A 53,285-nucleotide genomic window follows, 5' to 3' on the forward strand; every position below is an offset into this window, starting at 1 on the left:
GCAGCGTTTTTATCGTTCGGAAGAGGGGATCATCCTCGTTACCCAGGAAATGCTGAACCGACTTGAACTATGAAGCCGTTGGCGGAAATAAAAGCTGCCGCAGCTGTGATTGCCGTCATTGGCATCGCGTCGCCTTCATGCCTGAATAATTAAGGAGCATCCATGCGAGTTTTACATGTAGGAGCGGAGATGTTCCCTCTGTTGAAAACGGGGGGGCTGGCTGATGTGACCGGTGCTCTCCCGGCGGCGCAAATAGCCGAGGGCGTGGATACCCGCGTGCTGCTGCCGGGGTTTCCCGCGATCCGCGACGGAGTCGGGGAACCGCAGGTGGTGGCCAGCAGGGAGACCTTCGCCGGGCCGATGACACTGTTGTTTGGCGACTTTAACGGCGTGGGCATCTATCTGATTGATGCCCCGCATCTCTATGACCGGCCGGGTAATCCTTATCATGACCCGCAGATGCAGGATTATCCCGATAACGTCCTGCGTTTCGCGCTGTTGAGTTGGGTCGCGGCCGAGCTTGCTGGCGGTCTGGATCCGTTCTGGCGGCCTGAAATCGTCCACGCCCATGACTGGCATGCGGGCCTCACGCCGGCTTATCTGGCCGCCCGCGGCAACCCCGCCAGGTCAGTGTTTACGGTGCACAACATTGCCTATCAGGGCTTGTTCCTCGCCCGGCATATGGCGGAGATCGCTTTACCGTGGTCATTCTTCCAGATGCATGGGGTGGAGTTTAAAGGACAGATCTCCTTCCTTAAGGCGGGCCTCTATTTCGCTGACCATATCACCACCGTCAGCCCGACGTATGCCCGTGAAATTACCGAACCGCAGTACGCGTTCGGTCTGGAAGAGTTGCTGCGGCAACGTCAGCGGGAAGGGCGACTGTCGGGGATCCTTAACGGCGTCGACGAAAGCATCTGGGATCCGCGCCGCGATCCGCTGCTGGCTGCGCCTTACGACCGGAACTCGCTGGCTGAGAAAGCGAAGAACAAGCAGCAGCTGCAGACGACGCTGGGGCTGAAGGAGGACGGCCGGGCGCTGTTGTTCACCGTCGTGAGCCGGCTCACCAGCCAGAAGGGGCTGGATCTGCTCCTTGGCGCACTGCCGGGAATCATTGCGCAGGGAGGGCAGCTGGCGCTACTGGGATCCGGCGACCCGGATTTGCAGGCCCGTTTTCTTGCCGCTGCGGCGCAATACTCCGGGCAGGTGAGTATCCGGATCGGTTACGACGAGGCGCTGTCGCATCAGATGATTGGCGGCGCCGACGTCATCCTGGTGCCCAGCCGTTTTGAACCCTGCGGTCTGACCCAGCTCTATGGCCTTCGCTACGGCACATTGCCGCTGGTTCGTCGCACCGGCGGACTGGCGGATACCGTCGCCGACTGTTCGCTCGAAAACCTTGCTGACGGGATCGCGAGCGGATTTGTGTTTACCGACAGCGAGACTGAATCACTATTACATGCCATCCACCGGGCCTTTGTCCTGTGGTCCCGTCCATCGCTGTGGCGGTACGTGCAACGTCAGGCAATGAGCATGGATTTTAGCTGGCAAATTGCCGCTAAGTCTTTCCACCAGTTGTATCAGCGTATTATTTAATTGCTACGGATAAGAAAAATGGAACCACGCTTAAGTTATATTTCACCCAGTCTGAATGAAGAAGCGCTACAGCATGCTATCGCTTATAAGCTCATGTTTATTCTTGGTAAAGATCTCTCACTTGCCAATAAGCATGAATGGCTCAACGCCACGCTGTTCGCCGTTCGCGATCGGCTGGTAGAACGTTGGCTGCGGGCGCATCGGGCGCGGATCTCGCAGCAGGCCCGGCAGGTTTATTATCTGTCGATGGAGTTTCTCATCGGCCGAACCCTCTCTAATGCCTTACTGTCGCTGGGCATCTATGAGGATGTGAAAACGGCTCTGGCAGGGATGGGGCTGGATCTGGAAGAGCTGATTGATGAGGAGAACGATCCGGGGCTGGGCAACGGCGGTCTCGGTCGTCTGGCGGCCTGTTTTCTCGATTCCCTGGCCACACTGGGGCTGCCAGGCCGCGGCTATGGTATCCGCTACGACTACGGTATGTTCAAGCAAAACATCATCGACGGCCGGCAGATGGAGTCACCGGACTACTGGCTGGAGTACGGTAACCCGTGGGAATTCGAGCGCCATAAAACCCGCTATACCGTGCGCTTTGGCGGACGTGTTCAACATGAGGGCAAAAACTCACGCTGGCTGGAAACCGAAGAAATTATTGCCGTGGCCTACGATCAGATTATCCCGGGTTATGACACCGATGCCACCAACACCCTGCGTTTGTGGAGTGCCCAGGCCAGCAGTGAAATTAATCTCGGTAAATTTAACCAGGGGGACTATTTCGCCGCCGTGGAGGATAAGAACCACTCTGAGAACGTTTCCCGCGTGCTTTACCCGGACGACTCGACCTATTCCGGGCGTGAACTGCGCCTGCGTCAGGAGTATTTCCTTGTTTCGGCGACGGTACAGGACATCCTCACCCGTCATTACCAGCTGTATCAAACCTATGACAACCTGGCGGATAAAATTGCTATCCACCTCAATGACACCCATCCGGTGCTGTCGATCCCGGAGCTGATGCGTCTGCTGATTGACGAACACCGCTTCAGCTGGGATGACGCGTTTGAGGTGACCTGTCGGGTCTTCTCCTACACCAACCATACCCTGATGAGCGAAGCGCTGGAGACCTGGCCGGTCGATATGCTGGGGAAAATCCTGCCGCGCCATTTGCAGATTATCTTCGAGATTAATGACTATTTTCTGAAAACGATGCAGGAGCACTATCCCGATGATATGGCGTTGCTGAGCCGGACCTCGATTATTGATGAGTCCAATGGTCGCCGCGTGCGGATGGCCTGGCTGGCGGTAGTGGTCAGTCACAAGGTTAACGGCGTGTCGGAACTGCACTCCCGGCTGATGGTGGAGTCGCTGTTTGCCGATTTCGCCAAAATCTTTCCGCGACGCTTCACCAACGTCACCAACGGTGTCACGCCGCGCCGCTGGCTGGCGGCCGCTAATCCGTCCCTTTCCGGGGTTCTGGACCGTTATATTGGCCAGACCTGGCGCACAGATTTAAGTCAGCTGAGTGAACTGGGGGAATATCAGGATTATCCGCTGGTTAACCAGGCCGTCAGCGAAGCCAAACTGGCGAATAAACAGCGGCTGGCCGATTATATTGCCCGCCAGCTGGGGGTGGTGGTTAATCCGAAGGCGCTGTTTGATGTGCAAATTAAGCGCATTCACGAATACAAACGCCAGCTGATGAATGTGCTGCACGTGATCACCCGCTATAACCGTATCAAGGCTGACCCGCAGGCCGACTGGGTGCCGCGAGTGGTGATTTTCGCCGGCAAAGCCGCATCCGCTTACCACACGGCAAAACAGATAATCCATCTGATTAACGATGTAGCCAAAGTCATCAACAGCGATCCGCAGATCGGCGACAAGTTAAAGGTGGTGTTCATTCCCAACTACAGCGTCAGTCTGGCGCAGACCATCATTCCGGCCGCGGATCTTTCTGAGCAGATTTCGCTGGCAGGGACCGAAGCCTCCGGGACCAGTAACATGAAATTCGCCCTCAACGGCGCGCTGACCATTGGCACGCTGGACGGCGCCAACGTTGAAATGCTGGAGCACGTGGGGGAGGAGAATATCTTTATCTTCGGTAATACCGCCGAACAGGTTGAGGCGCTGCGCAGCAACGGCTACCAGCCGCATGATTACTACGACCATGATGAAGAGTTGCGCCAGGCGCTGACCCAGATGGGGACCGGGGTGTTCAGCCCACAGGAGCCGGACCGCTATCGCGGTCTGCTGGATTCGCTGATTAACTTTGGCGACCACTATCAGGTTCTGGCCGATTACCGCAGCTATGTTGACTGTCAGGACAGGGTGGATGCGCTCTACCGAACCCCGGAAGAGTGGACCGCCAAAACAATGCACAACATTACCAACATGGGCTATTTCTCATCGGACCGTACGGTGCGGGAGTATGCGCAAAAGATCTGGTATATCGACAAAACGCAGCTCTAGGCCACATTCACGCCCCCGGGAGCGCCGGGGGAAAGGGGGCACCATCGGTGAGCGACCCAGCAGGAACACATTAATAAGCCTGACGGATATGACAGGAGAGAAAAATGACGGACAGTAAACGCGCAGGGGAGCCTGCGCAACAAAGTGATTTGATTAACGTCGCTCAGCTGACCGCGCAGTACTACGTACTGAAGCCGGAAGCGGGCAACGCGGAGCATGCGGTGAAGTTTGGCACCTCTGGCCATCGTGGCAGCGCAGGGCGCCATAACTTCAATGAGCAGCATATTCTGGCGATCGCTCAGGCGATTGCGGAAGACCGCGCGAAGAACGGGATTACCGGTCCCTGCTACGTAGGTAAAGATACCCACGCGCTCTCCGAACCGGCCTTTATTTCGGTTCTGGAAGTGCTGGCAGCCAACGGCGTTGATGTTATCGTGCAGGAAAACAACGGTTTTACCCCGACGCCGGCCATTTCCAATGCCATCCTGGTGCACAACAAAAAAGGCGGTCCGCTGGCGGACGGCATCGTGATTACGCCGTCGCATAACCCGCCGGAAGATGGCGGTATCAAGTACAACCCGCCGAACGGCGGCCCGGCGGATACCAACGTCACCAAAGTGGTCGAGAATCGCGCTAACGAACTGCTGGCCTCGGGTCTGCAGGGCGTCAGGCGCCTCTCCCTCGACGCGGCACTGGCATCCGGTCATGTCAAAGAGCAGGATCTGGTGCAGCCGTTTATTGAAGGACTGGCGGATATCGTCGATATGGCGGCGATTCAGAAAGCCGGCCTCAGGCTCGGGGTCGATCCGCTGGGCGGGTCCGGTATCGAATACTGGAAGCGTATCGCCGGGCACTACAAGCTCGATCTGACCATCGTCAACGATCACGTCGATCAAACCTTCCGCTTTATGCACCTTGATAAAGACGGCGCCATTCGCATGGACTGCTCTTCGGAGTGCGCGATGGCAGGGCTGCTGGCGCTGCGCGATAAGTTCGATCTGGCTTTCGCTAACGATCCGGATTATGACCGTCACGGCATCGTCACGCCGGCAGGTCTGATGAACCCGAACCACTATCTGGCGGTGGCGATTAACTACCTGTTCCGGCATCGTCCGCAGTGGGGCCAGGATGTCGCCGTCGGTAAGACGCTGGTCTCCTCGGCGATGATCGATCGCGTGGTGAACGACCTCGGCCGTAAGCTGGTGGAAGTGCCGGTGGGCTTTAAATGGTTTGTTGACGGTCTGTTCGACGGCAGCTTCGGCTTCGGCGGCGAAGAGAGCGCGGGCGCCTCGTTCCTGCGTTTTGACGGAACCCCGTGGTCGACCGACAAAGACGGGATCATCATGTGCCTGCTGGCGGCAGAAATCACCGCCGTCACCGGTAAAAACCCGCAGGAGCACTACGACGAGCTGGCCGCCCGCTTCGGCGCGCCAAGCTATAACCGTCTGCAGGCTTCGGCCACTTCCGCACAGAAAGCGGCGCTGTCGAAGCTGTCGCCGGAAATGGTCAGCGCCAGCCAGCTGGCCGGCGACCCGATCACCGCACGTCTGACCGCCGCGCCGGGCAACGGCGCATCGATTGGTGGTCTGAAAGTGATGACCGACAACGGCTGGTTCGCCGCACGTCCGTCAGGTACGGAAGACGCTTACAAGATCTACTGCGAGAGCTTCCTCGGTGAAGCACATCGTAAGCAGATCGAGAAAGAAGCGGTGGAAATCGTAAATAGCGTGCTAGCAGCGCACCATTAGAGCAACTGACGTACTCCGGGGAGCCGGGGTACGTCACAGTTAACCGGCGATGAAATTCACTTCTACGCCGACACCAGTCCAGGCGTCACTTTGTCAGAACGTAAGGAACGGTACGATTCGCAAAAGGTTATTGCTGCGGGGACTCTATGAATATCTATGTTGTTACCAATAATAATTTCATGCTTGAAGGTCTGAAATGTATGTTTAGCGACAACAGCCTCTCCGTCAACAGGGTTTTATTTTCCCGGATCACCGAAATTGCTTTCAGCAACAGCGATGTGGTGATTGTGGAGTCAGAGCTGAAAACCTGCGATGCCGGGCGTCTCAAACACCTGCACATTTCACCAGTCAATATCATCTTTTTATTAAAACCGCGGTCAGGAATGAGGGGGGCAGATCGCGAAGCGGTATTCATTGATACCGAATTAACAGGTAATGAATATCTCATGATAAGGCAGGTTTTTAAAAAAATGCGGATTCATCTGAAGAGGGAAAAGTTGGCGTTTACCAAAAGAGAAGCGCATATCATCCATCTGATTTTAAATGGCTACTCGCTGGTGGAAATTTCCCGCCGCCTGCTAATCTCCATAAAAACGGTTCAGTCTTATGTCAATATTATTTTGCATAAACTGAATGCCACAAAAATAAGTGAAATATACCGTTGCAAAAGCCTCATCATTGACAGCTTTGTCAGGAAAAATTTGCATCTTCAATGAGATATGGATTTTTCCTGATACACTATCCATCGATAAACGACAAAGAAAAAGGCAATGTCAGCGGCGACATTGCCTCGCTAATATTATAAGGTTTCGTTTTGCACCACACCACTGCGTGGGCCTGTATTACGTCCATTGCTCAGGAAGACCACGCCAAACAGCAGAATCACCGAGACGATGGCGGAGAACAGATAGAATACAAAATGGTAGCCAAACGCATCAAACAACATCCCCACCGGGATCGATAACAACACGATACCCAGCGAGCTGGCGATCTGGAATCCCACGAGGAAGATGGTGGAAGATAAGCGAGAATCAAAGTTGGACACGCTGTATTTGAATACCGAGATCACAAACAGCGGTACTTCAATCGCATGAAATAGCTTAATCAGCGAGATGATGTAAGGGCTTTCTGAGGTTGCTGACACCAGAATGCGACAGATCATGATCATGCCTCCTGCAATCAGCGCTTTTTTCGCTCCCACCTTGTTTACAAAGAAGGGGATGACGGCCATTCCGATGGCTTCCAGCAAGAATAACTACCATAGTGCCTGCTACAGCGGCTAAGAAAAAAGTGGTGAAGAATGCGCATCCGACTACCAGTAACAATCCAATCAGTTCAAATATCATATTCATGATTGCGCTCCAGGTGAGATAACTGCGAACAGACTGATGCTGGCTGTATTATTTAACATATTTCCAAACGCCTGCAGGTATTTTATCATAAAACTTCCCCATTGCCATTTCCGCCAGCCGGTGATCAACCGCGGCATTGAAATGCTCAAGCTCATCATCTGACAGAGAATATTTATTTTTTTCTATTATCCTTTCCAGGGTTTCCTTTGATGTACAGCGCCGTAGTCGAAAAATCCATTCCTGTTTCGTCATTGGTTTTTTATATCCTGAGGTGTCCCGGTAATATCATTCTGGAAGATGCATTTCTTTCAGCCGGTTATGAGTGAACCATTTTGCATATATGATGTAACCCACAAAAGTTAAGAGTGCGGACAGGCTATATATCCGGAGAACAGGTACCACGTGATGAAAACGTATCATCTGACCGGATTCATCTGCCAGACTCATTAATGCATTGCTGTATGGTTCAGTCTGAAAGAACTCGTAGTAAGGTACCATCACAACGTGAAGAAAAAATAAATTAAGCAGATACGTCAGAGAGAACGCGTGCTCCTGCCCGTTATAGGGCGCATACTGCGCGAAGGCGAACATCCATCCTGTGAAAAGCAGAAAACACATCGTGAAATACACCACCACCCATATCGCTGTTTTCATCACTGCCCCTCAGTTATATAATTTTTCTGTAACGCAAATTTCTTCAGGCGTTATGGCCCGTGCCGTTCTGCTTCAGATAATCACTGATGCTCAGGCCGGACAAGCGAATTTTATCCGAAATCTCCCTGAACTGCTCCTCCCAGCCGTCCTGCAGCTCCCTGATTGCCGCGATCTGGAAAGCAACACTGAAAGGCGTTCTGCCCAGTTTCTCGGAAAGCCAGAACAGATGCTTGCCAATCTCTTCGTCCGGTACCGAATCGAGCGCATCACTCAGTAAGGTTTTTTCGTCTTCCTGCCAGGGATGACCGGCTCGCGGAAAACGCGGATCAGGCTGGCGGTCTTTTTTCTCCCTTTTTTCCCGTCTGGCAACGGCCGGCGCTTCGCCTTTTTTCAAGCCGACGCGCGCTTTCATGGCGCCGATGGCAGCGACGGCCAGTACCAGCGTTTCACGCTCCTTGCGCGTGAGCAGGCTGTCCTCGCAAATCAGGGTGTTCAGGTTATCGATCAGCGTATTCAGCCCGGGTTCAGTGACTTTCATTTTATGCTCCTGTTCCTTGTGTGGTGGCGATCAGTCCCGGCTCTCATTCACCTGAACGATGACCGGCAGGCCTGCATCAAAACAGGCCTGATACCAGCTGGCCACCTGCAGGGGATCGCCCTCTTTTATCCGGCGTATGCCGCCGGCATCCGTCAGCTGCAGGCAGGTGGTACCGTCCAGACGGATCACGTAGGCCGCTTCCCTGATGGTGTAATGGCCGTCATCCAGCTGCAGCTCCACCGCGTCACCGGCAGCCGTCTGGCGTAACGGCAGACGCCGGACGTCGGTCAGTCGTTGTCGTGCCGTTTCAGCCTCGCGTTCTGCCTGGAAGAGCGGTTCTGCAATGCCGCGACCGGCCTCCGTCAGCTCGACGGCCAGCTGCAGGTTCGGCGCGCGCAGGGTGCGCAGCCAGCCCGCGGCTTCCATGCGCCGGCAGGAGGCGCGCAGGTTCGGTCCGTACACCGGGGCGTCCCCGCCCTGCTCCAGCACCCGCTCGATATCCCGCGTCGCCACCGGCCCCGGACGTTTCGCATCGAGGGCGGCCAGCACAATCAGTACCCGTCGCTGCAGCGGCGACGGCCTGCGGGAGGTTGTTACTGCTGCCATGAACGTTGTTCTGCTGTGGGAGCGCGCAGGAGCATTCCGGTGAGGCGCAGATGGTCCCTGTCGGCGACGTCTTCCGGGGCACGGCCCGCCATCGCCAGGTGGTACCAGAGTTCGATCGCGCTGCGTGCCCAGGCAATCTCCGCATCGGCATCATTGCAGTCCGCACGGTTTGCCCGTTCAAGACACGCGTTAATAAAATCTTCCGTGTCGCCAAGCATGGTTTCATAACTCAGGTGAAAGAATACTTTCTCATCCATCCTGCACGCTCCGTCTGGTTATGTGATTAAAGAAGATAAATCATATCATATATGATTTATTACTCATCATTTAAACATCATATCAGATATTATTATGCGGTTAATGATAAATATCATATCAAGTATGATTTTGTGAGTGTGACTTAATTATCATATCACTTACCGGTTTCCCGCCGCGCAGATCCGGTTTCTGGCTGTTCCGGATCTCCATGCCCTCTCTGGCGCGCCGCGACCCACTGACACAAGATGTGCCACTCCGTCAGCTGCGTTTTCTTCTATATGTTGTGTTCCTCCCCTGCCCCGTGACCGCCCGATCACCCCCATTAAAGGGCGATGTGGTTATTTCGTGTGCGTGGTACACTTCCGGAAACTGCGGAATAACAGAAAAGTCGGATCAGGTCGGAATGGGCATCCGGTAATTTAACGGCGTGGTTATATGGCTGCTTATTATTTCAGTGTTTGAAATTAACTGTTGTGAAAGTCACTTTCTCAACAGAGTGGCACTCATCTGACGATGATTGAGGTGTGGTAAAATTGCACGGCTAACTATTCAACTGAGGAAAGGACATGTTTACTGCATTCAATGAGAGAAATGATTTCAGTTATGCTTTTGAAAAAATCCGTAACGCGATTTCTTCACCTGGTGAAAGTAATACTTATGCTGCTACAAATCTCGGCCTCGACATTCTGGTCCGCAAGTATGAACTGTTCCGCAAGGAACTGGATGCGGCCGGCGAACTGGGCGACTGGGAATATGATCTCGATACCTACAGCCACTGTATTACGGTGCTGAAGCGCTACTTCACCGGTAATTCATCCGGGCTGACAGAACGTGATGCCCGGATTTACAGTCATTACCTGCAGACTGAGCACAAAGGGTTTGTGAAGCTTGCTGAAGAGCTGGCTGCCGGCCGCTGACTAAGGACAGAGGGCGGGATTTCACATTAAGGAACAATCATGTCAGATGTCATGACAGATTCAGAACAAGTTAAAGCAGTTGTGCAGGGGTTTTCTGCATGGATGCCGGTGATATCAACCCTAGCCGGTGGTGTACTGGCTGGCGGCGTGGCTTTACTGGTGAGCAGGGTGAATCACCGTTACGCCCGGGAACGAGAAGCGACTGCGGCAGCGGAGCGACTGCGCCATGAGCAGCAACTGTCTGAGGATAAACAGCAGAAAGAACTTCTTTACATCACCACGGAGCTGGTCTTCCACCTTGAACGTTTCGCTGAGCACTGTGCAAGAGTTGCCACGGATGCCGGTTATGAAGATCGTGACGGTATTACCCGGTTTTCAGTGGTACCGGAAGACCTCAGTCTTAGTGCTATCTCAGGTGACTGGCGAGTCCTGCCCCGCCATCTTATGTACCGTATCCGCGAGTTGCCCGTATTGCAGAACGGTGCTGACAGGGCTGTCAGTTCAGCAGCTGAACATGATGATCCACCTGACTATTCTGATACGTTTTATGAGCGTCGCTATCAGTATGCCTGGCTTGGACTGAAAACAATTATTCTTTCCCGGCGGCTGAGAAACCTCGCACAACTCCCTGCAACCCGCCTCGATGCAACGCCCTGGTCGGCACAGCCTGCTCTCTGGTCGATCTGGCGGCAGGAGCGTAAACGTCGGGCCAAGATAACTATCCTTAATCAGCGCGCGATAGCAGCGTTTCATATCCGGAAACAGTCCGGTAATAATGATTCAGCCCCTGCAGGAACACCATCATGATAATGTCATCCCTTCCGGCTGTTTCTCACCAGGGACATTCCTTACAGCTGCCAGTGGCCATCGATTATCCCGCGGCCCTCGCCCTGCGCCAGATGGCCCTTGTTCAGGACGAACTGCCGAAATACCTGCTGGCGCCGGAAATCAGCGCCCTGCTCCACTATGTGCCCGATCTGCATCGCAAGATGCTGCTGGCGACGCTCTGGAACACCGGCGCGCGCATTAACGAAGCGCTGGCGCTGACGCGGGGGGATTTTTCACTGGCACCGCCGTATCCGTTTGTGCAGCTGGCCACGCTCAAACAGCGTGCGGAAAAAGCGGCGAGAACGGCCGGGAGAGCGCCCGCCGGCAATCAGGCCCATCGTCTGGTTCCGCTATCCGATCACCAGTACGTCAGCCAGCTGCAGATGATGGTGGCCACGCTGAAAATTCCTCTCGAGCGTCGCAACAAGCGGACCGGCCGAACCGAGAAGGCCCGCATCTGGGAGATTACCGACCGTACCGTACGCACCTGGCTGAATGAAGCCGTTGATGCAGCTGCTGCTGATGGCGTCACATTCTCGATACCGGTGACACCGCACACGTTCCGGCACAGTTACGCCATGCACATGCTGTATGCCGGCATTCCGCTGAAGGTCCTGCAGAGCCTGATGGGCCACAAGTCAGTGAGCTCAACGGAGGTCTACACGAAGGTGTTTGCGCTCGATGTGGCGGCACGTCACCGGGTTCAGTTCCAGATGCCGGGGGCCGAGGCGGTGGCGATGCTGAAAGAACGAATTTAACGGCTACAGGCTGACGCGCAGCAGGCTTGTCCAACCCCTTGTCTGTCCAGAAGCGAGTTCTGAACAGACAAGGGGTTCAGAATGAAATGCCGGGTAGGTATTTTGCCTCATCCGGGCAGTAAACGCGTTCTCAGGAGGGAAGAATCAGTGGCGGATCTGCGCCAGGTCGTCTTCAGTCAGACCGGTCATTTTCATCACGGTACTGCGGTCAATGCCGCTCCTGAGCATGGTACGGGCAACTTCCAGCTTGCCTTCCAGTTTGCCTTCCAGTTTTCCTTCATTGCGGCCTTTTTCAATACCACGTTGTTCACCTAGTTGGATGCCCTGCTCGAGCCCCTGCTCGATTCCCTGCTGGATACCCTTCTCAATACCTTTCTGCTCAAGCTGCTGTGCGATGGTCATAAGTGCGTCCCCGTGTTGCGGCACACGCAGTGCCAGTTCGCGTACAAAGGCTTCGGCGTCGGCTGTTTCGCCTGCCTGCACGATATAGTGTACCAGTGATATGACCTGGGATGAAGACAGGTATCCGGCCAGCAAAATGGGCGCCAGACGGTCAACCAGTTCAGCGAGGTCGCGCTGATGAATATGTTTCTGCAGTAAAGTCAGGGCGGCCATACTGCGGTGGCCGGCGATGTCATCATCCGGAATAACGGTCACATCAACCAGCGGGAAAGCGTTGCTGTAGAGGTTGCCTGCCAGCACGGGGTCGTCAAACTCATCCAGCCAGCGGGTGGAGTACGGATAGGGGCTGCGTTTACCTGTATAGAAAAGGACCGGTATCACCAGGGGCAACTTCTTATGGCCCGCTTCCAGATGGCGCTGCATGGCGGCTACTGCGTAACGTATAAGGCGAAACGCCATGTGCCTGTCCGGCGACGACTGGTGCTCAATAAGCACGTGAACGTAGCCGTCGCCGCCGGCGGTTTTCAGGCTATAGAGAACGTCGCTGAAATACTGGCGGAGGTCATCCTCAACAAACGAGCCGGATTCCAGCTTCAGCGTCGTGAGGTCACAGATGGCACGCAGTTCTGCCGGGAGGTGCAGCTCCATAAAATCCCGGGCTATTTCCGGCTGCGTCAGGAACTGCCTGAATGTCGCATCGTGGGGTGTGGGCGTGGTGGTTTTCTTTTTCATCGGTCCATGCTCTGAAAATAACGTTGTCATAATATCACAGGCAAAAAATGCTAACATTCGCGTGGAGGGGACTTTCTGTTTCTTCCGAGGGGGGCAGTGCCGGGGTGGTTCTGTCCCCCTCTCCTCTTCCCTGGCATACCATTCACTCTACAGTTACAGACGTCTCTGAAGATATTTAAGTGGTCTTGCCGTTTATGGCCTCACATATCTGGTCACATCAGTCCGGAGGCGGAGGAAGCTCCCGGTATCGTTGACGTATACCCTAATGTTACATATTGGCGAGCGATCTAGGATTGGTTAATAAAAAAGCCAGGGAATCCTGGCTCTTGGGTGAGCTGGTTGTTAGAAGAACCAGCGAATTAACTCTAAAAGCACAATGAGCGCTTTCAGAGTCTGGATGACTTTTGTAAGAGTCTCCATTTTCTCTCCTTTTCTGGAGAGTAGAACACCGAATGAACCCTTCCACTCTGTCATTCGGTTTTTAATCTTTAATGTCAGTTAAAGATAGTTCCACTCAGGTAATGGTACTGACTCAGCACCACCTGTTAGTCAGCCAGAGTCTAATCAATGTGTTAGCTGGCTCTTGTAAATCAGATTGATCAGAGTAAAGAGTGGGGGGTATCATTCAACCGTCAGTTAAAGATAGTTCCATTCCAGATCTGAGTACCAGCTTAGTTTTGGATGTAAAAAAGCCCGATCACCAGTCGGGCTTTTTTACATCTAAACCCGCCTGAAGTCTTATCATCCGCTGCCTTGACCCCAATTATGGGTTAATTTATTACTGTAACGCATTCCTAATAATCGCGATTTTATTGATTCAGAACAAAGTAAAAATGTCAGAGTACAAGTGAAGGGCGCTTGCGCTAAATGTAAATTTATACGATTAAAAAAAGATCATTTTTACTACTAACAGTTATTCCTGTTCTTAGTCATTCATCTGAACGAGCTCTTGAAACAGTCATCGTCTGGTCGCATTAAACCGTAAGCGGAGGAAGAACCCATAACCTAATGTTATCGTTCGAAGCGGTAGGCTATGAGATCTCAAACCTCAACATTTAGTTTTATACTCATTTGAGCTTTTGAGCTTTTGAGCTTTTGAGCTTTTGAGTTTATGTGTGTTTTTGCTTTTGCTCATATTAATATAATGGTAGACTCAAAAACTCATAGGAGTAATTGAGTAAAAACACAAGTGGGGTTATGAGTATGAAGGTTGTTTCTTTCCTTAATCCGAAGGGTGGCTCAGGTAAAACCACCGCAGTTATTAACGTTAGTACAGCAATGGCTCGTGCAGGATACAACATCGCCGTTGTGGATACAGATCCACAGATGAGTCTGACTAACTGGAGTAAATCAGGCAAAGCCGCATTTGATGTGTTCACGGCTGCGTCTGAGAAAGATGTTTATGGCATCAGGAAAGATCTTGCTGAATACGACTTCGCCATAGTTGATGGCGCCGGTTCGCTTTCTGTAATTACTTCTGCTGCAGTAATGGTCAGCGATTTAGTTATCATTCCGGTTACTCCCAGCCCACTTGATTTTTCCGCAGCGGGAAGCGTTGTCACAGTCCTTGAAGCTCAGGCATATAGCCGGAAAGTAGAAGCTCGTTTTCTCATAACTCGAAAAATCGAGCAGGCAACCATGCTAAATGTTTTAAAAGAAAGCATTAAAGACACTGGTGTCAAACCATTCCGAACGGCAATTACTCAACGCCAAATTTATGTTAAGTCAATTCTGGATGGTGACAGTGTATTTGAATCTAATGATGGGGCCGCTAAAGGTGAAGTGGAAATCCTTACAAAAGAAATAGTTAAAGTTTTTGAGTAATTACACTTTTACTTATAAACTCAAATGAGTAAATGAAAAGGGGGAGTCTATGGCTCTTGAAAAGGCCCATAGTGGTAGTAAAAAAATGACCTTTGGTGAGAATAGAGATCTTGAAAGAGTGGTCGCTACTCCAGCTTCATCAGGTAAGAGCAAGCGTGTTAACGTCAATTTTGATGAGGTGAAACATACCAGATTTAAAGCTGCTTGCGCGAGAAATGGAACTTCAATAACGGATGTGATTAGCAAGCTTGTAGATGACTGGCTTAAAGAAAATGAATAATTGAGATCTAAGCAGTGATAGAATTTCACTGCTTAAATGAAGTCAATGCCGGGTGATGCCGCTGACGTCTTGTTCGGGCAGTAAAGCGTGTCCAGTGGGTGTCATCAGTTTCTCTGTTGCCAGATTGCCGTAATAAGGCTCGTTGATGGCGAACGGCGACGTTTTAATGAAAGCCGAGATATGCCGGCAGTACTGGTGCTCTCCGCGCAGCTTCTCTGCTGCGCGTTCTGCATGCTGGCAGACGGCCTGACGCATGGCTTCATACGTTGTGACGCGTTCTCCGAAAGAACGACTGCAGACAATCTGCTGTTTGGGCGGGGGCGCTTCTTCCAGCGAGATGCACGGCTCTCCGTTCAGTTCACGAACCGTTCTCTCCAGTACCACATTGAAGTTTTTCCGGATGAAGGTCGGATTCGCGCGCGCCAGCTGCAGCGCGTTGGTGATACCCATTGTCCCCAGCGTCTTCGAAATTCTCCGGCCCACGCCCCAGATTTCTTCCACCGGCTGCAGTGAGAGCAGTTTCTCCGTCCGGCGGGGATTGCCCGGGGTCAGGGCCAGCACGCCACCAAATTGCGGCCATTCTTTTGAAGCCCACTGGGCTGACTTCGCCTGCGTTTTGGTAGGGCCCATACCGACACCGATGGTGAGTCCCGTACCGTTGCCAACATGGACACGCAGCTGCTGGCCGAAGTCTTCAAAGTCAATGCAGCTGTTGATGCCCCGGATATCCAGAAACATTTCATCGATTGAATACTGTTCCACGCGTGGCGCCAGCTCTTCCAGATGAGTCATCACCCTGGCGGACATCGAGGCGTACAGCTCATAGTTACTGGAGAACACGTGCAGCTTCTCAGGGAACTGCGCGTCCTTCAGCCGGAACCACGGCACCCCCATTTGAATACCAAGACGTTTCGCTTCTTTTGAGCGGGCGATAACGCAGCCGTCGTTGTATCTGAATGCCACTAACAGTTAGTAATATTTAAATGATTGTTTTAAATATATATTTAATTACTAACTTTTTCTGCGTGTTAGTTCTTGGAGGGATGCTTTAGTTAGCAAGTTATAAATAGGCGAACGCTCAGTCACCATCCGTTGTGTGCCAGAAGCGGAACTTGCTTACATCGTGCTATGTTAGTTTACTGGGAGCAGGTCAGCGGCTCTTTTCGTCTTGCAGAAGCTTCCTGTATCGCTCGTATTGCGCACTCTGAGTTAAGGACCGTATGACTACAAATCAGTTTTATGAACTCTATCGCCATCTCGGCACATTACGAACCGATGCCAGCAATATTCATCTCGTTATCGAGAAACTGACTCTGTTGTGCCGCGAAACAAAAACATCGTCATCCCCAGAAGAATGCCTGCTTGCCGCAGACAACTGCCTGCATGAAATCAGCAATTCTGCTTCACTTTTTGCAGTCGCTCTCTCCTGCTGGCTTACGGATGATGAGTACCATGGACTCGCGAAGGCCCTTGCAGATAAGGCAAGTGTGAACCACTTACAGGCGGAAAACCCACTGGCGTATGACCTTTCCTCTCTGGATGAATCACGCGCCATCCTGGCGGCATGCAGACTCTGCGCACTGCATGTTTCCCCAGCCATCTCGCTCGGCTGGGCCTTAAGCCTGGCAACCGCACACCCAGCAAGTGCCCCGGCACTAAATGCGGCAAGAGCACTCGTGCTGCATCACATGCAGGAGTATCCATGGACCACGCTGCGACTACTTTCCAGCCTGAAATCTCCGTTTACCTCGCTTGAAATAGCTAAAATGGCGCTGGCTCAACTGGAACAACAGCAAAATCATCTGAATGTACTACCAGTGCTTCGTGAGTTTGCAATGCCTCCCGAGATGCGGCTGATGTATGCTAGTCTCAAGCGCAGTGAGAATCGTGATATTCAACGGCACTCAGAAGAAAAATCCATTTTTGGCCAGCTTTTCACGAAGCAGTATTTCAAGTACGCCAGCAAAACTGCGTTAGAATTTTCTGTCGGTGACGACGTCAAAGAAACCACGTTGGAAATGACACCCTTCCAAGTTGAAGTTGAGTTACCCATCACCTGGCGCACCGATCCTCTTTCCGGTGAACTGACCAGAAAAAGATTGTGGAAAGGAAAGCTGAAATGAGTATTCAATTGGTTCTATCCCATTATCTGGCGGGGCTGCGTGAGCGCAATGAGCTCGATGTACTGCTGCCAGAGTTGCTCAAAGCTATGGGGCACAATGTGCTCAGCCGTCCACAGGTTGGTCCAGGGCAGGCTGGTGTTGACGTGCTATCGACCAAAACGGGGGCAGATGGTATTGATGAGGTTTATGTTTACATCATCAAATTTGGCAACGTCGGACGGGCTGATCTTTACGGTGGGCCTCAGTCTATTGATCCCTCTATCCGTGAGGCCTGCAATGACTTCCTCAGAAATCGTTTACCGGAACCACTCAAACCGCTGCGCAAGCGGATCGTTCTGGTATCCAATGGCGTCCTGCTTCAGGAAGCTCAGGCCGGTTTTGCAGCGCAGACGGCAGACATCGCAACACGCCCGCTTTGCAGTTTAGAATTCTGGGGCTCCGATCAGCTCACACCTTGGATAGAACAGTACCTTTTTGATGAAACATTACTGCTGGCGCGAGGAAAATCTGACCTGCGAGCGGCCCTGGCTGGCCTTGAGGAGTCAGGTTCGGCTACAAGGCGGTTTACCCGCTTTGTCGATGCCTGTTTTGAAATACAGGCCGACGAGTCGGAACAAAGTGCTGCAACGCAAAAGAAAAAGTTTTTAAGACGATGTGCCGCAGCTTCAATGGGCTGGGCGATCCTGCTGGTCTGGGGAAAAAGCGAAGGCAATTTAAAGCCTGGGGTAGTTACCGGCGAATATCTGATACTGCGTATCTGGGCAGAGGCGGTAAAACTGGAATTGCATGCCGACCACGCATTTGCCGACCGGTTTGAAAACTTGGTTACGCTGCATATACAGGCTCTGGTGGACTACTTTGAAAAGGTAATGCCAACCTTGGAGTCACCACGAGCAGTCCTACGCTGGCGCCCTGAGCGAGTCTTCTACCTGGAGCTTATGTTTGAGGAATTGGGGCGCCTGTCCACCCTCCTGCTATTGCTCCAGCAAAAGCCAGGAGAGGAGGCATTTCGAACGACTATCCGCAACGCCATCATTTATCTGGTCAATCAGCATTCGGGGGTACTGCTTCCCCTTTATGACGGGCACACCATCGACCTAACCCTGCTCTTTTGCGCACTGATGGGCGAGTCAGACTGGGACAATACGCGGATGATTGCAGGAGAAGTTGTGGCCCGACTTCACCATGCGCTGAGAACAGATTGTTATCTGCCGGTTGACACCGACTCTCAGGAAGATGCTATTGCCCTCGACAGAAACAAGGCTGAGAGTCGTGATTTCTTCCAGACCTCAACGTTGGTGCCAGCACTCGCTACTGTGACGTCACTGCTCGGTGATGAAGAAGCCTTCCAGTCGCTACGGGATAAGGTCCTGCCACTGATGAAAGGGGTAACACTCGAACGCTGGTTCCCTACAGCACTACTCGAAAAACTCAGCGGATCGACACTGGGAATCCACAGCGTCGGTATTTCCAAGGCATTGTCTGGCCTCAGACCTTCAGCAAAGGAGGAAGCCGAGGCGTCAATTAATACCTTTGACGATGCAGCAGCCCCTTCAGATTTCAGATGGTACTGTAACTGGCAAATCCTGGTTGCGTTGTCGGCACGCCTGTACCGACACCCACTACCTACGTGGTTTATTAGTGAATACAGCCTGACAGAACCCTCTGATGATTAGTGCCCACTGAATCGCCTCAGACCATTAAGAATAAGATGATATGAACAACATAGATTTAACTAACGTTTCTTACCACTCAGATCGTTGTTGCTCAGTACGACAACCGGTTTACCCCGCAGGTCAGGGCGAAACACCTTCTCGCAGCTGGCATAGAACGAATTGACGTCGGCCAGGGCAAACATCAGTCCGCGCCGCGCGTCTTATGGATAAACGCGGTCACCACACCAAAAATCTGCAGCGTCTCCGGGTCAGGGTGAAGGGCAGGGTAGGCCGGGTTCATGGGCTGCAGTACAGGACGGGGCGTCAGCAGAAGCCGTTTGACGGTAAATTCTCCCTCCATTTCGGCGATGACAATGTCCCCGTGCACCGGCTTCTCTGCCTTGTCGACGACCATCAGGTCGCCTGAGTTCAGGCCAATATCGGTCATCGAGTTGCCGATAGCCCGGACAAAATAGGTGGAGGCCCGGTGCCGGATGCAGTACTCGTTCAGGTCCAGCTCCGCTTCCGTGTAATCTGCCGCCGGTGAAGGAAAACCGGCGGCGCAACGCTCGGTAAAAAGGGGGAGGGTCATGACCCCGGGTTCCAGGGAGGCAGCAATAAACTTCATCTTTAGCGTCTCATTAACTGTGTTTATATACAGTAATTATTTTGCCGCCTTCATTTTTTTGCAAGCCTCTTTACGCAGCCCCGGGCTAAAACATTGCTGTGGTTACGAAAAAAAACGACTGACTGTAAAAACGTATGTCAGAGCGTGCGCTGCGCTGATATCGTGTAATATACAGAAAACAAATGAGTTTTTACCCGAGGAGGTGTTTATGTCGCCTGGATTCAGAAAGGCTCTCCGCTTTGCCGGCGTCCCCGTCGACAGCAGCGAACCGGTACGCAGGCAGTACGGCAGTCGCATGATTGGTATCGTGACGGTATGCCTGCTTCCGCTCCTGGTGTTCGACGTCCCGCTGTGGGTTTTCGTGCTCTCCCAGGTTATCTGGGGCGCGGGCGTGTATATCGGCCTCTCCGTGGCCGGAGACAAATCCCGGAACCGCTGATGCTTTGTCGCTGATTGTACGAAAAAAACACAGGCGTGATGACGCCTGTGCTCCCGCGCTTCTCCGCTGTCTGCCTTCAGGTTATCCACAATCTTAAACCCCGCGTTTGTGGACAGGTATGTCCATACTCCTCTTTCCCCTGATGTCGCTGAAGGCCTGCCACCCGCTGCCAGTGTCTCGCGTCCGGTCGGGTACGGGACGGGCGGCTTTTCCGCTCAGGCCCGGCGTCGTTGAGAGTGTACGCCAGTCCCTCGCCCTTTTAAGGAACGCCCTTCAAGCCGCTTTCGCGGCATATCCTTACCGTCGAAAAGACTGACGGCTGCGGTATTCCACGGTCGGCCTGACCCGTGACCGGACGCGATGAACAGGCAGCGTGCGGCAGGGAACGGTATCGCGGTGATACCTCCTGTCCCCTCTGACTACAGGAGTGCTGCCATGTCCAGATTCATTCTCGGGAACTGTATTGATGTGATGCGCGGATTCCCCGACCGTGCCGTGGACCTTATTGTGACCGATCCGCCTTACCTCGTCGGTTTTAAGGACCGCCAGGGCAGACAGATTGCCGGGGATGTGACGGACGAATGGCTGCAACCGGCCACGCTGGAGATGTACCGCGTCCTTAAAAAAGACGCCCTGATGGTCAGTTTCTACGGCTGGAACCGTGTGGACCGCTTTATGGCCGCATGGAAGGCGGCGGGGTTCTATGCCGTGGGCCAGCTTGTGTTCACCAAAACCTATGCTTCCAACCGCCGTAATGCGAAAGACCGTCGCGGATTCGTGGACTACCGCCATGAAGGGGCTTATGTCCTTGCCAAAGGCCGCCCGGTGCCACCCCTCAGACCGCTGCCGGATGTGATGCCTTTCCCGTATACCGGCAACCCTCTGCACCCAAACCAGAAACCGGTGGAGGCGCTACAGCCGCTGATTGAGTCATTCAGCACCCCTGGCGCGATTGTTCTCGACCCGTTTGCGGGGAGTGCCTCGACCTGCGTCGCCGCATACCGCGCCGGACGCCGCTATATCGGCATTGAAATGCTGGCGCAGTACCACCGGGCCGGAGCCGAACGACTGGCCGCCATGCGCCGGGCCGTCAACACCCCGGCGGCGAACGATGAATGGCTTCCGGAGGCGGCGTGATGAACTACAGCGGACACGAAGCCCTGCGCCGCGATATAGCCGGGCTGGCCAACAACATCTGCGACCTGAAAACCACCCTCAAAGTGCTGGAAGAAACGTATCACTACCGGCACGACGGACTGGCGGAGCGGCTTGCCGGTATCAGCCTGCGGCGTCTCAGCGTCCTGATGGATGAGGCGTTCAGTATAGCCCTGTTACTCGATGAATCTTTCAGAGACTGAATCCCGGGCGGCGAGGCCACCCCACCGAATCACGGAGACAACATCATGCTGTATGGCACCCGTAAAGAACTGAACAAGAAACTCAAACGCATGTTTGGAAACGAAGAACGCTACGCCCTGCTGGTCTGGACGAAAGAAGACGTGATGGCCCAGGCCTGGAACATGACGGAGGCCGAGGCTCACACCCTGCTTGAGCTTATCGGCCGCACGGGAACCGGGGAGCACACCGAAGAAGGCGTGTCATTCCGCACCGTGCAGGCGCTGTACGCCGGGATTCGCCCGGGCATTCCCCGCGTGAGCGTCCCCGTCGATACGCTGCATCGCATCACGGACATTGCCGCACAGGCGATTAACGGAGAAGACGAGCATTCGCCGTCCCTGACGGTCGATCACTACCCGAGTGTCGCTGACGCTCAGGCAGAAATCGCCTGGCTGAAACGCGAAATCGCCGCTTAACCCGACCGCCCCGCTGAACGGCGGGGCGATATCACGCGAACTGAGACGACAATGATGAAAAATGAAACCCTTAACGCCCTTATCCTGCGCCACGGAGACCGGATGCTGCGTCAGTCTGGCTGGCCCGACGCCATTGATATGGCGCCCGTCGCACCCGGAACCGTACCCGGCTGGCTCGCCGCCTGCGGCTCTCTCAGCGGTACGCAAATCCTCACGCTGACAGAACAGCTTTGCCAGCCGCTGACGTATGGCCGGGCAGCGTTGTTGCTCGCCAGCGCCCGGCGGCTGGCGGGAACCCCGGCGCGTCTGCATCTCTTTCCGGTGCAGGCATATCCGCATCCGGAGCGGCTGGCTGACTGTCAGGTTATCCGCCTGCCTTACGCTCAGGAGTGGCTGACGGCAGCGGAATGTGACGATCTGCTGGCCTTCCTGAAAGCCTCCCTCACGCAGATAACGGAAATCGTGCGCCGGGATACGAAACGTATTGCTGCCGCGCTGGTGCCGTCCGCCGTCCCGCGCCTGATGGACAGGCGTTTCGGGGACTGGCGGTTGCTGGCCGACGAGTATGACCATGAAAACTGGCTGGACGCAGGCGAGACCGACAGGCTGGATCAGGTCCTTGATGCCATTCTGGTTCGCAGTGCGCGATTCTGCCCGGTCCTGCTCACCCTGGTAAATGAGCGGGAGGAAAACATGGAGGGCGCAGGGGTTATTACAGACCTGCTGCGTTTTCCGGGCGATCCGGTTCGCCGCTGGCTTGATCGCCGCGTATTGCGGGACGTGGTGAGAGAGGCCCGCGGCGTCAGCGCTCTGGTGTGACAGGCCCTTTCTGTGGGGGAGGGGAAACCTCCCCTTGTCTGCCTGCCGGCGCAGGAGGAACCGTGCGATAAGGATGTCCCCGTGCCGGCTCCGCGTTTACCCGGCCCGGCCTCCGGGCCTCTGGGATAAAAACCCGCCTCTGTTATCGCCGTGTCGTGTGCGGGCTGTGCCGTGCCTTCACTTTAGCCCGGCCGCTGCAGATGCAAGGGTGCGCTGACGCCGTCATCCTCGCCCGGTCGCAGTGTTTTTAATGAGTCTCGCCGTTCTTCCCGTCGTTTTCTCGCTCAGATTTCGCTCCAAAACCGTCCAGACCGGCTTCGCGCTTTATCTGCGCTGCGGCCTCCGGTGTCGCCCCTGCATCTTCCGCTTTTCGCCGGGCTGTCGTGTCGGCACGGCACCGCCCGGTGTCGCAGTCCATGTGATTACGGAGGTTTTACCATGCAGTCTGTGAAAGCACGCCCCGTCCTGAATGTTGAAGAGTGTGACCGCCTGTCTTTTATGCCCTACATGTTCGGCAATGATTTTATGCTCGCTGAATTGCAGGTGTATGCACTGGCAAAAAAATGGATGCCCGAATATGAAGTCGAATTCTGGCACTTTATCCGGCTGCCTGAGGGCGGCGGTTACATGATGCCCGATTGTGGCCGCGTCCATATGGTCAGCACGGAAAGCTGGTTTGACCGCATTGTGAGCGCCGACGCGGCGGGCATTATTCTGACATCCCTGGCCGTTAACCGTCGTCTGGCGGCAAATCATGACAGCGGCAACCCGGCCCTGACTCACGTTTACATGCTGCGTGATGCCCAGCTCTGGAATCACATCACCCTTCACCCGGAATGCAACGCCATTTACGCCGCGCTGGACTGATTAACGACCGGGGCGGCCATGCCGCCCCGCAGGGAGACGAAAAAATGCATTCATCAATTACGGTTCCGGCGGTCTATGTGGGTACGTATCACCAGTACAACTGCGGCAGCATTTTCGGCAAATGGTTTGATTTAACCGATTTCGACGACGAAGACGCATTCTATGACGCCTGCCGGACGCTGCACGCCGGCGAGGAAGACCCCGAGCTGATGTTTCAGGATATCGAGGGCATTCCGTCACAGTTTGCCTCTGAATCCTCTGTTAAGTGGGCGTTTATTGAGGCCTTCCGGCAGGCGCAGGACGACGGGCGCCCCGCCGCGTTTGTGGCCTGGGCAGAGTATACCGGCGAGTGCGACTATGACGCCTTTGATGACGCGTACTACGGCGAAGCGGAAAGTGAGGAAGATTTTGCTTATGGCTTTGTGGAGGACAACGGCCTGTTAAACGAGGTGCCCGAATCATTGCGCATGTATTTCGATTATGAGGCATACGCGCGGGATTTATTCAGCAGCGGGTATGTGCTCCATGACGGTTATGTCTTCAGAAACTGAATGATGTCCGGCGGGGAAGCCCGCCGGTTAAGGAAAACACGTATGAAACTTGCACCACAAAGCCGTGAGATCCTGCGCCAGTACAAAGCCCTGATAAATGCCCGCCGCCGGGATGCCGGGCAGCGGGAACTGACCACCGCCCAGGTAATGGACGAAATCTGCTATTACATGACCTGTCAGTGTGCCGTCTACATCGGCGGACACTTCATCTTACAGGGCGGTAAAGGACAGTAATCAGTAAGTTCGATGACAGGCGTCCGGGCCGGAGGACGCCTGTCTGCCCGCGCCCAAAACCCTGGCAGGCTGCGCCTGCCGGAGAGAAACGTCGCCGCGCCTCCGGCGCCGCTCGCTCTCTTCTCCGTTCTCAGTCGCTGAAGTCTGTGAATGCGCGTATTATCCACAATAGCTTTCTGGAAAACGTTGCAGGTGCAGATTTGTCAAAATGGAATATCGCCTCATTCTCAAAAGACGAGCAGGATAAAGTCTCTGTCGATAAAGCGGCCGCCGCTGTTGCATGGCAGGAACGCATGAACAAGCCTGTTGTTCACGAACTCGTTGAACGGGAGCAGCCTGAACATCTGCGCGAATATTTTCGTGAACGGCTCCGCGTACATCGACTGAACAGTCAGCAGCTGCCCCGCGCCAATGCGCCCGAATACCAGAAGCCGGAAGACGGTGGCAGTGAGAGTAAGCCTTAATTTTTTTCCCAGGGAGGGACTGCGGTGCGTATGTCTGCTTTATTTGCTCTGACGTCTGTGTTCAGCGCGTTGAATCTTGTATTTATGCCATTCCATCCCGTCATGATGTTATGGGCTTTCGGCCTCTCTGTCGCCTTCATTATTGTCAATATAATTGCCGACAGACTGCGTCTGTGGTCCGGTATTGCATGGGGAATGGCTGCCGCCGTAATAGTCGCTTTTATGCTTAACGGCGCACAGCCCGATGAAGAAAACCGGGTACTCATCAGTTCATTCGCATGTATTGTCTCAGCATGGTATGCCGTGATTCAGTTCAGAAAAGAGAAGAAAGAGTCTCTGTCCTGACCGGTATTCTTTCTGTCTCTGCCTCTTCCGCTGCCTCTTCCTCATTTACTTTTCACACAATCTGCCACAGGGCCACCTTCGGCTCCCGACCCGCTGGCGCGGTTCAGTCGTCGAGCCACACTCCGCTAACCGCGAAAGGATGCGGTAAGCTCCGCCGAACCCGCCAGGCGGTTTCGGGCTATCGCTAGTGTCTGATGTCTGAGGTCAACGGCAGGCTTGCAGCATCCCTGTCAGGATGCGCCGCCCCTTTTACGCGCCGTCACCTGCGCTTTTCGCACCCCGGCAAACGGCCGCCGGGCTGTAAGGCGCAACGCCGTTTCGCGCCCGCGCGTTTCGTCGTTGCGGCGGGTTCCTGCTCATTCCTTGCCTGGTTTTTTCACCCCTTTAAGTCCATTCGCCGGGGCTGAGACAAGCACAGTCGCTGTCAGCCGTCCAGGGTAAATGACACGCGGTAAACCGCGCCCTGGACATCTGCCATCGCCGGTGCTCGTTTACGCCCTTGCGGCGAACGGCTCTCAAACGGGTGAAGGTAACAACCAGCGGAGCAGAGCAGCAGGTCCCCGCAAAACGTCAAAACCGCGGCCCCGGCAACTCAACGGGTGATGGTTTTTAAAGGCAAAACAACAGAGTAAGGAGATTCATCATGGCAGCACGTGGCGTTAATAAAGTCATTCTGGTCGGACATCTGGGACAGGACCCGGACGTGCGTTATATGCCCAACGGCGGCGCAGTGGCAAGCCTGACGCTGGCCACGTCCGAAACATGGCGTGATAAGCAGACGGGAGAGATGCGCGAAAACACCGAATGGCACCGTGTTGTCATGTTCGGCAAGCTCGCGGAAGTGGCGGGAGAATACCTGCGTAAAGGCGCGCAGGTCTACATCGAGGGCCAGATGCGTACCCGTAGCTGGCAGGACGATACCGGCGCCACGCGCTACGTCACCGAGGTGCTGGTCGGGCAGAGCGGCACCATGCAGATGCTCGGCGGTCGTCGTGGAAATGGTGAGCCTGAGAGCGCCGCGCCGCAGCAGCCCGCGCAGCCGCAGAGTTCAGCCGCTCCGGCACAATCTGCTGACGCTCCGGCTAAATCCCCGAAAGCGAAGGGCGGTAAAAAAGGCCGTCAGAGCGCCGCCCCGTCTCAGCTTCCTCCTCAGCCGTTCCCGGATGATTACCCGCTGACCGATGACGATGCGCCCTTTTAAACCATGATGAACACGCCCCGCTCAGGCGGGGCAGTTAAAGGAGAAACACATGAATCACAACGTTAAACCTCCGCTGGGATCCCTGTCAGATGGCACGTTTACCCGCGAGCAGGCCAGAGCGGTCGCGGCGCAGTATCAGAATGTGGCGATTGAGGATGACCAGGGGACGCATTTTCGCCTCGTCGTCCGTCATCAGGATGACGGCAGCATGGTCTGGCGTGTCTGGAATTTTGAACCGGGCGGTGAGTTCCTGATGAACCGTTATATCCGGGACTACGGAGTACGCAAAACGCAGTAAGCCTTAAGAGGTGCCGGGCAGATGGGTCTGCCCGGCAGACATTAACTAATATCGGAGAGAAATCAATCATGTCAGTGACCGAGTCTAAAGCAAAAACCCCCGCGAAAACCAGCAAAAAAGTGGTAAAACCTGCCGAATCCGCCGCCCTGAAAGCCGCGCTTGAGGCCGCACAGATTGAGATGGTGCCGCTGTCGGCGCTGGTCAAATCCCCGCTGAACGTCCGCACCATCCCGTATCCGCCGGAGAGCGTCCGGGAAATGGCTGACTCCATTCTCGCGGTCGGCCTCATTCAGAATCTGGTGGTTCACACGCTGCCGGACGGCCTGTCGGGCGTCGCAGCGGGCGGTCGTCGTCTGGCGGCCCTGCAGCTTTTACAACGCGAGCAGCGCATCGATGCCGGGCATCAGGTCATCGTGAAGCGTGTCAGCGACGAACTGGCAGTAGTGGCTTCGATGGTCGAGAACAACAACCGGGTGGCGATGCACCCGGCAGAGCAAATCAGCGGTTTCCGCACGCTGTCTGAGCAGGGCAAGACCCCGGCGCAAATCGGGGACCAGCTGGGGTACAGTTCGCGCCACGTCCAGCGCATGCTGAAGCTCGCCAGCCTTGCCCCGGAACTGATTGCCCTGCTGGCAGAGAACACGCTCGATGTGGAGCAGTGTCAGGCGCTCAGTCTGGAAAGTGACCCGGCGCGTCAGGTGGAGATTTACCAGCGCGTGAAGGCGCAGCACAGCTACGCTCCGGCTCACATGCTGAAACGCGCCATCACGGACACCGAAATATCGGTTCGCGACGCCCGATTTATGTTTGTCGGGCGCGAAGCGTATGAGGCCGCAGGGGGCGAAGTGCGCGAGGACCTGTTCAGCGCGCAGGAGGGCGACGGAACGGCAGACGGGGTACTGGTCGGGCGTCTGGTGCAGGAGAAGCTGGAGTCCGCCGCGCTGGCTGTTGAAATGCAGGAGGGCTGGTCATGGTCACTGGCACGGGAAGGGGCGGTGCGGAATTACGGTGACGACCGCGAGCATTATCTGGTCCTGCCGGAGCCGGAGGGTGAACTCAGCGCTGACGAGCAGCGGCGTCTCGATGAACTGTACGCCACGCAGGAAGCCACGGCGACGTATGAAGATGAAGCCGCCATTCAGGTGCTGATTGACGAGATTGAAGAGGCAGCATCGATCCGGGCATGGACACCGGAGCAGAAAGCGGCCTGTGGCGTGGTGGTCAGTCTGAGTGACGGCGAGCTTTGCATCCAGCGCGGTGTGCAGAAGAAGGTGCAGGCGGCGGTCGCTGACGCGCAGGAAAGTACCGTCTCTCAGGCTTCCATCCATGTGGTCGCCAGCAGCACCCCGGATGTGGCAGAGGGTATCAGCGTACCGCTTCTGAAAAAAATGTCGTCCGAGAGAACGCTGGCGGTGCAGGCGGAACTGGTGCGGCAGCCACAGAAAGCCGTGGCCTTGATGGTCTGGCGGCTGTGCAGTTGCGTGTTCCACTACTGTATCACCACCCGGCACCCGTTCGTGATGAATCTCGGGGTTCACCACAGCAGTCTGACCAGTGAAGCCCCGACCGGAGAAAACGGTCAGGCATGGCAGTCGCTGATGCAGGAGAAAGCCCGTCTGGAAGCCATGCTGCCGGAGGGCTGGAAGAACGATTTCACCACCTTTTTTGCCCTCGACGGACAGACCCTGATGTCGCTGATGGTCTTCTGTACTGCCTGTTCCGTGGATGGCGTCCAGACCCGCGAACACGGACATACCAGCCGCAGTGACCTCGACGGTGTCGAGGCAGCGCTCGGGTTCCATCTCCGTAACTGGTGGCAGCCAACAGCGGATAACTTCCTCGGGTTACTCAGCAAGAATCAGATTGTGGCGGCGCTGAAAGATGCCGGACTGACCGGGGCCGCCTCGGATGCTGAAAAAATGAAGAAAGGCGATGCCGCCAGTCACGCCGAACAGTGGCTCTCCGGGACCCGATGGGTGCCGGGATGGATGCAGTCCCCGGATGCCGCAACGCCGGAAGAAGCAGACACCACGCCTGACACTGACGAACCCACCTCACACGCTGCCTGATAACGGAGACGCCGCCCTGCGGGGCGGCGATAAGGAGACGATGATGCGCAATATTATTACCCCCGATGTCCTGAAAACCATGATCCCACAGGAATACGAAGACTGGCGCGAAGGAGGAGAGGATTTGCGCCGCGAACTGACCCATGCCGTAATGCGTGACCTGAGCTGCCCGGACAACTGGGACATGAACGGGGAGTACCGCAGCGAGTTCGGGGGCTTTTTCCCGGTACAGGTCCGCTTCACGCCTTCACACGGTAACTATCATCTCGCCGTGTGCAGTCCCGGCGATATCTCTCCGGCCTGGATGGTGGTGTTTATCCCCGCCAGCGGTCGTCCGTTCTCGGTTATCAGCACGCTGTCGGACTGGTCGCCGGAAGCCATCAGCCACACGCTGAGTCTGGTTGCCCGGCTCGATGCTGATGGCTACAGTCAGGCCAGCATCATCAGCATGCTGGTCATGGAGGGCGCACAGTGAACGCATCAACAACGTCTCTGGTGACCCTGAAGCCAGCCCGACAGGCAGCGCTGCAGGCGGTCCTGTCGGTGGAGGAATCCCGCCGTCTCGGTGCGCGTCTGCCCGCCATGCCACACGTGCGCACCTTCCTGCGTCTGCTGACCGGGAACAGCCGCATGAACACGACCGTGGCGCAGCGCATTCCCGGCCTCAACTGGGACCCGAAGCATCGCCTGAGCAGCCTCAAACAGGTGGAGGAGGCGCTTGATGAACTGATTGCCAGCCACGGGGAGTGCTGCCCGCTGCCGCTGCCGGTGGATGTTCAGGCTGAACTGTTCCCGGAAGTGCTGCACACCCGCACAGAACGCCGGTTGCAGCGCAGAAACATCGCGTTCACCCGCAGCATGCGCCGGGAAGAACGGACGCTGGCACATCACTGGCGGCTGCGGCAGAACCTGCTGGGGCAGGCCGTCACGGAGCTGAACTTTCAATCCCCGGAGACGGTCAGCAGCTGGTACCGCCGGTGGGCCGAAGAGTTTGACGCGCGTGAGCTGGAGCCGGCTTTCTGGCACTGGCGGTCGCGGTTTGCCTCGCTGGCTTCCCTGGACTGGCTACGTGACGCGAAGGAACCGCTGTACGGGGTCATTCATGAAATCGGCTTCATTGTACGTGACACCCCGGAGGCTGTGCGTCAGGCAGAGCGCTGGCAGGTGCCGAACAAGCTGACGGATCGGAGGCGGGGATGAGGTGGCGTTACTCCCTGCGCTGGAAATTACCCTCACCGTGTCCCGGTCCGCATGAACTGGCATCCGAAGTGGTGGAGGCGGGACAGCCTGCGCCCGGATCCATTATGTCGCTCTGGGTGGCGGGCGCCGGGTATGCGGTGTGCGTGGATTTTCCCGATGAGCGGCAGATTAAGCGCTGGAGCGATGAGCGCAAAGCCGCTGCGCGCCGCCGGAATCTGGCGCGGCGGGTTAACCGAATAGCGCCTCTGTTTGCTGAGGAACTGATTGAGAGGGAGCTTGAGGGGCGACCAGACTATTTCCGGGGAAAATCTCAGACCTGAAACGGGTAAGGCCCGGTTCAGGCGCGCATTGATGTGGAGCCTGCAACGTCTGAAAGAAAAAAGCACAACCCCGGATAAAAAGAGGGGCGCTGACGCGCTCCTTTTTATCCTGTCTCTGTATTATTGACCTTAAATCCTTTGTCTCCCTGATACGGTTTTCTGACAGGGTGAGTCTCTCCTCCTGCTGCTTTCTCTCTTCTTCCGTTTCTTTCTGACTGGCGAGGCCCGGCGACACCTTCGGCTCCCGACCGCTGCGCGTCCGGTCGTCGAGCCACACTCCGCTAACCGCGAAAGGACGCGGTAAGCTCCGCCGAACCCGCTCGCGGTTTCGGGCTATCGCTAGTGTCTGATGTCTGACGTCAACGGCAGGCCTGCAGCATCCTTGTCAGGATGCGCCGCCTCTGTCGCGCCGTGGCCTGCGCTCCCTGCATCCCGGCAAAAAAACGCCGGAACGTAAGGCGCAACGCCGTTTCGCTCGTCGCGCCCCGTCGTTGCCGGGGTGCCTGCCCTGGTGTTCCGTGCGCCTTTCACCGTTTAAGCCCCTTCGCCCGGGAATATCCCGCCACAAACCGCCTGGCTGTCCAGTACCGCTGATGCTCTCCGGCGACATTTTTTGCCGAAAACCCGACAAATAATGTCGCCTCCGTACCGGACATCTGCACCGGCCCGTGTCTGTTCTTTCCCGTTGCGGCGAAGGTTCTCAAACGGGTGAGGTTCACAACCCGGAAACAACCGGCAGCCACCCCACGAAACGTCAACACCGCGACGAATGAAACTCAACGGGTGATGTTCTTTAAAAATCAGGAGGAAAAAATGCAGACACAGGCGATGCGTGTTTATCAGATCACCTTTACCGGACGCGACGCAAAAGGCGTTATTCCGATGTTTACCCGCGTGAAAGCCATGACCGGAAAGGGCGCGATTAAGGCGTTTATTGAGCGTTACAAACCTGTTCAGGGCTGGTTTCTGGGCGATCCCGAAGACATTACCGACAACGTGAAAAAGGAGGCAGAAGAAGCAGAGAGCAAAGCGCAGAGATGAAAAAAGCAGGGAAACCCCTGCTTTATCCAAGCCGCAGAAATCGCAGCAACGACTTTTGCGGCATACAGCAACTGATAAGGAGGTACCAGTGTACACAGTATCTATTGTTTCACCGTCTGACGGCGCTGTAAAGCCCCGCCATCATTCCCGACTCCTTCGCGCCGATATTCCCGCGACGGAGATAGACCCTGCGCTCAGGGCTTTCGGGCGGCACATTGCGAAATCTGTTCGCAAGGGGCGCGGAGTCCACATTCCCGCGATGAAAAACGCAGATTTTGGTCAGGTGCTCCGCACCCTCGAACTTACACGCGCATGTAACTAACCAGGTGAGCCGCTCCGAAAGGGGCGGCAACAGCAGAAGGAGGACATCATGAGTCACACCACCACACAGGCTGTCAGCGTCGACATTAACCCCCACAGCGGCGCGGGAGAGGTCATCCCGTCTTTGCCCGTTGAGCGCATTGTGGCGCAGCGAAACAGCGGCGTGACGGCGTTTCTGGAGGCGATAAGGCTGCTACGTGACGCGCAGAAACTCATTTTTGAAGCATCCGGGCGCGGGTGGATCTCAGGCATGACCGACATCATCGAACGCAGCCTGTCAGCTGACCGCAGCACCACGCGGGAAGCCGCCTTAAAACGCAGCGTCTGCCGTTATGCCGATCGCGACATCTGGACGCGCCTGATGAATGACACGGGCATGTTTACGCTGATGAGCGAGGCGCAGCGCAAGGCGTGGGATACGCAGCTCTACAGCGATGACTGCCCCGAAATCACCCTCGACAACGTGATCGCCACGTTCCGGGCGCTTAACGCCAGCAAGGGGGCTACGTTTGAGCAGGGCGTGATTGACGTGTTCCGCAACCTTTCATGGGACTATAAAACGCATAATCCGTGCCTGCTGGGAAAGAAAATTATCATTGATGGTGTCCTGGACAATCATCGCGGGCTGTATTTTTCCGTGCGCACGTATGCACAGAACCGCATCGATGACCTTGCCCGCCCGTTCTGGTTACTCGACGGAAAGACCATTCCCGACAACCGCGTCTCCGAGGGGGCAAACCTGAGCGCGTTTATCAGCCAGGGCGGCGCGGCGAGTGTGGGCGAGGTGTTCGCGTGTGAGTATTTCACGGTACGCACATACAAAAAAGGCTCCGCGCACGTCACCTTTACCCGGCCCGACCTGGTGGAGAAGGTGAACGACATTATCGCGCGGCACTATCCGGGGGCGCTGCCGCCGGTGGTCTGATGCGCTGGCGGGGGACTCGTTCCCCCGTCACTGTCTGTCCGTCCGCCGAAAACCTGCCTGCGGCGCGTGGCAGGGCTGCGCTGACGCGCCGCCACGGCCACTCTTTCACAGGGAAAATATCCTTTTCCCGTACTCGTTCTGACTGTTCCGCTGATATCTTCCCCTGTTCCATTCTCTCTTCTGCTGTTTCTTTCTGACAGGCCAGACCCGGGGACACCTTCGGCTCCCGACCGCTGCGCGTCCGGTCGTCGAGCCACACTCCGCTAACCGCGAAATGACGCGGTAAGCTCCGCCGAACCCGCCAGGCGGTTTCGGGCTATCGCTAGTGTCTGATGTCTGACGTCAACGGCAGGCTTGCAGCATCCTTGTCAGGATGCGCCGCCCTTTTACGCGCCGTGGCCTGCGCTCCCTGCATCCCGGCAAACGGCCGCCGGGCTGTAAGGGGCAACGCCGTTTCGCTGCCGCTTCTCCGACGTTGCGGCGGGTTCCTGCTCTTTCCTTACCTGGTTTTTTCACCCCTTTAAGTCCATTCGCCGGGGCTGAGACAAGCACAGTCGCTGTCAGCCGTCCAGGGTAAATGACACGCGGTAAACCGCGCCCTGGACATCTGCCATCGCCGGTGCTCGTTTACGCCCTTGCGGCGAACGGCTCTCAAACGGGTGAAGGTAACAACCAGCGGAGCAGAGCAGCAGGTCCCCGCAAAACGTCAAAACCGCGGCCCCGGCAACTCAACGGGTGAGGGTTTTAAAACCTTAAAGTCAAAAAAGGAAAACATTCATGAATACCCGCATCGTTCATTCCATATCGTCCGTTCTGCGTACTGATGGCTTTGTGCGCAATATCCACGCCGCTAACCCGTTCGATGTTATCCGCGCCGATGTGGTGCTTGCGCGCATCGAGAAAGAAGCAGGGCGCTGCTGCGGGATGCACTACGAGCTGTATCAGGCGCGCGTGCTGGGCGATGCGCTGGATTATCTGGATGCGCTGCCGCTGAAAGACCGCCCGGCGCTCATGGGCGCGGCGGCAAAACGCGGTTACATCCTGACGCTGGCTGAAGAAGGGTACGCGCAGGAAGCCCGCGATGTGCTTATGAGTGAACTGGCGGAAAACGAATAGACAAAAAAACGGGTGGCGGCATGTTGCTGCCATCCCTTAACCCGAAGGAGAAAACCATGCACTTACACCTGACTGAATCCTCAGCCCGTCCGGGAATGCAGGTCACTGCCGAAGCCGAGCGCGAGTACTGGATGAGTCGCCAGAAAGCGGCGGTGAAAGCGCCCGCTGAAATCGACGTTCACGCCTTCCACGACGCGCTGGGCCTGATGTACCCGCTCAACTGGTCAACGAGTGATAACGGCGTCTGGGAGACGTTCATGCTGCAGGAGATGGTCTGCGGTGACGTGACAGAGATTTATGCCCGCTGCGGAGCCAGATATTTCCGGCTGCGGGATGTGTGCAACCTGAGCCATGCGCAGATTAAAACGCGCATTAAGGAGGGATTTAACTTGTTCCAGAAATGAAAAAAGCAGGGAAAACCCTGCTTAATCCACGCCGTAAAAGTCGCGGGAACGATTTTTTCGGCTGTTCAAATTAACTTACGAGGTACATATGAACGTAACTATTCTTTCACCTTCCACTGAGGCTGTAAAGCCCCGCCGTCACCAGCGCATTTTGCGGGCTGACATCGCCGCGCGGGAGATTGACCCGGCGCTCAAAGCCTTCGGACGGCATATTGCCCGGAGCATTCGCAAGGGGCGCGGCGTCCATATCCCGGCGATGAACAACACCGCTTTCGGGCAGGTACTCCGCACGCTTGAACTTAAACGCGCATGTAACTGATAAGGTGAGCTGCTCCTTCGGGAGCGGCAACAGCGGAGATAATTATATGTCACAGCTGAGTTTTGCTGATGTGTTCAATATGGCCAGAGAAACCGCTGAGAATAGCCCTGTGATCCAGGTCAGGGCGCAGGTCGCGGAAGTGGTGCCTTCTGTTCAGCGAATGATGAGTGAGCAGCACAGCCGGAGCCGCTTTATCCGCGTGTTTAAAGACACGGGCCGCCATCTGGGGCGCTGGGAGGTGTTCAGCGATTTTCTGTCACTGGCCGCCAGTGAACTGGATATGGCCCGGATAAGAGCACCGGAAAGCATTGAGCACTGCCGGAAAATTTGTGCGCGTTATGAGGCATCAGATATCGCGAACATGCAGGAGATGTTCTGCATGATGGTATGCGCACTGGAGGCGAAATTTCATGATTTCCTCGGCGCCATTTTCATGGAGCTTGAGCTGGGCGATAGCTTTCGCGGGCAGTACTTTACCCCTTATTCGGTCCAGTGCCTGATGGCCCGGATGCTGATGCCGGGCGTCAGGGACACTATCCGCCGGGAAGGGATAGCCACGGTCAGCGATCCGGCCTGTGGTGCCGCCGGGATGCTGATTGCATATGCCGAATGCCTGCTCGAAGCGGATATCAATCCTTCCATGCACATGTTCGGCAGCTGCATCGATATCGATCCGGTGGCGGCAGATATGGCTTTCATCCAGCTGTCTCTGCTGGGGATTGCCGCCGAAGTGGTCACGGGTAACACCCTGACAATGCAGTTCCGGCGGGTAAGATACACCCCCGTGTACTACCTCAATGACTTTGAAAAACGGCTGGCTGACCTGACCCGGTTCAGGGCGATGCGGGACTTTATGCGCGGGATACAGGAGGCTGCGTAAATAACCGGAAGGGCAGGGGATAACCTGCCCGACTGCGGAAAAAAGGCCGCGCACCTGCGGTGCCGGATAATACCGGCTGCGCTACGCGCCGCCCGTATTAGTCCATCGCGGGTTTCTCTCTTCATTATTATTTATTTGTCACTGTTATATTTCATCCGGCATCCTGCTGTTTATCTCTTCTGGTATTTATCCTTTGCACTGAAAATAATAAAAACTGGTCCGGGCGTCGTCCCTGAAGGGACACGGCTGTCGTGAACAGAGCCAGCAAGCTGTCTCTGCCCGGCCCTACGGTAAACCTCCGGGCAGCGGGCTTCCATCCTGACGCAAATTCAACATCGCGCTTGCTGCATCCTTATCAGGATGCGCCGCTTTCACCGTGGCGATAAATACACGCCACTCAGATGACCGGAACGTGAATTCGATAAAGACCGAATTGACGTTCCGGGTTGTGTACATGCTCAGCCCCGCGCTATATCGCCCGACATCATCTTTTCGCGGAGGGCGGCTTTTAGCATCCGCCGTGGCGGAAATAAAGGGGTGTATAAACGCTTCGCGCCCCTTTATTTTCTCCCCGTCGGCTGCAAATTGCCCTTTGCCGCTCAGTGATGAAGTCGAACGATTTAATAAACCACAAAGGAGAAATTCAGCATGCACACAATGAACGTCAACACCAAAGTCAACACCGCCACTCGTGAATCAGACGAACAATTTAAAACAGACAGATATCTGCGTTATGCCGTCACCGATGGCGATGAGCGTCTGGATTTTATCCCGGCCCTCTTTTTTACGCCGTCAGCCGATAATATGGCGGCGAGCTGGTTACGCCAGCATTCGGATTACAATGGCGGATTCTGGTCTTACTGGATTATTCCGCAGGGTGTCGGCGGGAATATTACCCCGGGCCGCATTCAGTTCATCACCACGCAGACCGGGTATATCGCACCGGAAGGAAAACGATCTTACAGGATGCGCATCCCCGGCAATTATTTTGACGGTGACGTCAGCGCCGATGCAGCAGGGATTATTGCCACGCTGACGATAATGAACTGGCTGTCATGGCAGGTGGCGGATATGGGGCCGGAATATGCCCGCGTCTGTAAACATCTGGTTTCCCGTCAGGATGCTCTGAAAGACTATATCAGCATTATTCATCATCCCGAACAGCATTTAATCTGGCGGGCGATTGATTAATCATGCACCTGAAAAAAAGACCTCATTCATGAGGTCTTTCGTTTTTAACAGCCCGGGATTGTCCGGTGTTTTTATTTGCCTTGATGGCCCGGTAGACAGCCTCAATCTTTCTCGCATATGCCAGTCGTCGCATGTCCTGCCTGTCCGTTCTGCGGAATCCGGCGTTGTAGGCACCGACCGCCTCCCAGCTGACGCCCCACTTCTTAAACGCCAGCGCCAGATAATACGCACCGGTATAAATATTCAGGCAGGCATCCGTCAGAAGTTGTTCCGGTTTAATACCGAACTCCGATAACCGGGCATGGTGCTGCGAATCGATCTGCATCAGTCCGGCACCGTATCCTGTTCCCGGATTTTTACCGATGGCATTCACCACCCACTTCGATTCCTGCCACGAAATAGCCCGGAGCAGATCCGGATCAATCCGGTAATCCCGTCCCGCCATATCAAAACAATCCGTGGCCCATGCAGGCGTGGATATTAATAACAGGGCAGCAAACGCCAGTTTTTTTCTCAAAAGACTCCCTCCGGGCCGATTCCTGTAAATACGTTAACCCAGACCAGAACCAGACTCAACAAATATGCACTCCTCACCACAAAATCACCACACACTACGCAAAATTAAAATTTTGCAGATTGCTATTTGGAAACAGTGAGTTATGAAATAAATAATGTGCAGTACATTTATTTAATGTGTTAATGCGAATCGGCTATGAATCTATATAGATTCACTAACGAATTGCATGAGATTCAGTAGAGACTATTTTTTTGTAAAACATTTATTTACAAGTGCCATGAATCTATATTAGATTCGTGGCTAAAAGGATAGTGATTCGTGAAGTGAATCTTCATTTCTATCATAGTGACTCTAATTGTGAATCGCGCAACATGCGTAGTTTTAGCTCTTAGGGTTTTATGGATTATACGAGATTATAATTGTGAGGGACTATGGCTAAGATCCAGGTTTATGTAAATGACAATGTTGCTGAAAAAATTAATGCGATAGCAGTTCAGCGTCGTGCTGAAGGTGCGAAAGAGAAAGATATAAGCTATTCAAGTATTGCATCTATGTTGCTTGAGCTTGGTTTGCGTGTCTATGAAGCCCAGATGGAACGTAAAGAATCCGGATTTAATCAGATGGCATTCAATAGAGCACTGCTAGAAAGCATGGTTAAAACTCAGTTTACTGTAAATAAGGTGCTGGGGATCGAGTGTCTAAGTCCTCATGTTAATGGCAATCCAAAGTGGGAATGGTCAGGGTTAATAGAGAACATACGGGACGATGTTAGTGCGGTGATGGAGAAGTTCTTTCCGAATGAAAGTGAGATTGAGGATGAATAGCGTAAGATTTTACGTAATATAAATGTAATCATTGGTTGGGCTGGCTTATTTATTGTAGAATGAATTATTGTTCTTCTTATTGGTGAATATTTGGAAGAATGATCTAAGCTAATCAGATGACATCCTTTTCAATGGGATTTATAATTTAGGTGTAATTGAAAATTTGAGAATCATTGGTGTAGAGAGTCGAACCCTCTCTACACCAACTATCCATAGAAACCTTCTAAGGAGGAACCTATGTGTGCGATGGATCGTAGTAGTGATGACAGCTTAAGTCAATCGGTTAGGGATGCTCTTCTTCACATAAAGGGGTTGTATAACATCTCACCTGTCTCTGTTTGCGTAAGAAACCAACAACGTGATGTACTATATTCCAACACATCATTTGAACAAATGTATGACTTTTTTAAAACAGAATGTGTAGCAGGTAGTTTCTCTGGAACGTTTTATGAATTGGAGTTGATGTTTTCCCAATTAGAACTTGATTGCATGGTGCTAGGTAAAGGCTGTGTTTTAAGTAAAATTTTTTCGTGTGGAAAATCGAATTTTCAAATTCGGATTGAGTGTATCAGTCTTTTGGATGATGATTTTTATTTTTTTTGGCAAATAAATCTTCTGATAACGGTTCCATTACCCAGCCGGAAAATGGAGGTTATCAAATCAAATGGTAATTCAGATTTTGATGAGGCTATTTCAAAGATAAGTGATTTGAATATAATTCCTCTTTCATTTTATGTTCTTGGCTTTAGCTATTTGGATATATCAAGTTATATCTGTGTGTCTGAAAAAATTGTGAAAAAAAGAATCGATCGTTCGAAAGAGAAAGTACTGGAGATCTATCCTTCTTTTAACTCATTTATATCGGATTGTTACAAGACCAGGAAAATATATTTTTTCATTGAGAATGTTTACGAATATATAATGTTAATGAAGTGTTAAATAAATTGGGGCTATTTAGCCCCTTTATTTCCTGTGCCTTTCTGTGTAATGATTTGTCTATAAGGTCTCGAATCGGAGAAGTTGTGTGTCAAAGCGTTATACCAACACTGGAAATAAGAATATTGTTTCCGTTTACCTTGATGACGACACTCATGCACTTTTAGTTAGCGCAAAGAACCGTAGTGGCAGAACGAAGTCAACGGAAGTGGCGATGCGACTTAAAGATCATCTAAGACGCTTCCCCAATTATATTTTTTCTGAACAGAGCGAGGAGGAAGGAAGGTAAAGATATAAAAAATAAGGTTTAGATGTGATTTTCTACTAACGTATACATTCTCTTTAAAGGGAATAAATATGAATGCTGTATTAAGTGTTCAGGGTACTGCTGTCTCTGAAGAAACCAAACCGTCTTTTCTGTCCCGCGTTTTCAATAAAAAGAAAGCCCTGAAAGTCGCTAAAGTTGCGCTGCCGGTTGCTGCTGTGGCGGCGTTCTTCCCGGACGCTGCGATGGCCACCACCACGGCAACCGACCTGATGAAATCCGGGGATTCTACCGTTAAAGGCACGTTCGGTAAGTCTTCCAGCGTCGTCAAGTGGGTGGTTCTGGCTGAAGTCGTAGCAGGCGGCATCATGTACATGATGACCAAAAATGTGAAGTTCCTGTTCGGCTTCGCCATCATTTCGACCTTTATTACCATCGGTATGTCGGTCGCCGGTTACTGACAGGGAATACGTGATGACGGGAGACGAATTAAAGAAATACCGTTTCCCGGAAACACTGACTAACCAGAGCCGCTGGTTTGGCTTATATCTTGATGAACTTATCCCGGCCGTGATTTGTCTCGGCTGGGGTTTCTGGACCAGTAAGTTCTTATTTGGTATGGCCGCAGCGGCACTGGTTTTCTGGGGTATCAAGAAACTGAAAAAAGGGCGGGGCAGTTCCTGGCTACGCGACCTGATTTACTGGTATCTGCCAACCTCCCTTCTTAAAGGCTTCTTTCATGATGTTCCGGACTCCTGTTTCCGGCAGTGGATTAAATAATCGGGGAATTAACATATGGAACATGGAGCCAGGCTCAATACCACGCGCGTTATTGCGCTGGGTTATATCTGTCTGGGGACAGTCCTGGGCCTCAGTCTGACCACGAATATTATTCAGGGTATTAATAATTACCGCCTGCAGACCGAACAGAAAGTGGCTGTGACTCCCATGCTGTTCAATGCACCTTTCGCTGTTTCTCAGAATCAGGCGGACGCATCCTATCTTGAACAGTTAGGACTGAGTTTTATTGCGCTGCGTCTGAATGTCACCCCGGAAACGGTCGACGCCCAGCATGCCCAGCTGCTCCGGTATGTTTTTCCCGGGGCGCAGAACAGCCTCAAAATCCAGCTGGCAGAAGATGCTAAGCGGATAAAAGACAACAATGTGAATGCCTCTTTTTATATGACGTCTGTCCGTACGTACCCGGCTGAAAATCGGGTGGATATCCGCGGAGAACTGAAAACGTGGATAGGGGATTCTGCCCCCTACAGTGAAATTAAAAGTTACGTCCTGCAGTTTAATCGTGTGGATGGTGTCAGCTGGCTGGCGCGTTTTGGAGAAATAAATAATGAAAAAAATTAACCCGTTATTTCTCTCCGGTTGCCTGTTCTTTTCGCTACCTGCGATATCGGCCACCCTCAGCGGTACGCTGGCGCCGACCGTTGTTCCCCTGGCGAACGGCGGACAGGCAAACATCGCCGTGAGTAACACGGACCCCAACCTCTTCACCGTTCCCGGTGACCGTATCACCGCGATTAACAGTCTGGACGGCGGTCTGACAAACCAGGAGCAGACCGACAGCGGTGGCGCCATTCTGGCCACGGTCAGCAAAAAACCGTTCACGTTTATTGTGGAAACCGAGCGCGGACTGAACTTTTCCATCCGGGCGGTACCACGCGCCGGGGTTGGCCGGACTATCCAGCTGGTCTCCGAGCTCGTGGGGACACCGGGTCCCGCTAAATCATGGGAAGAATCCAGTCCGTATGAAGGCATTCTGGTTTCCCTGAACCGTGCTGTTCGCCAGGGCCAGATCCCTGATGAATACCAGGCTGTTCCTGTCACATCGGAATCACTGCAGGTGCCCGCTGGTCTTCGTGCGACAGCGGAAAAAGTCTGGACCGGGCATCACCTGAAAGTGGTGCGTTACAGCCTCGAAAATATCAGTTTTTCGCCCCGAATGATCCGCGAAAGCGATTTCTGGCAACCCGGCACCCGCGCCATCATGCTCAGCAGTCCTGCTGGTCAGCTGACCGGTGGTGGCCGGATGCAGGTCTGGATCACCACCTCTGAAGGGGGGCGCTGATGGCCAACTTCAATACGATCATCAAACGTAAGCAGTACCTGTGGCTGGGCCTCATTCTGGTCGGTGGCGCGGGCGCCATCGGGGGGGGAATGTATCTTTCTGACCTGAACCTGAGTTCGGAAGAAGAGGCCCCCGTGCAGGGAGAGCCTGCCCCGGATATGACAGGCGTGGTTGACAGTAATTTCAACAGCAAAGTGGAGCAGCATGCGACAACGGAGATGCAGGCCACTGCTGCGGACCTGAACAAGCGCTTTGGCGCACTGCAGGGCGAAGTGGACATACTGAGTAAGGGCCGTGCTGCCGATCAGGTTCGTATCGAGCAACTCAGCAATGAGAATGCCGCGATGCAGGAGCAACTGAGGACGCTGGGCGTCAGGCCATCCGTTCCCGGTGGAGAGCCGGCGCCGACCCCTCCCTCTCCGGCACCCGGGCCGGAAGGTGAACCGCAACCGGCAAATTATCCGCCACAGCCTGGTGGTGCGGTACCGCCGCCGACCGCTTTCTATCCGGGTAACGGTGCTGTGCAACCCCCGCAGGTCAGTTATCAGTCTGTACCGGTACCGAACCAGATCAACCGTAAAACGTTCATCTACAACAAAGGGAAAAAGGGCAGGGAGCTGCCGTATATCCCGTCAGGCAGTTTTGCGAAAAGCAGTCTGATCGAAGGCGCCGATGCGAATGCTTCCGTGACCGGGAATGAATCAACCGTACCGATGCAGTTACGCATCATCGGTCGGGTGGAAATGCCGAACAGTAAAACCTATGACCTGACCGGCTGCTTTGTCGGCCTGGAAGCCTGGGGGGATGTCTCCAGTGAGCGCGCCATTGTCCGGACCCGCAATATCAGCTGCATCAAAGGGGATAAAACCATCGACCAGCCGATTAACGGTCACGTCTCATTTATGGGCAAGAACGGTGTGAAAGGCGAGGTGGTGATGCGTAACGGCAAAATCCTCGGCTGGGCCTGGGGCGCAGGCTTTGTTGACGGGATTGGTCAGGGCATGGAGCGGGCTTCGCAACCTGCTGTTGGCCTGGGTGCAACGGCATCCGTTGGCGCCGGGGATGTGCTTAAGATGGGGATTGGCGGCGGGGCATCCAAAGCCGCACAGACCCTGAGTGAGTATTACATCAAACGCGCTGAACAGTATCACCCGGTCATCCCGATTGGTGCCGGTAACGAAGTCACGGTGGTGTTCCAGGACGGTTTCCAGCTGAAAACCATTGAAGAGCTGGAAGCGGAAAAGAACGGGCAACAACAGGCGCAGAACCAGGCACAACCTGAACAACCCGAGAGCAGGTCACAGCAATCCGGCGGGAACCTCAATGGTTTTAATACCGATGAGATGCTGAAGAAACTGGGCAAGCTTGACCCGCGCGAGTTCTCGCCAGGGGCTGCATCTCAGGGAGAAAACAATGGTTAAGTCTCTCATCACTCTCGTTCTGTCAACGCTGCGCTGGACTCACTGGCTGGTTCAGTATGCGGTGGTGTATCCGCTCGGTATGATGATGTTGCTGGTTGTCGTTGTGTTCTGGACTGGGCATAACACGCCCGGGCAGATGCTGGTGAAGACCATTGAATCGGTGCAACGCGAAGGATATGTCATTCACGACTGCACGGGGCCAGCTTCGCGTGAAGCACTTAATGGTGATGCGGTGAAGCCACTGCTGTCTCCGGTTTTACAGGAAGCCTGCACGACTGTCAGTACGGATGCGACAGGGTACGCAGCACATATCGACCAGGGTTACACAAAAAATATTCTCTGGCTCTGGCTGCTGATGGCGATGGTATTTACGGGGGGCTCGATAGTTATCGGGAGTACTCCCCGGACCGGAGTGACGGGATATTAATTTTTAATAAATAAACAGAGGACAGGTGAATATATGAAGGAATTAATACTGTTAATTCCTCTGGGCAGCGCTTTGCTTTTAACCGGGTGCGCGGGCACAGAGACGGAATTTGAATGTAATGCCACGACATCGGATACCTGTATGACGATGGAGCAGGCCAATGAAAAGGCGAAAGCAAAAGAGGAAAGTGCTTCGGCAAAGCCGGCTGCGGCAGGGTTGCCACAACTGGCTGAGGGTAATTTCAGAACAACGTCAGTTAATTCGTACCCGTTGCCGCCACAGCCCAACCTGACCCGGGCCAGAGTGGCCGTGGAAAAAGATCGAGCACGTGCAGTGTACCTAAATAATCCAACGGCAAAGAATGAAGCAGCATATTTCGAAACCGAGAAACGGAGCCAGTCTTTGCCGGTAGTAAAAATGTCTTTACCGGTGGTCGCGTCAACGTTTTCGTCACCGTCAACGCTGCCAGGTAATTATCCCCGGCCATTGAGAAAAGGGGAGGAGACAACGTCTTTGTGGATAGCGCCGTATGTAGATTCAGATGATGTTTATCACCAGCCCACAACGGTTGTATTTGTGGTTAAGCCATCGGCATGGGGCCAGCCCCGCATTAACTAATCAACAGCGCCGTTAATGGCGCTGTATATCTCTTTTTATTACTGGCTTTAAACGAGTGCCCTGTGCGTTGAAAGGGATGGGCGGTAGCGTACATAAATATTTTATGCTGAAAGGTAAATTGAAACCCATCTGTCTGGTTATAGCACTTATTTTGATGGTCCCTGGTGGATTGATTTTTTTATCAGTGCTCGGTGCTGTGAAAGAAGGAAGTCAGACATCTGATTTTACGGCGATTATATGGGTCTGTTTAATTATGGTGTTTACAGGCGTGGTTATGGTATTTAAATGGTTAGACAGTTAAATGATTAGGCAGAGGTGATAAAAAACATGTGGGATGACAGGATTATAAATTGCTTTTGTTTGGTTATGGTTGTGTTGGTGGGTGTAATGTTTTTTTTTAAATTAACACAACCCAGCAATGACGATTTAATTAAGGACGGTAAATACTGGTCAGCTGACTGCATTCTGAAGGAGGTTGATATTCCTACCGGTTTTTTAACTGGTAACATTAATCGACTGGATTGTTCCGGGGTCGTTGTTAATGTGGTGAAGGGAAAATACGACCAGGCAGTATCTGCGTATAACAAATCTAAAAATCAGAGGTGATGCAGGATGATTAACTTTAAAGATTTCACTGGTCTTAAAGAGAGTACATTCTTTATCTCTCAGGATGAAAAGCAAGCGACTATTGATATGAATGAATGGATTGAAAACAATACGGTTTCAATAATGTCGATTGAAACGATAGTGAAAGAATATCGATTTGTTTGTGTCAGGCTCTGGTACAAAGAGGAACGTTGAGGACGTGGTGCTGAACATCATAAAGATGAAAATATTGAAATCAAAGCCAGTGAGCCACCGAACGATACCAGGAGAAACTTGAAATGAACGCATTTTACTATGGTATCAATCTGGGATGGATAGCGGGAATATTTCTGGCGCTCTTTATTGTGGGGGGCATCCTGGCAGCATCAATGTGTGCAATCCCACAGAAGTATCAAAGCCGTTTTAACGCTGGGAACACCTTTATCTGGAGCTCACTGGCCGCCGTGGTGGGACTGGCTGGGATACTCCCCATCCTGATTATGACGGTATCAATGGATGACCTGGAAGCAGGTAAACACTGGCACACAGAATGCAAACTGATGGAAGTCAACATTCGGGATGGTGCCTTTTCAGAGCCTGTGAATAGACTGGATTGCGCCGGGGTTATCATCAATGTACCGTCCGAAAAATATTATCGTTATATCTCTGAATGGCAATTGTATAAGGCTAAAAATAAATGAAATCAGATGAGATGAGCTGGTTTAAACATGTTCTTAGTTTGTCTGTAATAATCATTTTTGCAGGTTTTTTGTTTTATCTTTATGACTCGGAATACAGAGGTGACAAAATAGCGACCGAAGAACAGTTGCTGGATATTTCTCATGAAATACCCTGTGCGGGAGAGGCTTTTTGGATGGTGCTTCGTAATAACCCGAAGCCGTTAACCCTTCGCTCAGCGAATAAAATAGCCTCAGAGTGTAACGAGAGGAATAAGCAACTTCAGGTATTAAGTAAAACCCGCTCCGATGAGGGGTGAATATATCCGTCAGTGGCAATTACATAAGGCTGGCGATAAATGAATTTACCCGGTTGGCATAATAATTATTAATGAGGTTTTTTAATTATGGCTTTGATTAAAAAGTATGGTTTTTTGCTTATTCCTGCGTTGTACTGGCTCATCTATCTGGGTGTCAGATTGACTTACAACGGACTGGCTGGAGAGTACACACCAGATTTCATTCAGAGTATACGCCATGACGGTGTGTTTATTATCTGCAGCTTACTGGTGTTTTATATTGCCTGTTTAAGAGTTGATGTCAGTGACGGAGAGCTTTCAGGGGTGCTCTTTTTGGCTGTTATTCTTTTTCATGTTGCTGCATTAATTATCTCGCTTCTTATCTGTTTATGGCAGGGGACACTGTTGTCGGATGTTATTTTTATCTGGCAACTGGGCACCTCGATGATGATGTTAGTGTTCATCCCTGTACTCACTTTTAGATATGCTTAGTTATCCCATAAAAAATACAGCGTCTGACATGTCTGTTGTTTGCTGCTTCATCTCTTTTTTTATTATTTAAACGCTCATTAAGGAACGCTCACATGCGTAATAACCTGATGGATACCGTCGCTCAGGCCGTGAACTCGCTTGTGTCGGCACTACAGTTACCTGATGAATCTGCGAAAGCGAATGACACGCTGGGCAGCATGAATTTCCCCCAGTTCAGCCGGATTTTACCCTATCAGGATTATGATTCTGAAACAGGGCTTTTTATTAACACGAAAACGATCGGCTTTATGCTGGAAGCCCGACCCCTGCCGGGGGCAAACAAGGATATTGTCGGCACACTGGAGCATTTGTTGCGGACAAAAATCCCTCGTGGCGTGCCGTTCACTATTAATCTGGTGTCCAGTAAGCTCGTCGGGAACGACATTGAGTACGGGCTGCGTGAATTTAGCTGGAGCGGTAAGGAGGCGGAGAAGTTCAACGCCATTACCCGTGCCTATTATCTCCGCGCGGCAGAAACCCGCTTCCCTTTGCCGGAAAGCATGGATTTACCCCTGACCCTGCGGAACTATCGGGTCTTTATTTCCTGCTGTATCCCGAGAAAAAAGAAAAGCAAAGCACAGATAGTCGAGCTTGAGAACCAGGTCAAAATTATCCGCGCCTCACTGGGTGGCGCCTATATTCCCACGCGTGTTATGGACGGTGCCGCGCTGGTCGAACTGATGCGTGAAGTGATTAATCCTGATCCGGGGGAGATGTATCACAAACCCTATAAACTGGACCCGTATCAGGACCTCAACTATCAGTGTGTGGAAGACAGTTTTGACATGAAGGTCACGGCCGGGCACCTGAAGATCGGTCGTCTTGGTCACAACGGGAAAGAGACAGTCACCAGGGTGACCAGCTATCACCTTGAACGTGACCCGGAAATTGCCTTCCTCTGGACCAGTGCGGATAACTACGCCAATTTACTGAGCCCTGAGCTCTCCATCTCCTGTCCGTTTGTGATCACACTGACACTGATGGTGGAAGACCAGGTGAAGACCCAGAATGAAGCCAACCTGAAGTTCATGGACCTGGAGAAGAAAAGCAAAACCTCTTACGCCAAATACTTCCCGTCAGTGGAGAAAGAAGTCAAAGAATGGGGTGATATCCGCCAGCGTCTGGCGACCAACCAGACCAGCCTTGTGTCATATTTTTTCAATATCACCACCTATACCCAGGACAATGTTGAAGCCTCACTCACCACCGAACAGCAGGTGCTGAACAGTTTTCGTAAAGGCGGTTTCCAGCTGATCCCTGCCCGCTACCATCACCTGCGTAACTTTCTGGCCATGTTGCCCTTCAAATCCGGTGAGGGACTGTTCAGAGAGCTGCAGGCGGCCGGGGTGGTCAAACGGGCCGAAACGTTCCAGGTCGCCAATCTTCTGCCCGTGGTGGCCGACAGCCCGCTGGCCCCGGCCGGTCTGCTGGCGCCGACCTACCGCAACCAGCTGGCGTATATCGACCTTTTTTATGAAGGCATGGATAACACCAACTTCAATATGGCGGTCTGCGGCACCTCCGGGGCAGGTAAAACGGGGCTGATACAGCCGCTGATCCGCAGCGTGCTGGACTCCGGCGGTTTTGCCTGGGTGTTCGATATGGGGGATGGCTATAAGTCCCTGTGCGAAAACATGGGCGGGGTCTACCTCGATGGTGATTCGCTGAAGTTTAACCCGTTCGCCAATATTCTCGATGATGCCCACTTTGACCTCTCCGCGGAACGTATCCGTGACCAGATGTCAGTGATGGCCAGTCCGAACGGTAACCTGGATGAGGTCCACGAAGGCCTGCTGTTGCAGGCTGTGCAGGCGGCCTGGCTGAGCAAAGGGACGCATGCCCGCATCGATGATGTGGTGGCGTTCCTGCAGAGCGCCAAAGACAGTGAGGAATATGCCGACTCTCCGACCATCCGCAGCCGCCTGGACGAGATGATTATTCTCCTCGATCAGTACACGGTGAACGGGATTTACGGGGAGTACTTTAACTCGGACAAACCCACCCTGCGCGATGACGCCCGGATGGTGGTGCTGGAACTGGGGGGACTTGAATCGCGCCCGTCTCTGCTGATTGCCGTCATGTTCTCGCTGATTATCTATATCGAGAACCGGATGTACCAGTCCCCCCGGAGCCTGAAAAAGCTCAACGTCATTGACGAAGGCTGGAAACTGCTCGATTTCAAAAACGAAAAAGTGGGGCAGTTTATTGAGAAAGGGTACCGGACCGCGCGCCGGCATACCGGTGCCTACATCACCATCACCCAGAATATAGTCGACTTCGATTCTCCCACCGCATCCACCGCAGCCCGGGCGGCCTGGGGTAACTCCTCGTACAAGTCGATCCTCAAACAGTCAGCCAAAGAGTTCGCCAAATATAACCAGCTGTATCCGGATCAGTTCTCAAAGATGGAGCAGGACATGATTAACAGTTTCGGCTCTGCAAAAGAGCAGTGGTTCAGTTCTTTCATGCTGCAGGTGGAAGCGAACTGCTCCTGGCATCGTCTGTTCGTCGACCCGCTCAGCCGGGCCATGTATTCCTCCAAAGGCGCGGACTTTGAATTTATCCAGGCGCGTCGGAAGGAGGGTGTCGATATTCATGACGCGGTGTATGAGCTGGCCTGCCTTAACTTCCCGGCGGAAATGGCTGAGCTGGAAGCCCGCATCGCACGCGATAACGTAAGGAATACAGCCTGATGGAAAACAGTACAGAAAAACAGACAAGCACGACGTCCTCAACCTTCCGCCGGGTTTCCGTCATCGTTGCCCTGGTGCTCTTCACGCTGGCGACCAACGTCTTCCTCACGCGGGTGGTACTGGAGTACACCACGCCGCGGGTGGTGGCCTTTGATATGAAGAAAACGCTCGACAGTTTTATGGACAGTGTCAGTCAGAAACAGCTGTCAGAGGCGCAGTCCAAAGCGCTGTCGGAGCGGTTTAACAGTGCGCTGGAGCAGAGCCTGGCGGATTACCAGCTACAACATCATGTCCTCATCCTGGTCTCGCCGGCGGTGGTTCAGGGCGCTCCCGATGTGACCCGGACAATCCAGACGGACATCGCCCGCCGGATGAAAGGAGGCCGCGAATGATACGTCTTCGTCGTTACCTCCTAGCCAGTTGTCTGTTGTCGCCATTGACCTATGCCGCCGACCTCGGAACCTGGGGGGATTTATGGCCCGTCCGTGAGCAGGACATGCTGGAACTTATCACGCAGCGGCTGCAGGGACTGCAACAATCCGGCCAGTGGGATAAGACAATGGGCGAGTTTAAGCAGCGGGTGATCGAGAACAGCCAGCGCCCGGCCCCGGTGGAGGGGCTGCACAGAGCGGAGAAATATGCGCAACGCTGGTTTGACCCCAGCATTCGCCTGACGGAAGACCTGAAGGATAACGAAGGGCGGGTGTTTGCTCACCAGGGCGAGCTCATCAATCCCCTGAAAACCGTGCCCTTTATGCAGACCCTGTACTTTATCAACGGCGACGATCCTGACCAGATAGCCTGGATGAAACGCCAGGTGCCGGAAACGCTGATGAGCAAGATTATCCTGGTCCGGGGCAGCGTCCCTGACACCTCGGCTGCGCTGGACAGCCGGATTTATTTTGACCAGAACGGTGTGCTTTCAAAACGGTTCGGCCTGACCAGTGTGCCGGCGCGTATTACGCCGGCGCCCTCCGGTGAGCGGCTGAATATCGAAACCTTTCCTGTTAAATAAGGACGTTTCAGTGAAATCCCTGACCCTGTTTCTGAGTGCCCTGATGATGTGGGGATACAGCCTCAGTGCGGCTGCGGACCCCTCCTGCGAGGGACGTTTTGTTAACCCGATCACCGATGTCTGCTGGCAATGCATTTTTCCGATGTCCATCGGGAGTGTGTCGGTTGCGGCCGGAGGTGGCCCGGATACCGTGAATCCGGCCAGTCCGGTTCAGTACTGTCCCGCACCGCCCCCGATATTTGTTCGTATCGGTCTGGCGATTGGCTACTGGGAGCCGATGGCCATGACGGATGTCAGCCGTTCACCTGGCTGCATGGTGAACCTCGGGGGATTCAGTATCAATCTCGGCAAGACCGGGATGGGTACGGCTAAGAAGGATGACAGGCAGGTGAACGGGGCCTTCTATCACGTCCACTGGTACAAGTATCCGCTGACCTACTGGCTGAACATCATGACCTCAGCCGGGTGCCTGGAAGGAGGCGATATGGATATTGCCTATTTATCCGAAATCGACCCGACCTGGGTGGACAGCAGCCTGACCACCATTCTGAATCCGGAAGCGATTTTGTTTGCTAACCCGATCGCCCAGGGCGCCTGTGCGGCAGATGCGATTGCCAGTGCATTCAACAAACCACTCGATATTTTGTTCTGGTGCGCCGGCTCTCAGGGTTCGATGTACCCGTTTTCTGGCTGGGCCAGCAACGAGTCCAGTCCCCTGCAGTCATCGCTGTTACTCAGTGAGCGAATGGCCTACAAGCTTCACCGGCAGGGACAAATCATGGAGACCGTCGGCGCAGATGTGGCGGTCTGCTACGAATACCCGTCTCCGATCATCCCAAAAGAGCGGTGGCGCTATCAGATGGTGAATATGTATCCGGACAGCGGTCAGTGCCACCCTCTCGGGCGCAGTGTGATGCGCTGGGAGGCGGGCAGAAATCCACCCAACACGCGGAAAAACTACGGCTACCTGATGTGGCGTAAACGTAACTGTGTCTACCTCTGAATGGAGTCCCTGATGAAGTTAAAGAATGTATTAATGACGCTGGTTGTATTGTCAGGCCCAGTCGTCGCTGCCGGTAGCCCAGGCAGTCCGACTACGGCAGACAGGGAGTGGCTGAAACAGCAGGAAAACCTCAGTGAACAGTTACGTCAGCATCCGGACAAACAGCTGCAGCAGGAACTGGAAGCGCAGATTAACCGCAATCCCCTGGCACAGTCCGATCGTCAGTTTATTGACAACCTGGCCAGTCAACAAAAGGAGGCTAACCAGGAAAAACCGACTGAAGGGGCGCTGTACTTTGTCTCCTTCTCGATACCGGAAGAAGGTCTGAAGCGAATGCTTCACGAAACAAAGCAGTACAGCATTCCTGCCACGTTGCGAGGGCTGGTTAACAACGATATGAAAGCGACGACCGATGCGGTGATGAACCTGGTGAACGACGGGGTGACTGACGGTGTGCAAATCGACCCGACGCTGTATACGCAGTACAACATCCGTAGCGTGCCGGCCCTGGTGGTGCGCTGTCAGGCCGGCTTCGACGTGGTGCATGGCAATATCAGGCTGAAGCAGGCGCTGGAGAAGGTCGCAGAGAAAGGGGACTGCGCGCAGACGGCCCGACAGATGCTCGACCTGTCCTCAGGTGCCATCAGGAGCCAGCCATGAATGGAAAACCGTACCATTATATCGACAAGGATATCCGGTACCTGGTGGCCTGTATGAACGCCCATGAGTTCAGGACCTACGCATCCTGTCAGGGGTACGGGTTACCGGTTGATTCCATTATGCCTTATATCGCTTTCACCTCGTCTGTTGCGAAGGCCTCACGGCTCAGCCAGTGTCTGCGTGAAGATGCTGAATCAGGAGATCCTGTACTGAACTGGGGATGGGATATCACCGGCAGTTTTGATTCAACGTATTCCCTCTGTTTTCGGCTAAGCCCGACGAAGCCACATAACCACTTAAGCCGCTGGCGTCGGGGCTCTCTGCGAGGCGATTTCAATGTCATTGCGTGCTATGTGAAAAAACAAGGAGAGTTCTCATGAAAGAGGTTCCCCTCATTATTACTCTGCACGCTGCTGTGCTCGGGACATTTATCTGGTTTATGACGCCGGTCTGTGCCGACAGCAGTACGGATTACAAAGCCGGTTCGGATTTCGCAAAACAGGTTCAGGGAGGGGGGCTCGATGCTCTGAAAAACTTTAATGGTGAGCAGACCTTACCCGGTTATACCTCCCGACCCGACCAGACGAAATACTACGGTGGCGTGACAGCCAGCGGTGACAGTTCCCTGAAAAGTGACTCTGCTTCGGAGTTCAGCCAGAACGAGGCCGGACAAAGTATCACGGAGTCGTTCACCAACCGGCCCCCTGACAGTATTTCAGCGGATGCCCCCTTTATTCAGGCGGCACAGGACACCGAATCCCGGGCGGACAGCATTGTCGGCGATACCGGTCAGGCCTGTACGGCACAGGTGGTTAATCGTAGCGAGTTCACGAACCATACGTGCGAGCGGGATTTGCAGGTGGAGAACTTCTGCACGCGGGAGGCGACGCTGAAAGACAACGCCACGACGCAAAAGGTCAGTCGTACCTACCAGCAGGCTGTCCCGATGAATTTCACCCGAAACAGCACCCGATGGAGCGGGACGCTGACCATCCCGTCGACAGGGCGGCTGCTCAGCGTGTCTGTTGACGGTGAACCTCTGCCGGTTCCCTGGATTTATGAATGTGACAACGAAGGAAAGGTCAGAGACAGTTGCAAGCTTGCAGTCAGTGAAAACATCAGCCTCTTTGATAAAACATTCCCTGTCGATGTGATGACCTGGCCGAATACGGTGACGACGTGCTCCGGGGGCCAGAACACACACTGTACAAGTCATTACTACGATGGCACCGGGAAAATTCATCAGTCTTTCAGCATGGACCGGAACGTTGTCGCCGGGCAGAGCTTTCCGGTAACGAAAACGTCGAAAACCCAGCCATCAGTGAATGTTAAATCCATTCAGGTGACGGTCATACTGGTCATGGAGGAGACGGAAACCGTATTTGCACCAGAGGTGGTCTGGGTTGAAAGTTGTCCGTTCAGCAAGGACGAAGGCACGAAAACAGGTGAAGAATGTATCAGCCCGGGCGGGACAAAAACCCTCAACCTGGGCGGGAAGGCGTATTCCTTCACAGAAGCATGCTGGAAATACAAGGACACCTGGCTCACACAGCCTGCGGATCATGGCTCCTGTGAGAGCCTGATGAACAATACAGCCTGCACGCTCTCTTCACGTCAGTGTGCCTTCACCGGTGAAGACGGGACCTGTCTGCATGAGTATGCCACGTACTCCTGCGAAACCCGGACCAGCGGTAAGCAGATGATCTGCGGCGGGGATGTATTCTGCCTTGATGGTGAATGCGATAAAGCGGTCAGCGGCACGAACAACGGCTTTGGACAGGCAGTTTCAGAGCTCGCGGCGCTGGCCGCTGCGGGTAAAGATGTTGCGGCGCTGAACGGGGTGGACGTCAGGGCATTCACCGGCAAGGCAAAATTCTGTAAGAAGTTCGCTGCAGGCTTCAGCAACTGCTGCAAGGACAGCGGATGGGGCCAGGATGTGGGCCTGGCACGCTGCAGCAGCGAAGAGAAGGCGCTGGCCAAAGCGAAAACCAACAAGCTGACAGTCAGTATTGGTGAGTTCTGCTCGAAGAAGGTACTGGGGATCTGTCTGGAGAAAAAACGCAGTTACTGCCAGTTTGACTCAAAACTGGCTCAGATAGTCCAGGAGCAAGGCCGTAACGGACAGCTGCATATTGGGTTCGGTGGTGCCAGCAGTCCGGACTGCCGGGGGATCACGGTAGCAGAACTGCAGGGCATTAACTTTAATCAGCTGGACTTCACGAACTTCATGGAGGACCTGATAAATAACCAGAAAATACCGGATAACAGTGAGCTGACTGATAAAACAAAACAACGCATAAAAGAACTTCTCACGCAGTCTTCAGCAAAATGATTTCTGAATAATTAAATTTAAAGGTGATAAAATGACAGCGTCATTTATGATGATATTTCAGCTGCTGACCTTGTTTTTAATTCCATTCATCCTTGCTGTGTTCATGTCAGGCCGCAGCCTGATCCTGATATTTTTCGGTGCTCTGACATCACAGGCAACAGTTGCTGTCGCGTTTTCTCTGCTCTCCAGTCGGGACGGGGCTGAGTGTATGGGGAT

The 53,285-nt window shown here is 53.8% G+C and carries 67 protein-coding genes and 6 pseudogenes (1 of these 73 running past the window's edge); 58 read left to right on the plus strand and 15 right to left on the minus strand.

The features are described 5' to 3' along the window. Positions 1 to 162 precede the first annotated feature (162 nt). From glgA to ROR01S_RS24290, 4 genes are all read left to right on the plus strand, one after another. A complete protein-coding gene (glgA, locus tag ROR01S_RS24275; RefSeq protein WP_004197677.1) occupies positions 163 to 1,596 on the plus strand; it encodes a glycogen synthase GlgA in 1,434 nt (477 codons plus the stop codon). A gap of 18 nt (positions 1,597 to 1,614) precedes the next feature. Beyond that, a complete protein-coding gene (glgP, locus tag ROR01S_RS24280; protein ID WP_064359953.1) occupies positions 1,615 to 4,062 on the plus strand; it encodes a glycogen phosphorylase in 2,448 nt (815 codons plus the stop codon). Between the two features lie 104 nt (positions 4,063 to 4,166). Next, positions 4,167 to 5,810 carry a phosphoglucomutase (alpha-D-glucose-1,6-bisphosphate-dependent) gene (pgm, locus tag ROR01S_RS24285; RefSeq protein WP_032743938.1) on the plus strand — a complete coding sequence of 548 codons (1,644 nt, stop codon included), beginning with the start codon at positions 4,167 to 4,169 and terminating at the stop codon, positions 5,808 to 5,810. A gap of 146 nt (positions 5,811 to 5,956) precedes the next feature. Further along, the gene (locus tag ROR01S_RS24290; RefSeq protein ID WP_032743937.1) at positions 5,957 to 6,526 is read left to right on the plus strand and encodes a helix-turn-helix domain-containing protein; all 570 of its coding nucleotides are present in this window, start codon (positions 5,957 to 5,959) and stop codon (positions 6,524 to 6,526) included. 83 nt (positions 6,527 to 6,609) lie between these two features. On the opposite strand, the pseudogene ROR01S_RS24295 reads toward ROR01S_RS24290, so the two are convergent. From ROR01S_RS24295 to ROR01S_RS24320, 6 genes and pseudogenes are all read right to left on the minus strand, one after another. Next, positions 6,610 to 7,059 (minus strand): annotated as a pseudogene (locus tag ROR01S_RS24295) (MFS transporter); the annotation flags it as partial. Between the two features lie 151 nt (positions 7,060 to 7,210). After that, positions 7,211 to 7,414 carry an HHA domain-containing protein gene (locus tag ROR01S_RS24300; protein WP_049077905.1) on the minus strand — a complete coding sequence of 68 codons (204 nt, stop codon included), beginning with the start codon at positions 7,412 to 7,414 and terminating at the stop codon, positions 7,211 to 7,213. 33 nt (positions 7,415 to 7,447) lie between these two features. Beyond that, positions 7,448 to 7,816 carry a hypothetical protein gene (locus tag ROR01S_RS24305; RefSeq protein WP_049077904.1) on the minus strand — a complete coding sequence of 123 codons (369 nt, stop codon included), beginning with the start codon at positions 7,814 to 7,816 and terminating at the stop codon, positions 7,448 to 7,450. Positions 7,817 to 7,859: 43 nt separating this feature from the next. Beyond that, complete coding sequence (locus ROR01S_RS24310) at positions 7,860 to 8,354, minus strand: hypothetical protein (RefSeq protein ID WP_060707159.1); 495 nt, start codon at positions 8,352 to 8,354, stop codon at positions 7,860 to 7,862. 30 nt (positions 8,355 to 8,384) lie between these two features. Beyond that, entirely contained in the window at positions 8,385 to 8,960 is a 576-nt protein-coding gene (locus ROR01S_RS24315; RefSeq protein WP_020317495.1) for a hypothetical protein, read from the minus strand. Next, positions 8,948 to 9,217, minus strand: a complete 270-nt coding sequence (locus ROR01S_RS24320) for a hypothetical protein (RefSeq protein ID WP_047718101.1) — start codon at positions 9,215 to 9,217, stop codon at positions 8,948 to 8,950. Before ROR01S_RS24320 ends, ROR01S_RS24315 begins: the two co-directional genes overlap by 13 nt. 567 nt (positions 9,218 to 9,784) lie before the next feature. On the opposite strand from ROR01S_RS24320, the gene ROR01S_RS24325 reads away from it, so the two are divergent. Genes ROR01S_RS24325 through ROR01S_RS24335 form a run of 3 tightly spaced genes read left to right on the plus strand, consistent with a single transcriptional unit; the run spans position 9,785 to position 11,721 of the window. Beyond that, positions 9,785 to 10,135 carry a hypothetical protein gene (locus ROR01S_RS24325; protein ID WP_009654828.1) on the plus strand — a complete coding sequence of 117 codons (351 nt, stop codon included), beginning with the start codon at positions 9,785 to 9,787 and terminating at the stop codon, positions 10,133 to 10,135. Between the two features lie 39 nt (positions 10,136 to 10,174). Next, complete coding sequence (locus tag ROR01S_RS24330; protein WP_009654830.1) at positions 10,175 to 10,942, plus strand: hypothetical protein; 768 nt, start codon at positions 10,175 to 10,177, stop codon at positions 10,940 to 10,942. A 2-nt stretch (positions 10,943 to 10,944) separates the two neighbouring features. Then, entirely contained in the window at positions 10,945 to 11,721 is a 777-nt protein-coding gene (locus ROR01S_RS24335) for a site-specific integrase (protein WP_032426116.1), read from the plus strand. Between the two features lie 144 nt (positions 11,722 to 11,865). Here the strand turns inward: ROR01S_RS24335 and ROR01S_RS24340 are convergent, their stop codons facing one another. Together ROR01S_RS24340 and ROR01S_RS27845 are read right to left on the minus strand one after the other, a co-directional pair. Beyond that, positions 11,866 to 12,855, minus strand: a complete 990-nt coding sequence (locus tag ROR01S_RS24340) for an Rpn family recombination-promoting nuclease/putative transposase (RefSeq protein ID WP_020804955.1) — start codon at positions 12,853 to 12,855, stop codon at positions 11,866 to 11,868. Between the two features lie 342 nt (positions 12,856 to 13,197). Continuing rightward, positions 13,198 to 13,329, minus strand: a complete 132-nt coding sequence (locus tag ROR01S_RS27845; RefSeq protein WP_318652363.1) for a hypothetical protein — start codon at positions 13,327 to 13,329, stop codon at positions 13,198 to 13,200. Positions 13,330 to 14,058: 729 nt separating this feature from the next. Here ROR01S_RS27845 and ROR01S_RS24345 point away from each other — a divergent pair. Further along, the gene (locus ROR01S_RS24345) at positions 14,059 to 14,679 is read left to right on the plus strand and encodes an AAA family ATPase (protein WP_032743918.1); all 621 of its coding nucleotides are present in this window, start codon (positions 14,059 to 14,061) and stop codon (positions 14,677 to 14,679) included. Positions 14,680 to 14,728: 49 nt separating this feature from the next. Next, entirely contained in the window at positions 14,729 to 14,959 is a 231-nt protein-coding gene (locus tag ROR01S_RS24350) for a plasmid partition protein ParG (RefSeq protein WP_032743917.1), read from the plus strand. 93 nt (positions 14,960 to 15,052) lie between these two features. Here the strand turns inward: ROR01S_RS24350 and umuC are convergent. Then, positions 15,053 to 15,913: pseudogene (umuC, locus tag ROR01S_RS24355) on the minus strand (translesion error-prone DNA polymerase V subunit UmuC); the annotation flags it as partial. 266 nt (positions 15,914 to 16,179) lie between these two features. On the opposite strand from umuC, the gene ROR01S_RS24360 reads away from it, so the two are divergent. Further along, entirely contained in the window at positions 16,180 to 17,082 is a 903-nt protein-coding gene (locus ROR01S_RS24360) for a hypothetical protein (protein WP_009654261.1), read from the plus strand. Continuing rightward, positions 17,079 to 18,758, plus strand: coding sequence for a hypothetical protein (locus ROR01S_RS24365; protein WP_009654265.1), 1,680 nt, complete (start codon positions 17,079 to 17,081; stop codon positions 18,756 to 18,758). The genes ROR01S_RS24360 and ROR01S_RS24365 overlap by 4 nt, the downstream gene beginning before the upstream one ends. An 80-nt stretch (positions 18,759 to 18,838) precedes the next feature. Here ROR01S_RS24365 and ROR01S_RS24370 read toward each other — a convergent pair. Then, a pseudogene (locus ROR01S_RS24370) lies at positions 18,839 to 18,940 on the minus strand (Y-family DNA polymerase); the annotation flags it as partial. Further along, positions 18,940 to 19,365: a translesion error-prone DNA polymerase V autoproteolytic subunit gene (gene umuD, locus ROR01S_RS24375; protein WP_032743916.1), complete on the minus strand. Its 426-nt coding sequence runs from the start codon at positions 19,363 to 19,365 to the stop codon at positions 18,940 to 18,942. The gene umuD and the pseudogene ROR01S_RS24370, both read right to left, overlap by 1 nt. Positions 19,366 to 19,573: 208 nt before the next feature. On the opposite strand from umuD, the gene ROR01S_RS24380 reads away from it, so the two are divergent. The 17 genes and pseudogenes from ROR01S_RS24380 to ROR01S_RS24455 all read left to right on the plus strand — a co-directional run bounded on the left by ROR01S_RS24380 (position 19,574) and on the right by ROR01S_RS24455 (position 29,986). Further along, positions 19,574 to 19,804 carry a hypothetical protein gene (locus ROR01S_RS24380; RefSeq protein WP_032743912.1) on the plus strand — a complete coding sequence of 77 codons (231 nt, stop codon included), beginning with the start codon at positions 19,574 to 19,576 and terminating at the stop codon, positions 19,802 to 19,804. Positions 19,805 to 19,992: 188 nt separating this feature from the next. Beyond that, a pseudogene (locus tag ROR01S_RS27370) lies at positions 19,993 to 20,168 on the plus strand (hypothetical protein); the annotation flags it as partial. 71 nt (positions 20,169 to 20,239) lie between these two features. Beyond that, positions 20,240 to 20,941: a DNA methyltransferase gene (locus ROR01S_RS24385; RefSeq protein WP_032743909.1), complete on the plus strand. Its 702-nt coding sequence runs from the start codon at positions 20,240 to 20,242 to the stop codon at positions 20,939 to 20,941. Next, positions 20,941 to 21,162 carry a YubE family protein gene (locus tag ROR01S_RS24390; RefSeq protein WP_032743907.1) on the plus strand — a complete coding sequence of 74 codons (222 nt, stop codon included), beginning with the start codon at positions 20,941 to 20,943 and terminating at the stop codon, positions 21,160 to 21,162. Before ROR01S_RS24385 ends, ROR01S_RS24390 begins: the two co-directional genes overlap by 1 nt. A gap of 45 nt (positions 21,163 to 21,207) precedes the next feature. Next, complete coding sequence (locus ROR01S_RS24395; RefSeq protein WP_032743904.1) at positions 21,208 to 21,618, plus strand: DUF1380 family protein; 411 nt, start codon at positions 21,208 to 21,210, stop codon at positions 21,616 to 21,618. Between the two features lie 51 nt (positions 21,619 to 21,669). After that, positions 21,670 to 22,437 (plus strand): YubG family protein, encoded by a 768-nt coding sequence (locus ROR01S_RS24400; RefSeq protein WP_032743901.1) that lies wholly within the window; start codon positions 21,670 to 21,672, stop codon positions 22,435 to 22,437. A 438-nt stretch (positions 22,438 to 22,875) separates the two neighbouring features. Then, the gene (locus tag ROR01S_RS27380) at positions 22,876 to 23,304 is read left to right on the plus strand and encodes an antirestriction protein (RefSeq protein ID WP_032743898.1); all 429 of its coding nucleotides are present in this window, start codon (positions 22,876 to 22,878) and stop codon (positions 23,302 to 23,304) included. A 44-nt stretch (positions 23,305 to 23,348) separates the two neighbouring features. Continuing rightward, a complete protein-coding gene (locus tag ROR01S_RS24410) occupies positions 23,349 to 23,855 on the plus strand; it encodes an antirestriction protein ArdA (RefSeq protein ID WP_032744006.1) in 507 nt (168 codons plus the stop codon). Positions 23,856 to 23,897: 42 nt separating this feature from the next. After that, a complete protein-coding gene (locus tag ROR01S_RS24415) occupies positions 23,898 to 24,089 on the plus strand; it encodes a hypothetical protein (RefSeq protein WP_000761848.1) in 192 nt (63 codons plus the stop codon). Between the two features lie 200 nt (positions 24,090 to 24,289). Further along, complete coding sequence (locus ROR01S_RS24420) at positions 24,290 to 24,553, plus strand: DNA polymerase III subunit theta (protein WP_032425679.1); 264 nt, start codon at positions 24,290 to 24,292, stop codon at positions 24,551 to 24,553. Between the two features lie 24 nt (positions 24,554 to 24,577). Beyond that, positions 24,578 to 24,898, plus strand: coding sequence for a hypothetical protein (locus ROR01S_RS24425; RefSeq protein ID WP_049077843.1), 321 nt, complete (start codon positions 24,578 to 24,580; stop codon positions 24,896 to 24,898). 643 nt (positions 24,899 to 25,541) lie between these two features. After that, on the plus strand, positions 25,542 to 26,099 hold the full coding sequence (ssb, locus tag ROR01S_RS24430; RefSeq protein ID WP_020314935.1) for a single-stranded DNA-binding protein: 558 nt from the start codon (positions 25,542 to 25,544) through the stop codon (positions 26,097 to 26,099). Positions 26,100 to 26,148: 49 nt separating this feature from the next. Next, on the plus strand, positions 26,149 to 26,397 hold the full coding sequence (locus ROR01S_RS24435) for a DUF905 domain-containing protein (protein WP_020314938.1): 249 nt from the start codon (positions 26,149 to 26,151) through the stop codon (positions 26,395 to 26,397). Positions 26,398 to 26,465: 68 nt separating this feature from the next. Next, a complete protein-coding gene (locus ROR01S_RS24440) occupies positions 26,466 to 28,466 on the plus strand; it encodes a ParB/RepB/Spo0J family partition protein (protein ID WP_020314932.1) in 2,001 nt (666 codons plus the stop codon). 40 nt (positions 28,467 to 28,506) lie between these two features. Continuing rightward, positions 28,507 to 28,941, plus strand: a complete 435-nt coding sequence (gene psiB / locus ROR01S_RS24445) for a conjugation system SOS inhibitor PsiB (protein ID WP_032072073.1) — start codon at positions 28,507 to 28,509, stop codon at positions 28,939 to 28,941. Further along, positions 28,938 to 29,666 (plus strand): plasmid SOS inhibition protein A, encoded by a 729-nt coding sequence (locus ROR01S_RS24450; RefSeq protein WP_060415461.1) that lies wholly within the window; start codon positions 28,938 to 28,940, stop codon positions 29,664 to 29,666. Before psiB ends, ROR01S_RS24450 begins: the two co-directional genes overlap by 4 nt. After that, complete coding sequence (locus ROR01S_RS24455) at positions 29,663 to 29,986, plus strand: hypothetical protein (RefSeq protein ID WP_060415462.1); 324 nt, start codon at positions 29,663 to 29,665, stop codon at positions 29,984 to 29,986. The genes ROR01S_RS24450 and ROR01S_RS24455 overlap by 4 nt, the downstream gene beginning before the upstream one ends. Before the next feature lie 388 nt (positions 29,987 to 30,374). Here the strand turns inward: ROR01S_RS24455 and ROR01S_RS27790 are convergent. Beyond that, positions 30,375 to 30,542, minus strand: a pseudogene (locus tag ROR01S_RS27790) (hypothetical protein); the annotation flags it as partial. A gap of 257 nt (positions 30,543 to 30,799) precedes the next feature. Here ROR01S_RS27790 and ROR01S_RS24460 point away from each other — a divergent pair. From ROR01S_RS24460 to ROR01S_RS24465, 3 genes are all read left to right on the plus strand, one after another. Beyond that, positions 30,800 to 31,027 carry a hypothetical protein gene (locus ROR01S_RS24460; RefSeq protein ID WP_064359960.1) on the plus strand — a complete coding sequence of 76 codons (228 nt, stop codon included), beginning with the start codon at positions 30,800 to 30,802 and terminating at the stop codon, positions 31,025 to 31,027. An 88-nt stretch (positions 31,028 to 31,115) separates the two neighbouring features. Next, the gene (locus ROR01S_RS26670) at positions 31,116 to 31,349 is read left to right on the plus strand and encodes a CCDC81 family HU domain 1-containing protein (protein WP_072269226.1); all 234 of its coding nucleotides are present in this window, start codon (positions 31,116 to 31,118) and stop codon (positions 31,347 to 31,349) included. 48 nt (positions 31,350 to 31,397) lie between these two features. Continuing rightward, positions 31,398 to 32,273, plus strand: a complete 876-nt coding sequence (locus ROR01S_RS24465) for a DUF4942 domain-containing protein (protein WP_060415463.1) — start codon at positions 31,398 to 31,400, stop codon at positions 32,271 to 32,273. A 381-nt stretch (positions 32,274 to 32,654) separates the two neighbouring features. Here ROR01S_RS24465 and ROR01S_RS27635 read toward each other — a convergent pair. Beyond that, positions 32,655 to 32,763, minus strand: a pseudogene (locus tag ROR01S_RS27635) (hypothetical protein); the annotation flags it as partial. A 287-nt stretch (positions 32,764 to 33,050) separates the two neighbouring features. Here ROR01S_RS27635 and ROR01S_RS24470 point away from each other — a divergent pair. The 4 genes from ROR01S_RS24470 (at position 33,051) to ROR01S_RS24485 (ending at position 34,992) form a co-directional block, all read left to right on the plus strand. Continuing rightward, positions 33,051 to 33,389, plus strand: a complete 339-nt coding sequence (locus ROR01S_RS24470) for a hypothetical protein (RefSeq protein ID WP_020804855.1) — start codon at positions 33,051 to 33,053, stop codon at positions 33,387 to 33,389. A gap of 56 nt (positions 33,390 to 33,445) precedes the next feature. After that, a complete protein-coding gene (locus ROR01S_RS24475) occupies positions 33,446 to 33,793 on the plus strand; it encodes a hypothetical protein (RefSeq protein ID WP_064182675.1) in 348 nt (115 codons plus the stop codon). Between the two features lie 88 nt (positions 33,794 to 33,881). Continuing rightward, positions 33,882 to 34,112: a CCDC81 family HU domain 1-containing protein gene (locus ROR01S_RS24480; RefSeq protein WP_060415465.1), complete on the plus strand. Its 231-nt coding sequence runs from the start codon at positions 33,882 to 33,884 to the stop codon at positions 34,110 to 34,112. Positions 34,113 to 34,158: 46 nt separating this feature from the next. After that, the gene (locus ROR01S_RS24485) at positions 34,159 to 34,992 is read left to right on the plus strand and encodes an N-6 DNA methylase (RefSeq protein ID WP_060415466.1); all 834 of its coding nucleotides are present in this window, start codon (positions 34,159 to 34,161) and stop codon (positions 34,990 to 34,992) included. A 285-nt stretch (positions 34,993 to 35,277) separates the two neighbouring features. Here ROR01S_RS24485 and ROR01S_RS27195 read toward each other — a convergent pair whose 3' ends face one another. Further along, a complete protein-coding gene (locus ROR01S_RS27195) occupies positions 35,278 to 35,646 on the minus strand; it encodes a hypothetical protein (protein WP_080848162.1) in 369 nt (122 codons plus the stop codon). On the opposite strand from ROR01S_RS27195, the gene ROR01S_RS24490 reads away from it, so the two are divergent. Beyond that, the gene (locus ROR01S_RS24490) at positions 35,641 to 36,183 is read left to right on the plus strand and encodes an antirestriction protein (protein WP_060415467.1); all 543 of its coding nucleotides are present in this window, start codon (positions 35,641 to 35,643) and stop codon (positions 36,181 to 36,183) included. The genes ROR01S_RS27195 and ROR01S_RS24490 overlap by 6 nt on opposite strands. A 22-nt stretch (positions 36,184 to 36,205) precedes the next feature. Here ROR01S_RS24490 and ROR01S_RS24495 read toward each other — a convergent pair whose 3' ends face one another. Further along, a complete protein-coding gene (locus tag ROR01S_RS24495; RefSeq protein WP_060415468.1) occupies positions 36,206 to 36,700 on the minus strand; it encodes a transglycosylase SLT domain-containing protein in 495 nt (164 codons plus the stop codon). A 431-nt stretch (positions 36,701 to 37,131) separates the two neighbouring features. Here ROR01S_RS24495 and traM point away from each other — a divergent pair, with 431 nt between their 5' ends. The 22 genes from traM to ROR01S_RS24610 form a co-directional block, all read left to right on the plus strand. Next, positions 37,132 to 37,524: a conjugal transfer relaxosome DNA-binding protein TraM gene (gene traM, locus ROR01S_RS24500; protein ID WP_020805752.1), complete on the plus strand. Its 393-nt coding sequence runs from the start codon at positions 37,132 to 37,134 to the stop codon at positions 37,522 to 37,524. A 237-nt stretch (positions 37,525 to 37,761) separates the two neighbouring features. Then, complete coding sequence (locus ROR01S_RS27640; RefSeq protein ID WP_223174962.1) at positions 37,762 to 38,463, plus strand: hypothetical protein; 702 nt, start codon at positions 37,762 to 37,764, stop codon at positions 38,461 to 38,463. Positions 38,464 to 38,548: 85 nt separating this feature from the next. Further along, positions 38,549 to 38,749 (plus strand): TraY domain-containing protein, encoded by a 201-nt coding sequence (locus ROR01S_RS26680; protein ID WP_048289787.1) that lies wholly within the window; start codon positions 38,549 to 38,551, stop codon positions 38,747 to 38,749. A 68-nt stretch (positions 38,750 to 38,817) separates the two neighbouring features. After that, positions 38,818 to 39,186: a type IV conjugative transfer system pilin TraA gene (traA, locus tag ROR01S_RS24510; protein ID WP_064343525.1), complete on the plus strand. Its 369-nt coding sequence runs from the start codon at positions 38,818 to 38,820 to the stop codon at positions 39,184 to 39,186. A gap of 13 nt (positions 39,187 to 39,199) precedes the next feature. Next, positions 39,200 to 39,505 carry a type IV conjugative transfer system protein TraL gene (gene traL, locus ROR01S_RS24515; RefSeq protein ID WP_064343526.1) on the plus strand — a complete coding sequence of 102 codons (306 nt, stop codon included), beginning with the start codon at positions 39,200 to 39,202 and terminating at the stop codon, positions 39,503 to 39,505. Between the two features lie 15 nt (positions 39,506 to 39,520). Continuing rightward, on the plus strand, positions 39,521 to 40,087 hold the full coding sequence (traE, locus tag ROR01S_RS24520) for a type IV conjugative transfer system protein TraE (protein WP_064359954.1): 567 nt from the start codon (positions 39,521 to 39,523) through the stop codon (positions 40,085 to 40,087). Beyond that, on the plus strand, positions 40,074 to 40,808 hold the full coding sequence (gene traK / locus ROR01S_RS24525) for a type-F conjugative transfer system secretin TraK (protein ID WP_064343528.1): 735 nt from the start codon (positions 40,074 to 40,076) through the stop codon (positions 40,806 to 40,808). Before traE ends, traK begins: the two co-directional genes overlap by 14 nt. Then, the gene (gene traB, locus ROR01S_RS24530; protein WP_053390199.1) at positions 40,808 to 42,229 is read left to right on the plus strand and encodes an F-type conjugal transfer pilus assembly protein TraB; all 1,422 of its coding nucleotides are present in this window, start codon (positions 40,808 to 40,810) and stop codon (positions 42,227 to 42,229) included. Before traK ends, traB begins: the two co-directional genes overlap by 1 nt. Further along, positions 42,222 to 42,656, plus strand: a complete 435-nt coding sequence (locus ROR01S_RS24535; protein ID WP_020322358.1) for a conjugal transfer protein TraP — start codon at positions 42,222 to 42,224, stop codon at positions 42,654 to 42,656. The genes traB and ROR01S_RS24535 overlap by 8 nt, the downstream gene beginning before the upstream one ends. Before the next feature lie 33 nt (positions 42,657 to 42,689). Next, the gene (gene traV / locus ROR01S_RS24540; protein ID WP_064343530.1) at positions 42,690 to 43,274 is read left to right on the plus strand and encodes a type IV conjugative transfer system lipoprotein TraV; all 585 of its coding nucleotides are present in this window, start codon (positions 42,690 to 42,692) and stop codon (positions 43,272 to 43,274) included. 612 nt (positions 43,275 to 43,886) lie between these two features. After that, a complete protein-coding gene (locus ROR01S_RS24555; protein WP_053390286.1) occupies positions 43,887 to 44,075 on the plus strand; it encodes a hypothetical protein in 189 nt (62 codons plus the stop codon). Positions 44,076 to 44,158: 83 nt separating this feature from the next. Then, complete coding sequence (locus ROR01S_RS27645) at positions 44,159 to 44,560, plus strand: hypothetical protein (protein ID WP_064343532.1); 402 nt, start codon at positions 44,159 to 44,161, stop codon at positions 44,558 to 44,560. Continuing rightward, positions 44,557 to 44,856 (plus strand): hypothetical protein, encoded by a 300-nt coding sequence (locus tag ROR01S_RS24565; RefSeq protein ID WP_053390308.1) that lies wholly within the window; start codon positions 44,557 to 44,559, stop codon positions 44,854 to 44,856. Before ROR01S_RS27645 ends, ROR01S_RS24565 begins: the two co-directional genes overlap by 4 nt. 87 nt (positions 44,857 to 44,943) lie before the next feature. Further along, positions 44,944 to 45,327, plus strand: a complete 384-nt coding sequence (locus ROR01S_RS24570; protein ID WP_064359955.1) for a hypothetical protein — start codon at positions 44,944 to 44,946, stop codon at positions 45,325 to 45,327. A 92-nt stretch (positions 45,328 to 45,419) separates the two neighbouring features. Beyond that, positions 45,420 to 48,059: a type IV secretion system protein TraC gene (gene traC, locus ROR01S_RS24575; RefSeq protein ID WP_064343533.1), complete on the plus strand. Its 2,640-nt coding sequence runs from the start codon at positions 45,420 to 45,422 to the stop codon at positions 48,057 to 48,059. After that, complete coding sequence (trbI, locus tag ROR01S_RS24580; protein ID WP_064343534.1) at positions 48,059 to 48,451, plus strand: type-F conjugative transfer system protein TrbI; 393 nt, start codon at positions 48,059 to 48,061, stop codon at positions 48,449 to 48,451. The genes traC and trbI overlap by 1 nt, the downstream gene beginning before the upstream one ends. Next, a complete protein-coding gene (gene traW / locus ROR01S_RS24585; RefSeq protein ID WP_064343535.1) occupies positions 48,448 to 49,074 on the plus strand; it encodes a type-F conjugative transfer system protein TraW in 627 nt (208 codons plus the stop codon). Before trbI ends, traW begins: the two co-directional genes overlap by 4 nt. A gap of 43 nt (positions 49,075 to 49,117) precedes the next feature. Further along, positions 49,118 to 50,077, plus strand: a complete 960-nt coding sequence (gene traU, locus ROR01S_RS24590; protein ID WP_229295972.1) for a conjugal transfer pilus assembly protein TraU — start codon at positions 49,118 to 49,120, stop codon at positions 50,075 to 50,077. 12 nt (positions 50,078 to 50,089) lie between these two features. Next, a complete protein-coding gene (gene trbC / locus ROR01S_RS24595; RefSeq protein WP_064343536.1) occupies positions 50,090 to 50,737 on the plus strand; it encodes a type-F conjugative transfer system pilin assembly protein TrbC in 648 nt (215 codons plus the stop codon). Next, positions 50,734 to 51,117 carry a hypothetical protein gene (locus tag ROR01S_RS24600; RefSeq protein ID WP_053390297.1) on the plus strand — a complete coding sequence of 128 codons (384 nt, stop codon included), beginning with the start codon at positions 50,734 to 50,736 and terminating at the stop codon, positions 51,115 to 51,117. Before trbC ends, ROR01S_RS24600 begins: the two co-directional genes overlap by 4 nt. Then, positions 51,114 to 53,069, plus strand: coding sequence for a type-F conjugative transfer system mating-pair stabilization protein TraN (gene traN / locus ROR01S_RS24605; protein ID WP_064359956.1), 1,956 nt, complete (start codon positions 51,114 to 51,116; stop codon positions 53,067 to 53,069). The genes ROR01S_RS24600 and traN overlap by 4 nt, the downstream gene beginning before the upstream one ends. 31 nt (positions 53,070 to 53,100) lie before the next feature. Continuing rightward, positions 53,101 to 53,285: the 5' portion of a hypothetical protein gene (locus tag ROR01S_RS24610; protein WP_053390216.1), read on the plus strand. It continues 76 nt past the right edge of the window; only the first 185 of its 261 coding nucleotides appear in the window; the start codon lies at positions 53,101 to 53,103; its stop codon lies beyond the right edge, outside the window.

This window comes from Klebsiella ornithinolytica NBRC 105727 = ATCC 31898, assembly GCF_001598295.1.
GTDB classification, from domain to species: domain Bacteria; phylum Pseudomonadota; class Gammaproteobacteria; order Enterobacterales; family Enterobacteriaceae; genus Klebsiella; species Klebsiella ornithinolytica.

Coding starts and splice junctions, on each gene's coding strand:
- glgA (WP_004197677.1), top strand. CDS start 163: ATGCGAGTTTTACATGTAGGAGCGGAGATGTTCCCTCTGTTGAAAACG.
- ROR01S_RS24470 (WP_020804855.1), top strand. CDS start 33,051: ATGAATACCCGCATCGTTCATTCCATATCGTCCGTTCTGCGTACTGAT.
- ROR01S_RS24365 (WP_009654265.1), top strand. CDS start 17,079: ATGAGTATTCAATTGGTTCTATCCCATTATCTGGCGGGGCTGCGTGAG.
- ROR01S_RS24570 (WP_064359955.1), top strand. CDS start 44,944: ATGGCTTTGATTAAAAAGTATGGTTTTTTGCTTATTCCTGCGTTGTAC.
- ROR01S_RS24325 (WP_009654828.1), top strand. CDS start 9,785: ATGTTTACTGCATTCAATGAGAGAAATGATTTCAGTTATGCTTTTGAA.
- umuD (WP_032743916.1), bottom strand. CDS start 19,365: ATGAAGTTTATTGCTGCCTCCCTGGAACCCGGGGTCATGACCCTCCCC.
- ROR01S_RS24395 (WP_032743904.1), top strand. CDS start 21,208: ATGCTGTATGGCACCCGTAAAGAACTGAACAAGAAACTCAAACGCATG.
- ROR01S_RS24475 (WP_064182675.1), top strand. CDS start 33,446: ATGCACTTACACCTGACTGAATCCTCAGCCCGTCCGGGAATGCAGGTC.
- ROR01S_RS24485 (WP_060415466.1), top strand. CDS start 34,159: ATGTCACAGCTGAGTTTTGCTGATGTGTTCAATATGGCCAGAGAAACC.
- ROR01S_RS27380 (WP_032743898.1), top strand. CDS start 22,876: ATGCAGTCTGTGAAAGCACGCCCCGTCCTGAATGTTGAAGAGTGTGAC.
- ROR01S_RS24340 (WP_020804955.1), bottom strand. CDS start 12,855: ATGAAAAAGAAAACCACCACGCCCACACCCCACGATGCGACATTCAGG.
- ROR01S_RS24320 (WP_047718101.1), bottom strand. CDS start 9,217: ATGGATGAGAAAGTATTCTTTCACCTGAGTTATGAAACCATGCTTGGC.
- ROR01S_RS24345 (WP_032743918.1), top strand. CDS start 14,059: ATGAAGGTTGTTTCTTTCCTTAATCCGAAGGGTGGCTCAGGTAAAACC.
- ROR01S_RS24535 (WP_020322358.1), top strand. CDS start 42,222: ATGGTTAAGTCTCTCATCACTCTCGTTCTGTCAACGCTGCGCTGGACT.
- traL (WP_064343526.1), top strand. CDS start 39,200: ATGACGGGAGACGAATTAAAGAAATACCGTTTCCCGGAAACACTGACT.
- ROR01S_RS24360 (WP_009654261.1), top strand. CDS start 16,180: ATGACTACAAATCAGTTTTATGAACTCTATCGCCATCTCGGCACATTA.
- ROR01S_RS24310 (WP_060707159.1), bottom strand. CDS start 8,354: ATGAAAGTCACTGAACCCGGGCTGAATACGCTGATCGATAACCTGAAC.
- ROR01S_RS24410 (WP_032744006.1), top strand. CDS start 23,349: ATGCATTCATCAATTACGGTTCCGGCGGTCTATGTGGGTACGTATCAC.
- ROR01S_RS24465 (WP_060415463.1), top strand. CDS start 31,398: ATGAGTCACACCACCACACAGGCTGTCAGCGTCGACATTAACCCCCAC.
- ROR01S_RS24390 (WP_032743907.1), top strand. CDS start 20,941: ATGAACTACAGCGGACACGAAGCCCTGCGCCGCGATATAGCCGGGCTG.
- ROR01S_RS24565 (WP_053390308.1), top strand. CDS start 44,557: ATGAAATCAGATGAGATGAGCTGGTTTAAACATGTTCTTAGTTTGTCT.
- traB (WP_053390199.1), top strand. CDS start 40,808: ATGGCCAACTTCAATACGATCATCAAACGTAAGCAGTACCTGTGGCTG.
- traE (WP_064359954.1), top strand. CDS start 39,521: ATGGAACATGGAGCCAGGCTCAATACCACGCGCGTTATTGCGCTGGGT.
- ROR01S_RS24330 (WP_009654830.1), top strand. CDS start 10,175: ATGTCAGATGTCATGACAGATTCAGAACAAGTTAAAGCAGTTGTGCAG.
- traM (WP_020805752.1), top strand. CDS start 37,132: ATGGCTAAGATCCAGGTTTATGTAAATGACAATGTTGCTGAAAAAATT.
- ROR01S_RS27845 (WP_318652363.1), bottom strand. CDS start 13,329: ATGACAGAGTGGAAGGGTTCATTCGGTGTTCTACTCTCCAGAAAAGGA.
- ROR01S_RS27645 (WP_064343532.1), top strand. CDS start 44,159: ATGAACGCATTTTACTATGGTATCAATCTGGGATGGATAGCGGGAATA.
- ROR01S_RS24480 (WP_060415465.1), top strand. CDS start 33,882: ATGAACGTAACTATTCTTTCACCTTCCACTGAGGCTGTAAAGCCCCGC.
- ROR01S_RS24600 (WP_053390297.1), top strand. CDS start 50,734: ATGAATGGAAAACCGTACCATTATATCGACAAGGATATCCGGTACCTG.
- ROR01S_RS24440 (WP_020314932.1), top strand. CDS start 26,466: ATGTCAGTGACCGAGTCTAAAGCAAAAACCCCCGCGAAAACCAGCAAA.
- psiB (WP_032072073.1), top strand. CDS start 28,507: ATGATGCGCAATATTATTACCCCCGATGTCCTGAAAACCATGATCCCA.
- ROR01S_RS24555 (WP_053390286.1), top strand. CDS start 43,887: ATGATTAACTTTAAAGATTTCACTGGTCTTAAAGAGAGTACATTCTTT.
- ROR01S_RS24435 (WP_020314938.1), top strand. CDS start 26,149: ATGAATCACAACGTTAAACCTCCGCTGGGATCCCTGTCAGATGGCACG.
- glgP (WP_064359953.1), top strand. CDS start 1,615: ATGGAACCACGCTTAAGTTATATTTCACCCAGTCTGAATGAAGAAGCG.
- ROR01S_RS24460 (WP_064359960.1), top strand. CDS start 30,800: ATGCAGACACAGGCGATGCGTGTTTATCAGATCACCTTTACCGGACGC.
- ROR01S_RS24315 (WP_020317495.1), bottom strand. CDS start 8,960: ATGGCAGCAGTAACAACCTCCCGCAGGCCGTCGCCGCTGCAGCGACGG.
- traA (WP_064343525.1), top strand. CDS start 38,818: ATGAATGCTGTATTAAGTGTTCAGGGTACTGCTGTCTCTGAAGAAACC.
- ROR01S_RS24385 (WP_032743909.1), top strand. CDS start 20,240: ATGTCCAGATTCATTCTCGGGAACTGTATTGATGTGATGCGCGGATTC.
- ROR01S_RS24290 (WP_032743937.1), top strand. CDS start 5,957: ATGAATATCTATGTTGTTACCAATAATAATTTCATGCTTGAAGGTCTG.
- traW (WP_064343535.1), top strand. CDS start 48,448: ATGATACGTCTTCGTCGTTACCTCCTAGCCAGTTGTCTGTTGTCGCCA.
- traC (WP_064343533.1), top strand. CDS start 45,420: ATGCGTAATAACCTGATGGATACCGTCGCTCAGGCCGTGAACTCGCTT.
- trbI (WP_064343534.1), top strand. CDS start 48,059: ATGGAAAACAGTACAGAAAAACAGACAAGCACGACGTCCTCAACCTTC.
- traK (WP_064343528.1), top strand. CDS start 40,074: ATGAAAAAAATTAACCCGTTATTTCTCTCCGGTTGCCTGTTCTTTTCG.
- ROR01S_RS27640 (WP_223174962.1), top strand. CDS start 37,762: ATGTGTGCGATGGATCGTAGTAGTGATGACAGCTTAAGTCAATCGGTT.
- ROR01S_RS24300 (WP_049077905.1), bottom strand. CDS start 7,414: ATGACGAAACAGGAATGGATTTTTCGACTACGGCGCTGTACATCAAAG.
- ROR01S_RS24415 (WP_000761848.1), top strand. CDS start 23,898: ATGAAACTTGCACCACAAAGCCGTGAGATCCTGCGCCAGTACAAAGCC.
- ROR01S_RS24335 (WP_032426116.1), top strand. CDS start 10,945: ATGTCATCCCTTCCGGCTGTTTCTCACCAGGGACATTCCTTACAGCTG.
- ROR01S_RS24380 (WP_032743912.1), top strand. CDS start 19,574: ATGTCGCCTGGATTCAGAAAGGCTCTCCGCTTTGCCGGCGTCCCCGTC.
- ROR01S_RS24490 (WP_060415467.1), top strand. CDS start 35,641: ATGCACACAATGAACGTCAACACCAAAGTCAACACCGCCACTCGTGAA.
- ROR01S_RS24305 (WP_049077904.1), bottom strand. CDS start 7,816: ATGAAAACAGCGATATGGGTGGTGGTGTATTTCACGATGTGTTTTCTG.
- traN (WP_064359956.1), top strand. CDS start 51,114: ATGAAAGAGGTTCCCCTCATTATTACTCTGCACGCTGCTGTGCTCGGG.
- traV (WP_064343530.1), top strand. CDS start 42,690: ATGAAGGAATTAATACTGTTAATTCCTCTGGGCAGCGCTTTGCTTTTA.
- ROR01S_RS24455 (WP_060415462.1), top strand. CDS start 29,663: ATGAGGTGGCGTTACTCCCTGCGCTGGAAATTACCCTCACCGTGTCCC.
- pgm (WP_032743938.1), top strand. CDS start 4,167: ATGACGGACAGTAAACGCGCAGGGGAGCCTGCGCAACAAAGTGATTTG.
- ssb (WP_020314935.1), top strand. CDS start 25,542: ATGGCAGCACGTGGCGTTAATAAAGTCATTCTGGTCGGACATCTGGGA.
- trbC (WP_064343536.1), top strand. CDS start 50,090: ATGAAGTTAAAGAATGTATTAATGACGCTGGTTGTATTGTCAGGCCCA.
- traU (WP_229295972.1), top strand. CDS start 49,118: ATGATGTGGGGATACAGCCTCAGTGCGGCTGCGGACCCCTCCTGCGAG.
- ROR01S_RS24350 (WP_032743917.1), top strand. CDS start 14,729: ATGGCTCTTGAAAAGGCCCATAGTGGTAGTAAAAAAATGACCTTTGGT.
- ROR01S_RS24400 (WP_032743901.1), top strand. CDS start 21,670: ATGATGAAAAATGAAACCCTTAACGCCCTTATCCTGCGCCACGGAGAC.